Below are 56,284 nucleotides of genomic sequence, written 5' to 3'. Positions count from 1 at the left end.
GCTTCCACGGTAATGATCTTTGGATTGGAGGACAGGCTGTTGAGCATTTTGCTGACACCCGTCCGGTAGTATTCCAGAAAAATGTCCGAATGCAGCGGTTTGCCGCGTGCATCGCGCTCGTTGTATAAATTGGCGAGACTTAGATAGCGAACTCCGGCGGCACGGTTCTGCAGGTGCTGGATGTCTGCGAGCACTGCTTTGGCAACCTGGCCTTCGTCCACGAAGTCGCGGGTCGCCACATTGGCAGGACCGTCGATCCAGAGGGCGATGATGGATTTTTCTTCCGCATTCAGCGCTGGCAGCGGTTTGCTGGGCTTGCTTTTGGGCATGCGCTTTTTGTCACCCTCCGGAAGATTGAGGAGTTTGAGCAACGGCGACGCTGCCGAGTCACCCGCTTTGACGTAATCGTCATTGCGTCTGAGAGCCGACAGGTCCGTTGTTTTCGACAGTTCGGGCTCTTCGTCGCCTTTTTTATGACAGGAGGCGCACTTCTCCTGGAAAATGGCGATGACCTGCTCCTCGATCGTCGCCTTGAGATCAGCGACGGCGGCAAGAGCCATCAGCACCGAGGTGCAAACAGGCTTCAGTCTCATGGTAGTTTGGGGTGGAGTTTAAAAAATAGCGTCCCGCGCCGTAGGAGGGTGAAAACCCTATGCGGTGCGGGACGCGCTGTCAGAGAATGCAGTGTTGTTCTGCGACTAATTCTCGACTTTGATCACCGTGCGCACAGGTTCGACGTCCTCCGGTTTCACATTATCAATGAAACGTCCATTGACATTGCGACCTGACTTGGTCGAGGCCGTGGGGGTTGGTTTTGCAGTAGGGGTCCAAGTTCTTCTGACAGGCGGGCAGTAGGGCGGTGGTGGCGGTGGCGCTACGCAGGAGGACAGAAGAGCAAGGAACAAAATTGGAGCGATTTTCATAGATGATGGGTGGTGGGTTGATGAGACTTGGAAGTTCAGATTCATTGATAGCCCGAAGGCTGAACGCCGATGAGCACTGCAAAATGTCCGACAGGATCAGACGCTGATGGCTTTACGACCACGGTGTAGTCACCGTTGTAAGAGGCGCTAAACTCCACACACGCGCGATTGATGGTGCGCGTGTCTGCGCGGATCATGTTGCCCACGTCATCCTTCACATAGAGGTCAACATCCGGCATGGCGGAGTCAATCCCCACCATGATGACGCAGTCGGTGCCCTTCGTCAGGTTCAAATCGAACTGTGTGAATGGGGTGAGGTTGTCGCCATTCGCGACTGGGGTGATGCGATAGCCGCGATCACGAAATTTCACAGCAATCTTGCGGGCATCCACTCGCGCCGCCATGGGATCGGATTCCAGGCTGATATCAATCGGAGACTGTGAATTTAATCCTGTGCCGTAAAGAGTCAGCATCGTGGTGAGGAGAGGAAGAAATCGGGTGGATGTTTTCATGCGTGTTGGATGGTTGACTGTGACAGGTTAATTCAGCACGGATTGCGTGGCCTGGGTGGCGAGATCGTGAATCAGCTTGAGCTTGTCATGGGGGATTTTTTCGTCACGCTTGATCGACACCAGCGGCTTAAGTTCTTCGAGCACCGCCACGCTGTCCTTGACGGCTTTCAAGGCCTGAATGTCCTTTGGAGCTTTCCTCAGTTCGGCGAGAATGCCCTCAATGACCGCAGGGCCGCGCAAGCTGTTGGACAGATCCTCTGCCGCCATGTTGTCACTGACGATGCTGGTGGCATAGCGGATGCCTTGCAGCCAGGCACCACACGCCACCAAGGCGGTCATGCTCAGATCTTTGTCCTTGTTGTCAATCTGGCTGACAATTTCCTGCTGAATCCACCCCATCTCTTCAAATATCGCACCCCAGTCGTTGTCTTCGATGGCTTTCAAAAGCGACTTGCCAGAAGTGATCTGCTGTTTGGGGATGCCCAGCAAGCCAGCAAACTCCTCCGCATCCCGGGCTGCTGCGGCAATTTTTGATTTTTCTTTTGCGAGCAGGGCGATGGCGCCGTCGGCAAGCCGGACGCCCACCGCAAAACCAAGCCGCCCCTTGTCGCCCTTGAGCGCACTGGCGTCCAGTTTCGTGGCCGCGAGCTTGTCGTAATGAGCGGACCAGTCAATTTTAACCCCTTGCTTCTTCAGCGTGTTTTCGATGCCAATGAGGCGAAAAACAGGATTGGGGAAGGCCAGTTTATGGGCCGTATTTTTTTCCGTGGCTCCAGCCAGAGGGTTGGTTTCCTGTGCCGAAAGCGTTTGAACGGAGGAAAGCAGGAGGGTCAGACCGGCGGCGAAGTGTCTTGAATTCATAAAGTGATTGGGAGAGAGCAACGCATGAAGAGTAGAATGTATTTTCCTTTGAAGGCAATCTTTTTTGTTTCTACTGGAAGATATTTGCCTAATGCTCAAGGCGTGAACTCCAAACACAACCTATGAAACAACGCATTAGCCATCGTTATCTGTTGCTCCTCGGTTTGCTCTTGAGCGGCTGTGAAGAAGGGCCCACCGGTGTCGAGCAGCGTGTGGTGGAGCTTGAGGCAAGGCTGGCAGCCAAGGAGTCGGAGGCGGCCGATCTACGCGGCAAGCTGAGTGAATCGCAAAAGCTCAAACCGGCGGGCGGGCCAGCCCAGGAAGTTCCAGCATCAGATGCTCACGCGGGTGTCTTCGCTGCGGCCAAAGTGCTTGCAGAAACCTTGGAAAATCAAGTCAAGCCCCGACGGCTCATTGTCAGTGGCGAAGTGGCTTATGCCGGCTTCACCGTCAAGGGGGCCGACGACGATTCCGAACGTGGAGTTGCCGTGCCCTTTTTTCGCGAAAGCAGCGATTCTCCCTGGCGCAGCGGCTGGTCACGGGGGCAAATCATGGCCGCGCTCGATGTCGCGGAAGCTGTTCCTGCAATACCGGACAAACCGATGCAGGTCGCGCAGCAGGCAGTTCAAGAGTCCCCGCCTCCAGTTCCCTCGACTCCTCCGATTCCACCGCAAACACTTCCTGGACTCCCTGTTGGTTGGAAATTCGACAACGTCGCCAACCAAGTGATTGCCCCCAATGGGGCGCGCATGCCGCCAGCACCGCCGGGCTGGAGTTATGGCATGGTGGCGGGCTCTGCTGGCGACACGCCAAGAGCCTATGTTCAAGATCCTCAGGGCCAGCGAAAATATTATGTGGAGCAGTAGCCGACTCAGTTCGGTTGTTTCAACCTTAGACCTTGGAGACTGATCAAGTAGCAGAGCATCACCCACCCTAGCAGCACCAACCCCGCGCGGCGCACCGGCGACAAATCGGTGACGGGCATGGCTTGGACATAGGGCGCTATGTCGGCCCGCGTTTCCACGCTTTCCAATTCGTTGCCGTCCGCGTCTTTTTCCTTCTCACGTTTGCCGGACAGGGCGCCCTTGACGATCAAATTTTGCAGCGCCGTGTTCACGGGCGAGACACGTTGGTAATCCTCGGATTTTTCCTGCGGTTGTCCTGCCCATGTCACGGTTTCATAACCCTCCATGAAAATCGGGATGCGGGTGCGGTTGGAAATCAAAGGCACCCGCTGCCCATAAACGGCTGCCGCCTCGGCAATCCTTTGCGCCGCTGAGCTTGGCACAAAATGGCTGACGCGCCGGGTAAGCGTCCCCATTTCAGGCAGCGTTACCATGAATCCGCCAAATAATATCTGCGGGATGAGCAGGAGCGGCACCCACATGACCGCCTGGGTCGGACTGCGCACCAACGCGGAGATCGCCAGCCCCAGCGCCACTCCTACCAATGCAGTTCCTGCCAGCGCCAGCAGATGCAGGGCCAGAGGCAGCAGTACCACAGCGTACAATGGCTTGGCGGCGTGCTTCAGGCGGCGGCCGGTGATCACGTCAACAATATCTTCCCCTTTCTCCTGGGCATAGCGTTCCGCCGAGTCGATGACGTTCTCCTTCAAGCCGAGGCAGCGGATGCAAAGCAGCATGCCCTCGCGATACAACATGCCTGGCACCGCCGGCATCTCACGCGGCGGTACCGGCTTTACGTTGCCCGGCTTCAGGCGCAGCTTCACCTCCTGGCGTGCGGGGTCGGTTTTCAGGGCGGTTCGTGGTGACAGTTCCCACGCCAGACTTTCCGCGTGAAAGGTCACGGTGCGTTCGTCCAGCAGCGGCTGCCCTTCATCATTCAGACGCGGCTCGCCTTTTTCGGAGCGTAGCACAAAGGCGGCGGCAATGGCTTCGGCTTCCGCACGGCTAAACCCAAAAATTTTGCCCAATGTCAGTGCTCCGGCTCCCGGTGTGTCTTCTGCTTCGATCTCGGATGTGTCGCCGACGAGGCGCTTGTCTTCCAGCAAAGCAGCGCGGTCTGACGACCATTGTTTGGCATCGCCATGAACCGCCAGCGCCGTCAGCGTGACCGTGAGGAAGAGCAATGCCGCCTGCAACAACGTGGCGGCGAAGCAAAACAAAATTTTGCTCAGCAAATACACATGCAATCCCAGGCCACAGACACGCTCACGACGAAAAATGGGCAGCTCGGCCACAATCTGCTGGGCGGCGTTCGAGCAGCCAAACCACAACACTGCCACCACGCTTAAAAAACTCCGCAGCCCCTGCCCGGATGCCACCCAGCCAATCAGCAAAGCGATGGCCGCCGCCTGTGCCCCGAGGAAAGCGAGGTTCATCTTGTCGGCCTTCAGGATGGCCCATTGACGACCCATCAGCGTTGCCAGGGTGCGCCACAAACCGGGCCGGGCGGCTGGTGGAGCCGCGCCTTGGTCATGCACCAGCGGGATGTTGGGTTCAGGCTCAGGTTTGGCGGGAGATGCCTGATAGTCTGTCTCCCATTGTTGGGCGTCCTTTTGTCCTTCTTTGCCACTTTTGTCGAGCAGCAGGTACATATCCACCCATTCATTGCGCTCGAAGAACTTCGGCGCGTCATCCGGCCTGCCGTAATAGACCATCCGCCCGGCCTGCACGAAGGCCACGCGGTCAAACAAATGGGCAAATCCCAGCACATGCGTGGTGCAGATCACCGTGCAGTCCGCTCCGGCGAGCAAACGCAGCGTTTCCATGAGATAAAACTCCGTGGCAGGGTCCAGTCCGGAGGATGGCTCATCGAGAAACAGCACAGCGGGCTTCATGAGCATCTCGGTAGCGATGCTCACGCGTTTACGCTGGCCGCCGGAGAGCTGGAACACACGCTTGTGCAAATGTGGTTCCAGCGAGAGGCGTTTCGCCGTCGCCATCACGAGGGCTTCGATCTCCGTGTTGGCCGGATCATCGGGCAACCGCAGGCGGGCGCTGAAGGTGATGGCCTCATGCACCGTCAGTTCGGTGTGAACGATGTCATCCTGCGGCACAAAGCCGATGCGGCCTGCCCCCGCAGCTTCAGCCTTGGCCCCCGGGCCGATTTTGACGCCGTTGAGCAGTACTTCGCCGGAAGTCGGCGGATTCAGACCGCACATAGCCGTCATCAGCGTGCTTTTGCCCTGGCCTGAGCCACCCAGCAGTCCCACGAAGCTGCCCGGCGGCACATCCACGGAGACTTCGTTCAAGATCCGTTTGCCATCACCGACGATGCGGGTCAGGCCTCGCCCGACGATGCGCCCGGCGCTGGAGGTCGGCAGCCGCCGCAGGGACCGCCCGGTGAATTCGAAGACATAATGCCCGATGCGGAAGCGGTCGCCGATCACTAGGCGTTCGCGTTCGAAGGCCTGGCCGTTGAGTTCCGTTCCCGCATGGCTGTGATCACGCAGATACCAGGACTGCTCCGTCGCTTCATACTCCAGCGTGGCATGATGGCGGGAGACATCGCCATCCTCGGTATCCAGCACAATTTTGGCCGGGTCGGCCTCCTCATTGCCGCGGCCGACGCGCATCTGTGCTCCGGTCAGCGGGATGACGCGCAGTTCCTGCCCACCTACCGTCGGAATCTGGGGCAGCAGGTCGAAGCGCAGGGTGAAAGCGGCAGCGCTGACCAACGCTCCGTCCTCCAGCATCACCGCAGACTGCCGCAGCGGCATGCCATTGAGCTTCATCACGCCGCGTGCGGCGGCATCCGTCTCCAGCGCCCAGGATCCGCGTTCATGATCCCAGGTAAAGGAGCCACAGTAGCCAGGCAGGCCGGTCACCGTCACCGCCAGATCCATGCGCTCATCACTGCCAAAGGTGAAGCGCTGCTGGGGCAGTTGCACCAGATGAACGCCGTCCTCGCCTCCGCCGAAAGTAAGATAACCCTGCATAGTGAGCTGTTTTGTTAGCGGTTAAGCCGACATGGCGCGAGAATTTTCTTGTGTCAGCAGTTTAAATCTGGCCCTCTCCCGCCATGACGATCTTGTCGATGATCCAAAAAAACACTCTCACGGCTGCCATCCTCATGCCTGCTCTGTTGGGTTCCTGTGTCAGCCAGAAGACGACCCCGGAGCAAGAGCTGGCGCTCAACAGCATGGCCAAACGTGGCGACACGCCTGAAGCGCAGACCAAATTCATGCGTGATCAGCACACAACGGTCGTTGCGGGCGTTGTCACCGGCCGGGTGCTGGGTGCGGCGGCAGTTTACGCGCTCGGCAACCGTCTGGGTCCGCTGGGGCAGATTGCCGTTTACCTCGGCGGGGCGGCAGTCGGCGGCCTCGTTGGTGATCAGATCATCAGCCAGCCGGTGGCCAGAAAAAAAGCCCTCGCCCAAGCCTCGGAGGCGAATCTGGACGCCGCTATCAAGGAATCGATCACCGAAAACGCCAAAGCCCGGCGTCAGGTGGCCGCGTTGCGCACGGAACTCATCAGCTACAAAAATCGTGTCACAGCCGCGCAGGCGAAAGGCGACGCCAAGGAATTCGCCAAAATCAAAGACGGGCTGCTCACACTCAATAAAAATGTGGCCGCACAGGTCAGGGAATATGACAGCGGCATCGGCATGCAGAAGCAGATCATTGCCAAAGTGTCGCCAGCCAACGCCAAGCAGCCCAAGCTCAGCAGCACGCTCAAAGAGAGCATCGAGAGCCGCAATACACTGGAAACCGAGCGCAAGCTGGTCGTCAGCCTCATGAACTCCCTGCCGGCCCAAAGCAGCTAATCTGGCCGCACATGAAAATTTCCTTGTGTCCAAAGCTCAAATATGGCTTTCTCGTCAACCTTGCAGTCATCATCAGACGATCCTGCCTAGTCAGAACCCGCTCCAACACACTCCTGCTCCCATGACCTCCCTCGCACTATTCAAGAAAGCCGCCCCTGTCGTGACCGCCATCCTCCTACCTTGTCTGTCAAGCTCCTGTGTGGGTCCCGCCCTCATGGCGGCACAACAATTGGCGCAAGGTGCCATCGCTAAGCGTGGCGGCGGGGCCGCCGAGCAGCAAAAATTTGCGAAGGATCAGACTAAAACGCAGCGTCAGGCTGAAGTGGGTGGTTTGGTTCTTGGCGCTGGAATTGGTGCTCTTGCGGGTGGTGGCTGGAAAGGCGCGGCGATTGGTGCTGGGGTTGGCCTTTTAGCTGGCCACTTTTTCGGCCAGCATGTAGCGACGAAGAAAGCCCTAGCGCAGGCCAGCGAGGCCAATCTTGATGCCTGTATCAAAGAATCACTCGCAGACAATGCGGCAGTCAGGAAGCGCGTCAGTTCCTTGAACTCCGAACTGGCGGCTTACAAAAAACGCATCTCAGTGGCCCGCGCCCAAGGCAATGGCAAGGAGCTCGCCAAAATCAAAGTTGAACTCAATAATCTCAACAGCAAGGTCGCGGGCGAGGTCAAAACATACGATGCGGGCATCGGTATGCAGAAGCAGATCGTTGCCAAAGTTCCCTCCAGCAACACCAAGTATGCCAAGCTCAACAGCACGCTCAGAGAGAGCACCGGCAATCGCGACCAGTTGGAATCCTCCCGCCGGCAGATCGCCAGCTTGAGGGACACTCTGTAACAAACCCTGCACTACATATACCCGCATGAAACTCCTGCTAACCAGCGCCATCCTCGTCGCCAGCCTCAGTTCCTGCACCATGACCGGAGACCCGTCTGAAGGCGGCCTCTTCAACTGGAGCCCGAGCATGTCCAATGACCGCATCGAGGCCCGGCGTCAGTACAACGAAGACATCAAGGCCGACACCCGTCAGCAGAGTGCCCGGGCGAACTATTTGAAGAGCCAGATGAAGCAATAACGGCCGTTTTGCGGCTTGCATCGGGCCAGTCCTATCCAACCCGTCTTCCAGCGCTGCGCGTGGGAGACGGGTTTTGCATGTGGAGAAATGATGCTACTCATCAACCCACGAGCTGCGTCCTGCTTTCACCCTTGTTGCCCCATGATCCGACTCTGCCTCCTTCTCAGTCTCATTTGCACCTGCGCTTCGCTGCCAGCACAGGAGCCACGCTCCGCCGCTGCCGATAACAACGAGGGCTCCCGAGCGCTGTGGGCGGAGTTCATGACCTGCCTACAGACAGACTACTTTGAGCCAATTGACGAACTCGATCTGACCCGCAAGGCGGTGGATCTCCTCGCCGCCGAAAGTCCTGTCTTCGCCAGCCTGCCGAAGCCGCAAGACTATGGCAAAGGCAGTGACGACCACCGCCGAGCGTTTCATCAATATGTGCTGGCGGTTGCCGTCAAAGCTGGCCGCAAGATCAATGCCGTCACGGCAGTCGAACTGGCCATCCAGCGTCTGTGTGAACGCCATTTGCGCTTCTCCGACTACACCCCCGCCAGCGTGATGGCCGAACTCGACAGCCTGGCCAAGGCAAAACCGGGCATGAGCGTCAAGGCTGGCAAGAACGGCCGCTTTACCTGCCTGCCTTTTCCTGGAGAGGCCGCTGATCTCGCCAGCATCAGATATGGGGATGAACTCATCGCCGTCGATGGGGTTCTCGTGGAGGGCATGAGCCTCCCCAAGCTGGGCACCAAGATTTACGGTTCGGATGGCTCGAAGGTGGAGGTCCGCGTACGCCAGTCCACCGGACGCATCATCACCGCCCAGCTCACCCGGCGCCTCACCGGCGGGCTGCGCATCACCGTGGTCACTGGCATCAGCGGAACCACCGTCAAAATACCCAACTTTGATAGCAACACCGTGCCGGACCTGCGTGAGATCCTCAAGAAGTTGAAACCCAGTGTTCCTCTCACCGTCGATCTGCGCGGCAACGGCGGCGGCAGCATCCCGGCCGCCGTGGACGCTGCTGCGCTGCTCATCGACGGTCCCAGGCCGCTGATTTTAGGCAAACAACAGCACCGTAGCCGCCCCGCAGTCGATCTGGTCTCCAACGAGCCTATGATCCCCGGCTTCAAGCGCCTGCTCATCCTCATGGATGGTGGCACCGCCAGCAGTTCCGAGCTGTTCATCGCCCTCCTCAAAGAAGCAGGCAATCTGAAAGTGGCCCTCAGCGGGGCATGCACCTATGGCAAGGATTTGTGGCTGGAGGTCTTTCTCCTCAAGAGCGGTGGGGGGGAATTTGCCCTGCCGGTGGGCACCTTGCTCACCCAGGGCGGCAAAGGCTGGCCACAAGGCATCGAACCGACGATGGGTGTCAAAAAATAGCTATTTCGACGGCTGTTCGATGTTGTCCGCCGCCTTCTGGTAGGCACCCGCTCCCGGATCATCCGTTCCGGCGGGTTCGGCCACGAAACCTTCGGCGGAGCGCAGCGTGTTCTTGCTGTAGCTGCCCGCCGCCTTCCCGTGCAGATAAATGTCTGGGAAGGCGTTCGGCCCGAGGTCGTTGCCGCTCACGTCCGGCACCATGCCGGCACCGTGGATGTTCAGGCCAAAGCGGTTGCCCTTGATGGTGTTTTTGTAGATCAATGCGGTGCCGGCCTTCGCCTCCGCGAAGAGCACAATGCCGTCCTCGGAGTTGCCTTCGACAGTGTTTTCACGCAGTTCGATGTTTCCGGCAGAATCGAAAGCCATGCCGGTGAGATTCTCCCGCACGCGGCACTTGAGGGCGGTCAGCGCGGCGCCTTTGGCGGCCTTGATGCCAGTGTCGCTCTTGCTGATCTCACAGTCATCGACCAGGGCGCTGGTACCGCTGTCCTTGGCATAGACGGCATGTTCTTTGTTGTCAGCAAACGTGCCATGATTCACGGTGAGATACGCATGGTCTGCCACCACGATGCCGGATGCGGCATGGCCGGAAAAAGTGCCGCCGGTCACCGTGACCGTGGTGTTGGCAAGTTCGGCGATGATGCCAAAGTTGTTTTTTGCGAAACTGCATTCCAGCGCTGTCACTTTGGCACCCGCCGTGGCTTTTATCCCGGCCTCAGTATTCTCCACGAAAACACAATGGCTCAGAGTCACCGTGGCAGCTTCGGAGGCCGTCAGTCCATCGCGCATGGCACGGTTAAAAGCGCAGTCCTTGAAGGAAACTTCACTGCCAGTGACCCGTGCAGTGGAATTACCTCCGGCCAGCGCCTCATCCCCCAGGTGGCTGAAACCGATGCCTTCAATGGTGACACCCTTCGCCCCGCTCACCTCGATGGCAGAACCGCTGCGGCCATCGACCATGATGATGCTCTTGGTGGCACCAGCACCGATCAGATGTACCGGTGTCTTGATGCTGATTTTTTCGTTCCACTGCTTTTCATCGATGTAAATCTTCTGCCCGGCCTCTTTGGCGGCGTTGATGGCCGCCTGAATCGTGGGGAAGTGTTCTGGTACACGCCAATCTTTCACAACCTCCGGTGGGGGAGGAGGGGGGGGCGGTCCTCCAGATCCACCTCCTCCAGACTTTCGACTCACGGAATAAAATATTATGCCACCGATCGTCATGGCCACGACCGCAGCAATGGTCACAGCCATCACAGGGAAGGGCCGTTTGCCCACCGTCGTTGTTGTAGCAGCAGGCTGAGCCGCACCTTGCTGCTGGCCGTGTGTTGTGCGCGTGCGGGTCAGGTCAATGGTGCGTTGCGTGGCGGAGGGCAGCAGCGTCACCACCGGAGCGGAGGTGGCGATGGCGATCGAACTGGTGTTCCCTACGCTGGTAGTAGGCGGGAGTGTGGCGGGGGACGGTGCCGTGTGGGTGCCAAAGGCTGCTGCCGCCGCAGGATGTGGCACAGCACTCGTCTGCATGACGTAGGGGGCAGGCAGCGGCATGTCGCCAGTGCGCAGGCCTAGCAAATCCAGAATTTCCACGGCGCTTTGCGGGCGCTGGGCACGCTCCTTGGCCAGACAGCGCAAGATGGTTGCCTCCCAGTGCGCCGGCGGTGGCTGGCTGAAACCCTGCTCACGCTGCCGTTCGGCAATGGGTGACGGCGGTATCTTCAGGATCTGATTGAACACATCACCTGAGTAAAACGGCGGCGATCCGGCCAGCAGTTGGTACAACGTGGCACCCACAGCGTAAAGATCGTCCAGCGGATTGGGGCCACGTCCCATCGCCTGTTCCGGGCTCATGTAGCACAGGGTGCCGCGGCTTTGCGCAGAGACGGTGGCTCGTTGCATCGACTCCGCTAGGCAGCGGGCGATGCCGAAATCGGCGATCTTCAAATTGCCGCTGCCCTGGTCGATCATCAGGTTGGCTGGTTTCAGATCGCGATGCACCACGTTCTCCATCCGGTGCGCGTAATCCAGGCCCAGCAGCAGTTGCCGGGTCCATTGCGAGATGCGGTCCACGACGAAAGCACCGTGCGGCTCGCGTGCATGCAGCACGCCGAGGTTTTCACCGTCCACGAACTCCATCGCGATGCCCACATTCTGCGCATCCTGATGGAAGTCGAACACGCGCACCACATTCGGGTGGGAAAGCTGTCTGCCCCGGCGTGTTTCATTCTTGAGGTCCTCCACCGCGCGTTCGTCGAAGTGAATCAGGCGCGGCAGCAGTTTGAGCGCGAGTTTTTCATCCAGCGTCTTGTCGTGTGCGAGCCAGACCTCGCCCATGCCGCCGCGGCCGAGGCAGCGCTCCAGTTTGAAGCGGCTGAGCACCACGTCGCCCTTTTTCAGGCCGGCCAGGGTGTTCAGGTCATCAAGGTCAGAAATCGTCTGTGGCGCAGGAGGGATGGGATCAGACACGGCGTGTAGGGGGCAAAACCGCGCGCATGTTGAATCAAGATGCGTTTGCAGCAAAGCCTTATCTGCGATAAACGAACGCCTTTGGCGGCATGGAATCCCCTTTGTCAACGGCCACCCCCGGCTCCCTAAACGTCCAGCGCTGCATGGAGAATTTCTCCAGCGATCTGGCGGCGCGTTTTGACAACGACCAGGCGGTGCCACCACCAGCGGTCGGTGTGCGTCGGTTCACCGCACGTCAAATCGCCACCGCGCAGCCCTGTTTCATTTCCCTGCGGCAGTACGGGCAGCCGTTGAGCGCCAGCCAGATCGACTTTCAGCGTGCCATCGCCGCACGCATCTCACGCACGGAGTCCGTGCATCTTTGTGGTCTCGTCGAGTCCCGCATCGAGCCGGAGGCGCACTACGTCGTCAGCACGCAAGGCGGGGCCATCTCCCTGCATCAGGTGTTGAAGCAGCAGCGTCGGCTGGAAGTGCGGCCGGTATGCGAATTGCTCACGCAACTGGGCGAAGCGCTCGAAGCGGCCACGCTGTCGCGCTGGCCGCGTGTCATGCTGGACACGCACGCCATTTTTCTCTCGGCCACCTCGGCGGACACGGTGCTGCCGGTCAAACTCATCGTGCCGCCGCTGCCCGGGCCGGAGATCGTCCATGGTGCCGCCTGCTTTCCGGTGAGCAGCAATGAGTACGTGCTCGATCTCGCCCTGCTGAGCTGCGAACTCCTCGGCATGCCCGCACGCAGGCAGCGCTTCCGTCCGTTGCCGCATCTCAGCGCGGATACCAATCATCTGCTGCGCAATGTCATCGAAGGCGGCATCGCGGGTACGTTTGACTCCGCACGGCATTTTGCTGCTGCGTTTATTGCCGCTGGTGCCTCGCCTGTACCTGGCGCCACCGCCATCATCAACATGACGACGCTGTCGGCGGCTCGCACCACCACGCCGGTGGCGACGGCTCCCGTGCCATCCAGCACCACGACATTGCAAGAGGCGCCCACCGCCGCCATCACCACGCCACCGGGCACGACGGCACGCAAACAGGCCGCCCTCATGCATCCAGCAAAACCGGAAATGCCGCTGTGCAGTCATGTGCGTCTGGCTTGCATTACTTCGCCGCAGTTGCCCCAGTTTGGCGTGTGTGTGGGAGATGAAATCCGCATCGGCCGCGGTGCCACGACGCATTTTGTCTCCCAGTTCTACCCGCGCAATCCGCGCAATGATGAGCGCACACGTTTGCTCAGCCGGGAGCACGTCGCCCTTCAGCGCCAGGGCGCAAACATCAGCCTGGGCGATCTGCCCGGAGCAAACCAGTCCTTCATCAATGGCAAGCCGGTGGAACCCAACACCGGCCTGCGTCGTTCCTGCCGTCTCACCATCGCCGGTGAATACGATCTCGACATCCGGCGGCTCGACTCCTGGTGGGCGGAAGGCGAGGTCTGGGAGAATACGGCGGAACAACCGCCGCCAGTGATCGGGGCGATGGCCCTCGCACCCTCGCACGGAGCGCCCGTTCTGGAATACCGACTGCTGTGGCTTTTCACCGACGCCGCCTTTGGCATCAACAGCAGCGGCGGCGCCATCAATCCGCAACCGCTCACCATTCAGGCGACGCTAGGTTGGTTCGTCAGAGCACACAACGGTGTCTGGGTGGTCGCCTCCGAAGACGATGGCAGTCTGACGTTGGACGGCGTGGCGCTGAAGGCGGGCATTCCAGCGCCGTTGCATCACGATGCGCTCCTGCGCATCGGCCCACAGGAATGGCGTGTGCAGTCCCTGGCTCCAGCGTGACTTTCAGACGCAGTTCGCACGGAAGTTGGCCGTTGACATGGCATGGCGCGGAAGCTCCACTGGCACGGTAAAATTTCACTCACGCTGATGGCCCAAGAACACCACACCGGCACCGATGAGAACCGAGTGACTGTTGTCATCAGCCACCCGACACCTCATTCAGCATCAACGTCAGCTGCCGGGACCGGCCCGCCCCTCTCCGGGCTCGATAACTACGAGCTGCTGGAGCCCCTTGGCACCGGCGGCATGGGCACTGTGGTCAAAGCACGGCACAAACTCCTCGGCAGGCTCGTCGCCATCAAGACCTTGCGTGCGGAACTCAGCCATGACCCGCTGTTTGCACGGCGTTTTCAAAAAGAAGCCCAGGCATTGGCCGCCATCCATCATCCCAATGTCGTCGCCATCCATGACTTTGGCGAAGCGGCGGATGGCACGCTGTTCTTGGTCATGGAGCACGTCGAAGGCCCCACGCTGCGCCGCAAACTCAAGCGCGGGCCACTGGCCATGGACGAAGCACTGCCGCTCATCCGGCAGATTTGCAAAGGCCTCGAGCAGGCGCATAAAGCGGGCATCGTGCATCGCGATTTGAAGCCTGAAAACATCCTCATCGGTGCGGATGGGCTGCCGCGCGTAGCAGATTTTGGGTTGGCCGTCACTCATGCGGCACCGAATGCCTTCGCCAGTTTTGCGGGTGGTCCTGCCGGCACACTCACCTACATGGCACCGGAACAGAAAGTCCCCGGTGGTGCCGTCACTCCGGCCACGGACGTCTTTGCCCTCGGACTCATCATCTATGAAATCCTTTCTGGTCATGTGCCAGAGGGCGCGTTTGAGCCGCTGTCATCCCTCGTGGGAGCGCCGCCGGAAATCGATGACATCGTCAGGCGCTGCCTGCAGGCCGATCCGCTCCGGCGTTTCGCCAATGCCAGCCTGCTCTACCAGGCGCTGTCACGGCAGGAACGCTCGCTGCCCGATCTGCTCTCCCGCATCGACCGCCGCACCTTGCTCATCGCCGCCGCTGGCGTGCCGGTGCTCATGTTGGGCGGTTTCGGCCTCGGTTGGATGCTGCTGAGCCGCAAGATCGACCTGCTGGAGGAAAAAATCATCAAGATCGCCAGCGGTGCACGTTACACTGCGCAGGCGGACGGCAGCGCCCGCATTGAAGTCGAAAACAAAGGGGAAATTCGCTTTCAAATCGACATGAGTGGGCCGCCTTCACCCGTCGAAGGTCTGCGCGTTCGTTGTGATTCGTCCGAGCCGATCAAGGGCTTCACCTTCTCCGTCACCGACGGCAAGACCACCTGGAACTACGTCCACCCCAAGCCGGTGCCCAAAGGGGTCTGGAACACCACCATCAAGGCGGAAAAATTCACCCCCGTGCTCGATTTCAAAAACGCCGGTGCCTTGAAGGAGGCGGTGCTCACGTTGGAAACCGCCTCCGGCCCTACAGCGCCCGCCACCATGCTCATGCAAGAACTGGCCTTCGAATAAAGCCATCGGTATTCATCATGCACTCCCCCGCATTTCTCAAATCCACCACTTTCATTGTTCTGCTTGCACTCGCTTCCTGCACCACGGCAAACAAAGGCGCAGCACGCCTGGAGGCCGGTAAAGTGACGCAGATTGTCGTGACCATGAACAACCGCGGCATCAACCACTTCACCCCGCTGTGGTGCGCGGCCTGGCTTGCCGCCATTGGCTTTGGCATCGGCACTGGCAGCACCGCTCATGCCATTGGTGCCGGCAGCGGAGCGCTGCTGGGCGCGGGACTGGGTTATGCCCAGGAAAATCACGAATCCAAGCGTGTCACCCGCACCGTTGAAGTGTTGGCGGACTCAGGTGTGCTGTATCGGCTGCGCTCAACGGACCGCATCTCACCGCGCATCGGCCAGCGCGTCTGGATCGCCTTCGACAAACGCGGCAGGCCGGATCACATCGTCACCGTGCCGTCTGCTTGATAAAAACTCCCGCCCGCTCACTTGGGCGGCGCTCCCGGCATCGCGGGCATCTTCATCTCGCTGTAGCCTTCCGGTGTGGCAAACTCCTTCGCCTCCACCTCCTGCTCCTTCGCAGCGACGAGCAGCGTGGTCATGCTTTTGCCCATCATGGTCATCTCCGATTTCACCACCATGCCGTTGAAATCAGCGGCCTGGGGTGACAGTCCCGCCATCGAGTTTCCCACCGCCTTGCCCAGCTTGTCGCTGACCGCGTTGATCTCCGCGAACTTCGGAAAATCCTTCGCCACCCAGAAGCGCCCTTTGCCCACCGGACCCTCCCAGGTGAAAATCTCGGCCTCCCATTCACCCACTTTTTCCTTCTGACCCGTCGCCACCGGTTTGGCGACCGGCTGCTTGTCGAGCGGCACCGAGGCCTTGGCCGTCATCTCCATGGCCGTCTTCATCGTCGCCAGATCCATCTTCATGAGGACTTTTTGCGCATGCATGAGCATCAGCATGCCCTCCGCTCCCACGATCACGCTCATCTGCTCGCCCATGTCCACCCGCGCCTGTTCGCCTTTGATCTTCGTGAGCATTTCCTTGTCCTGCCCGTCCGCATGGGTCTTCTGCACCAGCACCCAGTCGGCGCTGGCGAGCGTGGCAGTGAACAGGAAGGCGACGAGTGAGCTGGCAAAGGTTTTCATGATGCAGCAGGCTAGCCGAAAACTGTACCGGTGGTCAATCGTGATCATCTCTGGTCTTGAATGACGTTCTTCCACTCCGCATGATCCGTTTCACCGCATGAGCCGCCTCTTTGACTTCATCCGCCATCACCTCGCCGGTTCCGGCATGCTCGTCGCGCTGGTGCTGCTCTGCGCCTTCTTCAGCATCGTCACCTGGACCGAACAGCATCCGCAGGACGCCGCTGCTGCGAAACAACTCGCCGCACAGATCGCTCCCGCTGCCAAAGTGCTCATCGTCGTGCGTCCGCAGGCCGAGGACATCGCCTTTGCCGCAGCTTTGAACGCCGCGCTCGGCTCACGAGGAGAAATCGTGAAGGGCGAGCCCAAAGATGCCCGTGCCGCTTTGCAACGCGCCGCAGCAGCAGGCGGCCTCGATGTCATCGCCTGCAATCAAGCCACCGCGTCCTGGCTCGTTTTCAGCGATCTGGCGACCGACTTCCCCGCGCTCAAAGACACCCGCGTCATCCAGCCACGCAGCTATGCATGGCCAGTTTTCCTGAAGTCAGAGAATCTCCTCAACATCGCCAACCAGATCGCCGTCATCGCCATTCTTGCCATCGGCATGACGCTGGTCATCATCACCGGTGGCATTGATTTGAGCGTCGGCAGCCTGATCGCGCTCTCCGCCGTCGTCACGGCGATGATCGTGCGCGATTGTTTTGATGGCACGACCGCGAGCGTGCTGGGGATGTTCCTGGCAGGCATCGGCGGCATCGCCTTGTGCGGTGTATGTGGTTTGATCTCTGGCGCATTCATCACACGCCTGCGCATGCCGCCATTCATCGTCACACTGGCCATGATGCTCGTGTGCAGTGGCCTCGCGTATCGTTTCGCGGAGAATCAATCCGTCTATCAGGTGCCGGATTCCTTCGTCTGGCTCGGTCGCGGCGCCGATCTCTTCGGTCTGCCGAACGCCGTCGTACTCATGCTGCTGCTTTATGCCGCTGCACACGTCGTGATGACGCAAACCAGCCTCGGCCGCCATCTTTACGCCGTCGGCGGCAACACCGAGGCCGCCTTTCTCTCCGGCGTGCCGGTGAAACGCGTCATTCTCATGGCCTACATCCTGTGCGGCCTGCTGGCCGGTCTTGGCGGCGTGGTCATGGCTTCGCTGCTCAAGAGCGGCTCGCCCACCTACGGCCAGATGTATGAGCTGTATGTCATCGCCGCCGTCGTGGTCGGTGGCACCAGCCTCAGCGGCGGCAAAGGCACCATGCCCGGCACCTTGATCGGCGCCTTCATCATCGCCGTCATCCAAAATGGCATGAACCTCACCAACATCGGCAGCAACGACCAGAAAATCGTCCTCGGCCTCGTCATCCTCGCTGCCGTGCTGGTGGATCGCGTACGGAAGTGAGAAGCCAGAATTTTGAACCACTGATGGTCACTGACTGAACACTGATGCAGAATGTCTGAATCTGATTTTGATTAGTGTCAGTCAGTGCCAGTTAGTGGTTCCTCCATTCTTCCCAACAAATCCATGTCCTGGCTCCCCGAATCGCAAGACCATCTGCCCCTGACCTGGTGGAAGCAGCACCCCGTCTATCTCGCCGCCATCATCGCCCTCGTCGGCGCGGCGAGCATGATTGTCACCGCCGTGCTCGGCTACGGTCTCATGGCGCACTTGGTCTTCACCTTCGACCGCGCCTTCAGCCAGCTTCATCTCTGGACGCCGCTGACTTACATCATCGTCAATCCGCCCAGCTTGTGGACGCTGTTCGGCTGCTATCTGCTCTGGAGTTTCGGTGAAGCCGTCGAGCGCCATCTCGGTCGTCGTGCCTTTGTGCGTTTGCTGCTGCTGTTGCTCGCCTCATCACCGCTCTTCATCACCCTGCTGCATCTGTTGGGTGTCAAAGGCATGGCATGCGCGGGCATGATGCAGCTTGAGTTCGGCGTCTTCATCGCCTTCGCCACGCTTTATCCCCGCGCGAAAATCAGCATCATCATCCTCACGCTCGATGCCTGGGTGATGGCCGCGATCTTCGTCGGCATCAACGCCCTCCAATGCATTGCCGCCCGCGATTGGGTCTCACTTCTCCTCCTCGCCGCCAACGTCGGCACCGCCTACGCCTTCATCCGTTATGAAACAGGCGAGTTGAAGCTGCCCTCCTTCCCGAAACCCACCCCAAAGCCGTCCAAGCCAGCGAAAAGCAAGACGCCCGCCGTCGATGACATCCTCGACAAAATCAGCCACCAGGGCATGCAGAGCCTCACCGCCGAAGAGCGCCGCATCCTCGACCAGGCGAGTGAGGAGATGAAGCGCCGCGCCGGTTAACCCGCATTACTCTCGCCCTCGCGTGGCATGAAGTGCTCAGTGCTCAGTCAAACTCACCGGAAAAAATTCAAACTGAGCACTGAGCACCTTGGCACGCGGGCCACGAACACAGGAAGACCTGCTTCACCCAGCGGTGTGAGAAAGCCACGCTACCGCAGCACCACCCGGCACGGCGCACCATCTGCGCCCTCGAGTTTGATCGGCAGGCAGATCAGCTCGTAGTAGCCGGGGTTGATGTCGGCCAGATTGAGGCCCTCGATCACCCAGATGCCCGCGCCGAGCATGATTTGATGCGTTTCGACCACATCCTTGCCGTAGCCACCGATGCTGAGGTAATCGACACCCACCGTCACCACTTTCTGATCCACGAGATACTGGGCGGCATCTTTGCGGATGGAGATGAAGTCTTGGTCGAATTCCTTCATTTGCCAACTGCGCGTCGAGTTACGCGTCTTGAACAGCACGCGCTGCCCGGAGGCGAACTTGAGCTTCTTCAAATCATCCGCCGTGATTTGATCCTCACAGTCGAGCTCAAACACACGGCAACGGCCAATCACGGCTTCCAGCGGCAGTTGTTCTATCGTCATGCCGTCAGCGATGAAATGCCGCGGCGCATCCATGTGCGTGCCGGTGTGCGCGCTCATGCTGAGGTGCGTCAGGTTGCACACCGCACCGTCTTCCATGCGGTTCACGCGCTTGATCTGGCACTCGGGATCACCGGGCCAGTGAATCATGCCGTCGCGCAGCGGGACGGAGACATCTTTCCAGGGGCGTTTCATATAGTCATGGGTTTGTGTGATACGCGCCTGTGTCCAGCCCGGATTCAATGTAAAACATGAACTAGCCCACCCGTTAGCAGCGCATGTCCCAGCCATCCACCCTCCCGCGTCGTCAGTTCGTCAAAACCGCCGCAGCAACGGTCTTCGGCTTTCAAATCGTCCCACGACACGTTATTGGCGGTCCCGGCTTCATTCCGCCGAGTGAAAAGGTGAATCTCGGCTGCATCGGCATCGGCGGGCAGGGCGGCGGCGACATCCGCGATCTCGATGACTCCGGTCTCGCCAACATCGTCGCGCTTTGCGATGTCGATCTCGATCACGCCGCCGGCACGATCAAGAAATACCCGAACGCGAAGCTCTACCGCGACTACCGCGAACTCCTCGACAAGCAGAAGGACATCGACGCTGTGCTCGTCGCCACGCCAGATCATGTGCATGCGCCCGCGAGCATCATGGCCATGCGTGCCGGACGTCATGTGTATGTCGAGAAGCCGCTGGCCCACACCATCGCCGAGGCGCGTGCGATGCGCGACGTGGCGAAGGAAACCAACCGCGTCACGCAGATGGGCAATCAAGGCCACGCCAGCGAGGGCATCCGCCTCACGCGTGAATGGATTCAGGCCGGTGCCATCGGCCAAGTCGCCGAGGTGCATGTGTGGTCCGACCGCCCCGGCAAGTTCTGGGATTCGCAGGGCAAAGCCTATCCCACCGACACGCCGCCGCTGCCGAAGAACCTCGACTGGAACCTCTGGCTCGGCCCCGCCAAGGAGCGTGCCTATCATCCCGACTTCTGCCCGCGCAAGTGGCGCGGCTGGTGGGACTTCGGCTGCGGTGCGCTCGGCGACATGGCCGTCCACAACGCCGATCCCGCCTTCTACGCGCTCGACCTTGACGCCCCAGACTGGGTCGAGGCCGAAAACGGACCGAACAACAACCAGTCCTTCCCGGTTTGGAGCATCATCACCTACCACTTCCCCGCCAAAGGCGATCGCCCTGCCGTGAAGATGGTCTGGTATGACGGCGGCAAGCTCCCACCGCGCCCCGCAGGCCTCGAAGAAACCCGCAACCTCGGCGACAACGGCATCTACTTCGTTGGTGACCAAGGCTGCATCCTCGCCCCCGGCTGGTCCGGCACCCCGCGCATCGTTCCCGAGACGAAGATGCAGCAGTTCATCCTTCCCGCGAAGACCATCCCACGCTGCATCAGCGGCCACCGCAAAGAATTCCTCGAAGCCTGCAAAACCGGCAAACCCGAAGACGCCAAGTCCGGCTTCTGGTATTCCGCCCCCTTCACCGAATCGCTGCTCGTCGGCCTGCTCGCCGTGCGCTTCGGCAAACGCGTCGAATGGGACAGCGCCGCGCTGAAGTCACCCAACACCCCCGAAGCCGATGCGATCATCCACAAGGCGTATCGAGCTGGGTATGGCATCTGATCGGAGGATAGGCCTCCGGCCTGTCTGCGGATCGAGGCTTCCAGCCTTTTCCATCAAAGGCGAGACGCCTCGATCCACCGACAGCCTGGAAGGCTGTCCTCCTGCGGACGCGTCTCGGCCAACAAACTCCTTGCCTCGACCATCCAGGTCGAAGATTCTACCCCATGCCGAGTTCATCCACAGTCGCCGCCAGTTCCACAGGGCGGCAGCCAGTCTCAAACGCGTCATGTCCCGAGAAACGTCCCTTGCTCAGCTTGGAGCCGCCGCGGAAACCTTCACGCGTCACGCTGGAACAGGCGCAAGCCCAGTTTCAACGGCACAAAGCGCAGGCATCCGGCTCATAGGCGGCATTAAAGAGATTGCCTCACGACCACCGGACACGCACGGCAACGAACACAACTGCTGGCACATGACCGACACAGACAGCGGCGGTGTAGCGCGGAATTCCGATTCCGCGAAGGGACCGACTCGGAATCAGAATTCCGAGCTACAAAACGCCTCCTCTCACTCTGTTGCCGTTGATCGAAGAGAGTGGGGTAATGCGGGTTAATCTCACGCCAGCAGCTTCGTCACCAGCTCGCCCGCGACTCCCGTGAGCCTCATGTCGAGGCCTTGGAAGCGCTGGTTGAGCTTCGTGTGCTCGAAGCCGAGCAGATGCAGCAGTGTGGCATGCAGATCGTGAACATGCACCGGATCTTCGGCGACGTTGAAGCCGAATTCATCGCTCTGGCCGAGCGTGAAGCCCGGTTTCATGCCGCCACCGGCGAACCACATGCTGAAGCAGTTCGGATGATGATCGCGGCCATCGCTGCCGCCCTGCACCATCGGCGTGCGGCCAAATTCGCCGCCCCAGATGACGAGCGTGTCTTCCAAGAGGCCGCGCTGCTTCAAATCGCGAATCAAAGCGGTGCAGGGCTGGTCGGTGAGGCCGCATTGCTGCTTCAAGCCACCGACGAGACCGCCATGGTGATCCCAGGCCTCGTGAAAGAGCTGCACGAAGCGCACACCGCTTTCGATGAGGCGTCGCGCGAGCAGGCAGTTGTTCGCGAACGACGCCTCGCCCGGCTTCGCGCCATACATGTCGAGGATGTGCTGCGGCTCCTTCGAGATGTCCATCAGCTCGGGCGCGGTCTGCTGCATGCGGTAGGCCAACTCGAAGCTGTTGATGCGGCTGGCGATCTCAGGATCGCCGACAACGCCGAGACGTTCCTCGTTGAGCTGCTTCAAAACATCCAGCGTGTCACGCTGCGTCGCGTCATCGACACCCTTCGGATTGTTCAAGAACAGCACTGGCTCGCCGCTGCTGCGGAAGGGCACGCCCTGATACACGGTGGGCAGGAAGCCGCAGCCGAAGTTGCTCATGCCGCCGCTGGGGCCTTTTTGGCCGCTTTGCATCACGACATAGCCCGGAATGTCCTGATTCTCTGTGCCCAGACCGTAAAGCGTCCACGCACCGAAGCTCGGCCGACCGAAGATCTGCGAGCCGGTGCTCATCAAAATCTGCCCCGGCGCGTGATTGAAGGCGTCTGTCTTCATCGAGCGCACAATCGTCAGATCGTCGGCGATCTTCGCCGTGTGCGGCAGCAGCTCGCTCAATTCCGCACCACACTGACCATGCCGTGCGAATTTGAACTTCGGCCCCAGCAGCTTGCTGTTGGGATTGATGAACGCGGCACGATAACCTTTGAGCAAGTCCGGCGGCGGCAGCTTGCCGTCCCACTTCGCGAGTTCGGGTTTGTGGTCGAACAGCTCCAGATGGCTCGGCGCACCGCCCATGAAGAGATAGATCACGCGCTTCGCCTTCGCCGGGTAATGTGGTTTCTTGACCGCCAGCGGACTTACCGGCGCCGCTTTGGCCGCCAGATCCATCGCCGCAATGCTCGCCAGCCCCACGCCGCACTCTTTGAAAAACCAGCGGCGGCTGCGGTAGCGGACGTATTCGGCCTGGAGTTCGTGGCGGAGGTTCATGATCTCAAAGGTGCCGATAAATCGGCTGTTAGCGAGACTCTCTATCGCAGTGGCGGCACACCACAATCCCAGCGGCGGTTTTGTCCATAATGTCATGAAGGATCGCCAGGCCCGCCCTCGTTCACAGCGCCGCCATGAAGCTCCTGAGCCTCCTCCTTTCGTCATTCTGCATTCTGCATTCGTCATTTTCGGCTGATAAGCCGAATATCCTCTGGCTCACCAGCGAAGACCACGGCCCGCACATGGGCTGCTACGGCGACACCTTCGCCACCACGCCGAACATCGACGCCCTCGCGGCGAAGGGCATGCTCTTCAAGCGCGCGTGGTCCTGCGGCCCAGTCTGCGCCGCAGCGCGCACCACCATCATCGCGGGCATGTTTCCGCCCTCCACCGGTGGCGAACACATGCGCAGCATGACGGCGATGCCGAAGGGCACGAAGATGTATCCGCAAATCCTTCGCGAGGCCGGTTACTACTGCACGAACAACAGCAAAGAAGACTACAACCTCACCAAAGCCGAAGGCGTGTGGGACGAATCGTCCGGCAAGGCGCACTGGAGGAGTCGCAAGGACGGCCAGCCCTTCTTCGCCATCTTCAACGAGACCTGCAGCCACGAAAGCCAACTCCGCAAACGCCCGCACGAGGCGATTCATGATCCCGCCAAGGTCCGCGTGCCTGCGTATCATCCCGACACGCCCGAAGTGCGGCAGGATTGGGCGCAGTATTATGATCAGGTCACGCTGGCCGATGCCTCCGCCGGGAAACGTCTCGCTGAACTCGAAGCAGCCGGTCTCGCCGCCGACACGATCATCTTCTATTACGCCGACCACGGCAGCGGCATGCCGCGCAACAAGCGCTGGCCCTGCAACTCCGGTCTGCACGTCCCCATGGTCGTTTATTTCCCGCCAAACTGGAAACACCTCGCGCCAAAGGAATACGCCGCCGGTGTGAAGTCCGACCGCCTCGTCAGCTTCGTCGATCTCGCGCCCACGCTGCTCAGCATCATCGGCGTGCAGCCGCCGGAGTGGATGCAGGGCCACGCCTTCGCCGGACTGAATCAAACCGAGCCTCAACCCTTCATCTATGGCTTCCGTGGTCGCATGGACGAGCGCATCGACACCGTGCGCAGCCTCACAGATGGCCGTTTCGTCTATCTGCGCAACTACATGCCGCATCTCTCGCAGGCGCAGCATGTCAGCTATCAGTTTGAAACGCCCAGCACGCGCGTCTGGCGCAAAGCCTTCGACGACGGCAAGGCCACACCCGAGCAAAGCATCTTCTGGCAAGAGCCCAAAGCCGCCGAAGAACTCTACGACCTGCAAAGCGATCCCGACGAGGTCCACAACCTCGCCGCCAATCCCGAGCACGCCGAAACCCTCGCCAAGTTGCGCACCGCACAGGAAAACCTCGCGCTCAAGATCCGCGATGTCGGCCTGCTGCCCGAAGGCGAGATGCATCAGCGCTCTGAAGGCACCACGCCCTACGACATGGCGCACGATGACGCTTTATATCCGCTCGCCCGCATCCTCAAAGCCGCCGGTTCAGCCTCGTCGATGAAGCCCGATGCCCTCGCCGATCTCAAAGCTGGTTTCGCCGACAGCGACAGCGCCATCCGCTACTGGAGCGCCATGGGCGTCCTCATGCGCGGCAAAGACGGACTGACTGCCGCGCACGGTGAGATGGTCAAAGCCGCCAACGACAGCTCCACCTACGTCGCCGTCGCCGCCAACTGGGCGCTCGCCAAACACGGTAGCGAAGCCGAGCGAGCCATCGCGCTGCCCGAACTCGTCAAACTCGCCAACTGGAGCCAGCACAACGTCTTCACCGCCATGAGCGCCCTCAATGCCATCGGTGATCTCGGCGACAAGGCCAAGCCCATCGCCGAGCAGCTCAAAGCACTTCCCGCCAAAGGCGAATCGCCCGACGCCCGCTTCGCTGGTTATGTCGCTCGTTTGCTTGCCGACCTGAACGGTAGCAAACCTGCCTTTGAAGACGCCGGGGAGCCTCCCGCGAAGAAAAAGAAGAAGGCGAAGAAGTAATCCGCCCGCACACGATTTTTTGCTCCCATGAAACGCCGCACCTTCCTCAAATCCGTTCCCGCCGTTGCCGCTGCCACTCAGCTTTTGCCCGCGCAGGATGCCACGCCGCCGTTTGGCGCCGAGTTTCCGATGTTGGACTCCCAAACGACGGGGCAATGGTGGAATCGTGCAGTCACTGCGGCTCCGGCGACGAATCCGGAGGCCAAGGGAAAAGCGAAAGGCAAAGGCAAGGCCAAGGGCAATGCGGGGCCGATTGTCGATCTGAACGTGCCGCGTGATCAGGTCGTGTGTTTTGCCATCTACACGCATGATCGCGGTGTGTTGAAGGTTTCCGCGCAGTTGTTTCCGCTGAAGCCGGATGAAGCACGCGAAGCTCGCTTGGAATTGAAACGCGATGGCGAGTGGAAGGAAATCACGAAGGCCGAGGTGTTTTATCCGGGCTGGGACGCGCATTTCCGCGTCGAGGGCTGGGACAACACGCAGACCGTGCCCTACCGCGTGCGTCACGGCGAGCAGGCGATGTTTGAAGGCACGATCCGCCGCGATCCCATCGACAAAGATGAGATCGTCATCGCCAACATGTCCTGCAACTCCGCGCGCACGAAGGGCGGCAGGCCGGAGATCGTGCAGCATCTCATCGCGCAGAATCCCGATGTGCTGTTCTTTGCCGGCGACCAGACGTACCACCACACCGAGCACACGGCGGGCTGGATCGAGTTCGGAATGCAGTATCGCGATGTGATGAAGGATCGCCCGACGATCTGCATTCCTGACGACCACGATGTGGGCCACGGCAATCTCTGGGGTGAAAACGGCAAGCGCTCGACGATTCCCGGCGATGCGGACGGCGGTTATCGTTATCCGGTCGAGTACGTAAACCAGGTGCAGCGCGCGCAGTCGTGGCACCTGCCCGATCCGGTCGATCCAGCGCCGGTGGATCGTGGCATCACGGTGTATTTCACGCGCATGCGCGTCGGCGGCGTCGATTTCGCGATCTTGGAAGACCGCAAATTCAAGACCGGCCCCGCAGGCAAGATTCCGCAGATGGGACCACGGCCCGATCACATCAACGACGAGAAGTATGATCCCAAAACCATCGACCTGCCCGGCCTGCAACTGCTCGGCGAGCGCCAGATGAAGTTCCTCGGTCAGTGGACGCAGGACTGGACCGGCGCAGAGATGAAGTGCGTGCTTTCCGCCACCGCCTTCTGCGGCGCGGTGCATCTGCATGGCAGCCCTGACAACCGCCTGCTCGCCGATCTCGACTGCAATGGCTGGCCGCAAACCGGCCGCAACGAAGCCCTGCGCGAAATACGCCGCGCACGAGCCACGCATCTCTGCGGCGACCAGCATCTCGCCGTCTCAATGAAGCATGGCATCGACGCGTTTGGCGACGGTCCCTACGGCTTCACCAGTCCGGCGCTCGTGAACACGATCTACGGCCGCTGGTGGCATCCAAAGGACGAGCAGCCCGGTAAAAATCCCGTCGCAGGCAGTCCGTTGCCTTGGACCGGTGATTTCAAAGACGGCCTCGGCAATCTGATGTCCATCATGGCCTACGCGAATCCCGAGGACGTGCAGGACGAGAAAAAACGCGCCGATGGCTACGGCCTCGTGCGCTTCCACAAGAAGCTCAATCAAGTCACCTTCGAGTGCTGGCCGCGTTTCAACGAGGGCAAACAATTCCCCGGCTGGCCGATCAACGTGAACAGCGATGACAACGATGGTCGTATTCCCGTCGCGTGGCTGCCGGAACTCCTGATCGAAGGTGCGGAGCGTCCCGTGATCCAGGTGATCGCCGAAGCCAATGGCGAAGTCTTGTACACGATTCGCGCCAGAAGCAGCCACTTCCAGCCGCCGGTGTATGCGCAAGGCTCGTTCACTGTGAAGATCGGCAAAGACAAGCCGGATGCGCAGACGCTGACGGGGTTGCAAGCTGCGGACAAAGCCAGGGCAGGATCGAAGACGGTGAAGGTTTGAAGCAGACTCAGCCCTGCTTCAGCAGCGACTCCAGCGCCTGCAAATTCTCCGCTTCATCAAAGATGGCCCGCACTGGCACGGCGAAGCCAGCCACGGCTTCGCTCACCAAGGCGCCGGTCGCCGCTTTGATCTTGAGATGGTAGCCCTCGGGCCGCCGCACATACTGCTCCACGATTTCCGCATCGGCATCGACGATCCAGTATTCGCCCACATGCTGCTCGTAGTCCTCAAACTTCACGCCACGGTCATGTTTCGCCGTGCTGTCTGACAAGACCTCCACCGCAAGGTCTGGCGGCGGGAACAGCATGGTCTTCGGATTGAACGCCGCCGCCTTCTCCCTGCTGAAGAACACCACATCCGGCTCGTAATCATTGCGCGGAAACTTGCACATGCATTTCTCGGTGTGGACCACGCCCAGTCGGCGGATGCTCACAAAGGTGTCCAGCAGCTTGGTCAGATGCTTCACCGCGTAGAGATGACGGTTCATCGCGGGCGAATGCATGATGACCTGGCCGTCGATGAACTCCCATTTGCCATCGTCGGAGACTTCATCGTAGAACTTCTGCCGCCGCTCAGCCTCCGCGCGGAGATGCTGCTCGATCTCCCGGAAATACTCCGGCAGACGCGGTGAATGCAGAATGGGTTCGAGCACGGATTCCATGACAGCAGAGTTTACCGGCCCCTTGCCGGTCTTCAAGCCTGCGTTCCAGGCCAGGTGCATTTCCGATAGCGTCCCGTGCAAAAACGGGCTTCCCGCCGTGCGTTGGTTCCGCTAGCATCTCCAACCACCATGAAGCGCCTCCTCCTCTGCCTCGCCGTCATTTCAGCTTTCAGCTTTCAGCTTTCAGCTTTTTCCGCCTCGCCCCTCCGCGTCTTCATCCGCGCTGGCAAAAAATCCCACGGCCCCGGTGCGCACGACTTCCCGCAGTTTTTGAAGGAATGGGTGCCCATGCTTAATGAGCGCGGTGCCAAGGCCGATGGTGGTATGGAATTCCCGACGAAGGAGCAGCTCGATAAGACCGACGTGCTCATCCTGCACGCGCAGGAAGCGGGGAACATCAACATCGGCCCGGATCGCAAGAACCTCATGGAGTTCATCGCCCGTGGCGGTGGCGTCGTCACCATCCATGCAGGTGCGGTGTCGCGTGATCACGAGTGGTTCAAGTCAATCATCGGCGGTTCATGGAACTTCGAGCACACCAAGTGGCTGGAAGGCCCCATGCACCTCTACTTCACCGACAAGGAGAACCCCATCACCAAGGACATGTCGAACTTCGCCATGGACGACGAGATCTACTACGACATGGACCTGCTGCCCGAGTGCAAGATCCTCGCCGGAGCCTACACGCCGAAGCCCGCTGGCCTGCGCAATGAAAAAGCCGCCAAGAAAGCCGAAGAAAGCACCAAGGGCGGCAAACAGGTCAGCATCTACGACATCCAGCCGCAGATCTGGAGCTACGAAAAGGATGCCTACCGCGCCTTCACCTGCATCCCCGGCCACTATCACAAAAACTTCAGCCATCCCACCATGCGTGCCCTTTTGCTACGCGGCATCGCCTGGGCCGGCAAACGCGAAAACGCGGACGAACTCTGCAGGCCCGACGAACTCGGCGATAGCCTCCGCTACGTCGAAGGTGGCCCGACTCGCCCGGAAAAAGCCGCCGAGAAGCTCGAAGTGCATCCTGAGTTCGACATCTCGCTCGTTGCCGCCGAACCGCTCATCAACAAGGTCATGAATGTCGATTGGGACGAGAAAGGTCGCCTCTGGGTCTGCGAAACGCCGGAGTATCCAAACGGTCGTCGCGAGTTGAACGTGGAGAAGTGGAAGGACTCCGGCTCCTGGACCAAAACATACGACCGCGATCCCACTGACCGCATCTCCATCCTCACCGACACCAATGGTGACGGCATCATGGACAAGAAGCATGTCTTTGCCGACAAGCTCGAACTCGTCACCAGCTTCTGCTTTTACAAAAACGGCGTCATCGCCTGTGCCGCGCCGGACATCTGGTTCCTCGAAGACACGAATGGCGACGAAGTCGCCGACAAACGCACGAAGCTCTACACCGGCCTCGGCACCGGTGATACACACGCTGTCATCAACAACCTCCGCTGGGGCCTGGATGGCTGGGTGTATGCCACGCATGGTTACAGTGCGGGGGATGTTGAATGTCTTGGGAAGAAGCCGGGAAGTGCTCAGTTCTCAGTGCTCAGTGCTCAGTCGAAGGACTCCAAGCCCGCAGCCAATACTGAGCACTTGGCACTGAGCACTGAGCACTCCGCCCCCGTCCGCATCGGCAGCGGCGTCATCCGCTTCAAACCCGACGGCACCGAGATCGAGCAATACGCCTCCAAAGGCGGCAACACCTGGGGCCTCGACATCACCTCCGACGGCCAGGTCTTCTTCACGCAACCCACCAGCGGCACCGTGCTCTATCATGCCGTGCTACCCGAGTATGTGCTGGCCAAAGGCAAGATCCCCGGCACCAACAGCTACAAAGGCATGATCACCGGCCAAAAGACCTTCCCGCTCATGTCCTGGCCCGAGCAAGCCTACGTGCAGATCGACTTCGTCGGCAGCTTCACCGCCGCCGCTGGCTGCGCCATCTATGAAGGCGGCGCCTGGCCCGAGAAGTGGAACTACAGCTACTTCACCACCGAACCGACGCTCAACATCGTCCATCACCAGTTCGTCGAGAAAGACGGCGTCAGCTACAAGACGCACAAAGAAGCCGGTCGCGAAGAAACCGAGTTCATCCGCAGCAAAGACCTCTGGTTCCGCCCCATCGAAAACCGCGTTGGTCCCGATGGCGCACTCTATGTCGTCGATTTCTACAACCAAGCCGTCATCCACAATGACACGCGTGGTCCGATTCATGGTCCCGCGAATGCCGCCGTGCGTCCCGACCGCGACCACTACTTCGGCCGCATCTGGAAGGTGCAGCACAAGCAGGCGAAACCGGTTGCCGGAAGCTTTTATCATCATGGTTCGGATTCCAAGGGCACGATGGGCAGTGCTGCGCTGAAAATTTATGAATCAAAGGGTGATTCGCTTTCAACCTTCAAGTCGGCACAGGATGACTGGACGCGCTCGGCTGTGATCGCGGCTGCGGCCGATCATGCGGAAGAAACCATCGCTCAGGCACTCGCATCGCCAGAGGGTGTCGAGACACTTGTAAGGTCCCTGCTGCCGTCGATGAAATCGGCGGAAAATCTGATCAAAACCGCCGCCAACGCGGACGCGAAAGCCTCCGCTCTTAAGGTCATCCTTCTTCAAGGCATCGCTCAGCAGGTGAATGAAGCCCCCGCACTCACTCCGGCACTCACCGAGGCATTTAAAAAACTCCTCGCAGATCCGAGCACCGCAGGTGCCGCATTGCCGCTCGTCACGAAGTGGGACAAGGCCGGCGCACTCGCTGGCGAAGTGAAAGCGCAGCTCGCCAGCCTCGGCGCGAAGCTTTCCGACGACAAAGCACCCATCGAAGCTCGCATCAGTGCTGCTCAGGCGCTGATCGGTGTCGGTGGTGAGTTCGGAGTCCCGGCTTTAGCCGGAACAGACGCTCCCAAGGCCTTGCAGTCAGCGATCATCACAGCGCTGGATGAAAAAGGGGCGGCTCGAGATCTTGTCGGTATTTTTATCCGCCTAAAGGCGGGACTCCAAGCGGAACTACGAACGCAAGCCTTCGACGCCATCCTCAAGCGGCCCGAGTCCTCGCTCGCCATGCTCACGGCGATTGCGGATGGCAAGATTGATCCGAAGGACATCGGCCCTGGCAACATCGCGCGGTTGCGCACGCATCCGAACAAGCAGGTGGCGAAGCAGGCGAACGCGATGATGGACAAACTCAATCCCGGCGCGAAGGCGAAGAACGAAATCATCGCCAAACTCACGCCCGAGGTCGAAAAGCCCGGCAATTTGGCCAATGGCAAGGCCATGTTCACCGCCACCTGCGCCGTGTGCCACAAGCTCGGCGACATCGGCAAGGACGTGGCCCCGCCGCTGGTCGGCATGGGCGCGCATGGGCCGGCGGAGCTGCTCGTGCACATCGTGGACCCGAACCGCGAGGTCGATCCGAGCTTCTGGGCCTGGAACGTCACCAAAAAGAACGGCGACGTGCATGTCGGCGTCATCACCAGCGAAAACCAGGCCAGCGTGAACCTCCGCAACCAGGGCGGCGACGTGGAAATCAAGAAGAGCGACATCGCCACGCGCGAGAACACGCGCCGCAGCCTCATGCCGGAAGGACTCGACGCTCTCGGCCCCGAAGTGCTGCGCGACATCCTCTCCTTCATCTGCGGCAGTGGTGATCAGAAATTCCGCGTCATCGACCTGCGCACCGCCTATAACGCCGACAGCCGCGTCGGCATCTTCCGCGGCGAGGAGTTCAAGGATGAAACCGTCACGCTGCACAAGTTCGGCAACGTCACCGTGCATGGCGTGCCATTCTTCATCATGGACCCCGAAAAATCGCAAACGGGTGCCAGCTTCATCGCGCTCAAAGGCGGCGGCAAAGGCACCGTGGCGAATAATTTCCCCGCCAAGGTCGAAATCACCACCAATGCCACTGCCGCGAGCCTGCATCTGCTCGGCGGTGTCGGCGGTTGGGCCTGGCCCTTCGGCGGTGATGGTAAGATCGGTGAACCGGCGATGACCGTGCATGTCGATTACGCCGACGGCGACCAAGAAGCCATCGTCCTCAAAAACGGCGAGCACTTTGCCGACTACATTGGCCGCGCCGAAGTGCCATTGAGCGAAGACACCGGCGACTTCACCCGCCGCGGCCAGCTCCGCTATCTCGCCATCAATTTGAAGAAGAAGGCGCAGCTCAAAAAGCTGACACTCGAAACCAGCGGCGGCATGCTGACCCCCTGCACCGTGGCGATCACCGCGAGTAGTGTAGGCGTCTCGCCTGCAACCAGTGCCCCGGGCATTTTGCCCGGCTCTGGGAAAGCGGGCAGAATGCCCGCAGCACCCGCGTCAGGCGGGACGCCCGACCTACAGCCCAAATCCGGCGGCCCTGGCGATGGCCCACTCGTTCCTGCCACGCCGGTGAACTGGGAGGCGGGCAAGACGAAGGTGCTCGTCATCGGCGGCGGCAGTTCACATAACTTCGCCGAGTTCTTCGGCAAAACGGATGTCACCACGCTCAAGGCCGCCGGTTTCACGGTGCATTACACCGAAGACCGTGATCAAGCCGCCACCGAACTCGCCAATGCCGACGTGGCCATCATCAGCGTGAACCGCAAATTCTTCGACACCGCCGTGTACCGCAAAGCGCTCTTCGATTTCGCCGCCGCAGGCAAAGGCATCGTCATGCTGCATCCTGGAACTTGGTATGGCTTCGGCCAGTGGCCGGAACTGAACGCGCAAATCGTCGGCGGCGGTGCGCGTGGGCATGACAAGATCCATCCGTTTGAGGTGAAAGCCGTGAAGGCCGATCATCCGATCATGCAGGGAGTCCCGCCGAGCTTCACCGTCGAAGACGAACTCTATTACGTGAACGCCGAGCCCGACAAAACCCCACCCGGCACCGCCAAGATCACCGTCCTCGCCGAAACCAGCCCCAGCGACAAATTCAAGGCCTCACACCCCAGCGTCTGGATCACCGAGCACCCGAAAGCCAAGATCGTCGGCATTGCGCTCGGCCATGATGCGCGGGTGCATGACTTGAAGCCCTACCAACAGCTTCTCATCAATGCCTCGAAGTGGAGCAGCGGGAAGTGAGCCGGAGCGCGAGTATGGCGTAGCCTACTCGCCTCTTTTTCCCAGCGCGCCGCAGTCCACGAAGCCAGCCTTCAAATCATCCGCCCACGCCAAACCAAACAGGCGAGTGGTCTTCGACACACTCGCGCTCCGTTCGCTCGTTGCCGACTTCTTGCTTGACCATCTTGTGTCCGAGCGAGTATTTCGTTTCGTATGGCGCTTCTTACAGACCATTCAGGTTGGACAGATCGCGGTTATCTTCCTCACTACGACAAGCCGGGCCTAGTGCAGGCGGTGACTTTTCGATTGGCGGATTCGCTGCCAAAATCTAAGCGCAGCGAGTGGGAGCATCTCCTCCAGATCACCGACGACGCGGAGGAGCGCAATCGCCAGATCGAGTGCTACCTAGATCAAGGGGCCGGTTCCTGCGTGCTGCGACAAGCCGAGTGCGCAGAGATCGTCCAAAACGCGCTGCTGCATTTTCACTCCCAGCGCTATCGGCTCATCGCATGGTGCGTGATGCCGAATCACGTTCATGTGCTGTTTAAAACCTTCGCAGGACATCCGTTGGGCAAAATCATCCACTCGTGGAAGACGTTCACGGCTCGTGAAATCAACAAATTTCTCCGGCGAGTCGGCCCACTCTGGCAGGAAGACTACTTCGACACCTTCATGCGGGATGACGATCACCAGTGGGCCGAGAAGGAATACATCGAAGGCAATCCCGTGAAGGCCAAGCTTGTCACCCGAGCCAGCGACTGGCCCTGGAGCAGCGCAGCCCGGAGCGCGAGTATGGCGTAGCCTACTCGCCTCTTGGACGAACAGGCGAGTGGTCTTCGACACACTCGCGCTCCGGCCGACGTATGCCTCGCATGACTCGTGCGCTCATCTTGCTGTTCCTCAGTTCATCGCTTCAAGCGGAATCCATCACGCTGGCCAAAGAAGGCCGCGCACTCGTTCCCATCGTGGTTTCAGAGCCAACGAAGCCCATGGGTGCTGAACTGGCGGCGATGCTGAAACGCATCACAGGGGCCGAATTCGCCATCGAGACCTCGACGGAGCCGCGCGGCATCTTCCTTGGCCTCAACACGACCCAGCACACGATCACGGAGCGTGAGGACTACACGATGCGGAGCGAGAAAGATCGCCTTCTCATCCTTGGCAACACACCGCAGGCGGTGGAGCATGCGGTGTGGGATTTGCTGCACCGGATGGGCTTTCGGCAGTTCTTTCCGGGCAAGACGTGGGAGATCGTGCCGGAGAAGCCGACGCTGAGCATCGACGTGAATGTCAGCGAATCGCCCGACTACCATGCGCGGAAGATTTGGGCTGGTTTTGCTTATCTGAAGGAGCGTGACGAGGTCTATGACGAGTGGTGCAGGCGAAATCGTGCGACATCGGGCATCACGCTGAGTTCGGGGCATTCCTATGATGGCATCATGAATCGTCAGCAGGATGAATTTGCGAAACACCCGGAGTTTTTGGCCTTGGTGGACGGGAAACGGCAAAAGCCGAAGTTTTGCATCGCGAATGAGGGATTGAGGAAACTCGTGGTGAAGGATGCACTGGAGCATTTTGCCAAAGAACCCGAGCTGGACTCGATTTCATGTGATCCGAGCGACGGCGGCGGCTGGTGCGAGTGTGCAGAGTGCGCGAAGATCGGCAGCGTGACGGACCGTGCGCTGCTGCTGGCCAATGACGTGGCGGAAGCGGTGAATGAGGTGAAACCAGGCCGCCTGATCGGCATGTATGCCTACAGCGAGCATTCGCCGCCACCATCCATTCAGGCGCATCCGCAGGTGGTCATCAGTGTGGCTACGGGGTTCATCCGTGGGGGTTACACCATGGATCAACTCATCTCCGGCTGGCAGGCGAAAGCGAAGACACTGGGCATCCGCGAATACTACAGCGTGAACACCTGGGACCGAGATCTGCCGGGTGCGGCACGCGGTGGCAACATCGAGTATCTGCGCACGACGATCCCGCATTTTCATCAAAGCGGAGCGCGCTTCATGTCGGCAGAGTCGAGTGACAACTTCGGGCCCAACGGCCTCGGTTACTATCTCGCGACGCGCATGATGTGGGATGTGAAGGAGGCGAAACATGTCGAAGCGCTCGTCGCCGACTTCCTCGACACGTCCTTTGGTCCCGCTCGTGCGCCGATGGCGAAGTTTTATGCGCTGCTGGATGGCACGAAGCGTCAGGCACTGAGCGATGACTTGCTCGGCAGAATGTTTCGCCTGCTGGATGAAGCGCGCGCTTTGACCAACGATGCGGCGATTCGCCCACGGTTGGATGATCTCACGCTGTACACGCATTACGTGGAGCTGTATCACGATTACGCCTCGGCACAGGGCAAGGAGCGCCAGACGGCCTTCGAGCAACTGTTCCGCTTCATCTGGCGCATCCGCCACACCGGCATGGTGCATGTGAAGGCGCTGTGGCGTGATCTGCCGAACCGCGACAAGTCCGTCGCGCTACCTGCGCTGGCGAAATACAGCGATCCTGAGGCCACGAACCCGTGGAAGTCGGATGAGGGCTTCACGGCCGATCAAATCGCCGGTTTCATTCGTGAAGGCATTGCGAATCGCAAGCTGCTCGACTTTGCGCCGGTCGCTTTCAGCAACAAGCTCGTGCCCGCGACTGCCTTGGCGCTGCCTCAAGTGCCGCAGGGCAATGCGGGCATGTATTTGAGAGGCGTGCGCGATTTCTGGACGTGGATCGACAAAGAACCGGCCAACATCAAGCTCACGGGCAAGGCTGGCATCATCTACCCGAGCCGTGGCACCGCGAAGGTTGATCTCTACCCGCTGGCGGAGGTCGAAAGCAAAGCGGTGGCGCATTTCGAGATCCCGCCGGACAAGGCGGAGCATGCGATCGAGTTCAACACGAGGTTCCCAGGCCTGCACCGCATCGAAGTGAGTGATGCCACGCAAGGAACGCTCATCTCGTGGCCTGACGGCATGCCGATGACCATCGTCAGCAGTCAGGAGCAGCCGGCGAAGCTCTTTGGTCGCTGGCACATGTATTTTTATGTGCCGAAGGGCACGAAGGTCATCGGCGGCTTCAGTGAGGGCGAAGGCTTCGTGCTGAATCCTGCGCACAAGACGGCGCACACCTTTGCCGACAAGCCAGGCTACTTCAGCATCCCCGTGCCAGTGGGTGAGGATGGTAAGTTGTGGAGCTTCAAGCACAGCGCTGGGAACCGCTTCCTCATGACCGTGCCGCCATGTCTGGCGCGTGATGCGAGTGAGCTGCTGCTGCCGGAGGAAGTGGTGATGAGGGACTCGAAATGACGTAGTCCGCGCCAAGACAAACAGGCGAGTAGTCTGCGACACACTCGCGCTCCGACTGCTGTGCGAGATTAGGCGAATGGTGGCGTTTTGAGCTGCATGAAAATATTTTTCACCGCGCTCGTACTTTTGTCGTCGTTGCATGCTCAAGAGGTCGCGCCGTTTCCGAAAGCGCATGTGCAGAGTGTGTGGGTGCAGTCGATCTGGGCGGATGGGAAGCACAATGGGTTCCCTGGAATCGCACGCGTAGGTGACTTTTATTATGTCACGTTTCGCAGCGGCGAGGGGCACGGCTCGGAGAAGTCGGACATCGTGGTGATTCGTGCGGCGGCGAAGGATTTGAAGACGTGGGAGAAGGTGGCGTCGTTCACGCGGGAGCATGACTGCCGTGATCCGCTGGTGTTTGATAACAAGGGCAAGGTGCAGCTCGTGTTTCACTCGAAGGAGGATTTTTACTCGCAGTCGGCGGACGGCGTGACGTGGAGTGAGCCGGTGATGCTCAATGCGGAATTCATGAAGCCGACGGCGGAGAGCAAGCTGACCTTCAAATCAGAGCGGCGCTGGCTGTTCCGCATCCGCCAGGGGCCGGACGGGGCATTTTATAGCTTGGCACGTTGTGGGATCAAAGAGGAGGGCGGTGCGTTTGGGTTGATCACTTACCGCTCTGAAGATGGCGTGAACTTCAAGGCGCTACACACGTATGCGGAGGGGCCAACGAGTGCGCTGGCGGCTGCTGGCGGCACCGGCTGGGGCCATGAGGCGGATGTGGCGTGGACTCCAGATGGCACGTTGGTGAGTGCGATCCGCAATGGCAATCCGGGCATCGTGGTGCTGGGCAAAGGGCCACTGGGGCCGTGGAAGGCCTTTCAAACGGATGCGTGGAACTTCGGCGGCCCGGCACTGCATCGCACCAAAGGCGGCGGCATCCTGCTGGCGGCGCGTGCGTTGCCTGAGAAGAGCACGACGGGCTTCCCATCGGTCTGCAAGGTGTGGACGGTGACAGCTGATGGAGTCGAGAAGCCGTGGATCATGCCGAGTGGAGGTGATGGCGCGTATCAGAGCTTTGCGGACGGCGTGGCGGGTGATGAGGTGCTGCTGGCGTATTATTCGTCTCACGAATACCCGCAGCCGAAAGGCGTGGGGAACAATCCGGCGAACATTTACCTCGCGCATCTGCGCGTGCGTCATGTACAACCGTGAGTATGCCGAACTACTCGCAACTCAATCCCGAGCTGCTGGTCGCCACGGTGGAGCAGCTTTCCAAACGTGTTGGCGAGCGCTTTCCACAGGCGGGGCTCTTCAAGGTTTCGCGACATCTGTGTGACATCGCCACCGAATCCCGCAAGCGGGTGAGCAAATCAGCGCGGCGTTCGATCTGGATTCGCTGCTTGATCGGGCTGCTGCTGGTGCTGCTCATGGCGGGAATCGCGATGAGCGTTGCCGCGTTCAAGATTCAGCCGAAGCCGGGATCGGTCACCTGGCTGGAGTTTGTTCAGGTGCTGGAATCCGGGATCAACGACATCATCCTCGTGGGCGCGGGCATTTTTTTCCTGGCCAGCCTGGAGAACCGCATGCGGCGGCGGCGCATTTTGAAGGCGCTGCATGAACTGCGCTCGCTGGCGCATGTGATCGACATGCATCAGCTCACCAAGGACCCGCAGCGTGCGGCAGGCGTTCTGATTGCCACGCCGTCCTCGCCTCGCAGCGAACTCTCGCCGGACCAGCTCATTCGTTATCTCGACTATTGCAGCGAGATGCTGTCGCTGGTGGGGAAACTGGCGGCGCTGTATTTGCAACGCTCGGATGATGCGGTGGTGCTGAGCACGGTGGATGAGATCGAGGGGCTGACCACGGGCCTGTCACGCAAGATCTGGCAGAAGCTCATGATCATCCATGCCGGGCCGAAATAGGGCGGATTTTTCACGCTCATGGGTAGCAGTACGTCGAGCTGTTTCCGTGCTGCTGCTCCCAAAGTGCTCAGTGCTCAGTGCTCAGTGCTCAGTGCTCAGTGCTCAGTGCTCAGTGCTCAGTGCTCAGTGCTCAGTGCTCAGTGCTCAGTCAGCATGACAACACCCGAGGCTTCACTGAGCGCTGCGCCCGGCGGGGGGAAGGAATATCGAACAAGGAATCTCGAACTTTGAAGGTCTGAGTTCTGACTTCGGAGTTCCTTGTTCGAGATTCGATATTTGGCTCTCCGCACTGAGCACTGAGCACTTTGATCGAATGCGGGAAACACAAAAAAGGGCGACCCGGTTTGGATCGCCCTTCTGTTTGAGTGAGGATGACGTGAATTACTTCACGATGCCGAGCAGCTCGACTTCGAAGACGAGAGCTTCGTTCGGGCCGATGTCGCCGCCTGCGCCGTTTTCACCGTAAGCGAGCTGGGAAGGGATGAAGACTTTCCATTTGGAGCCGACGGGCATGAGTTGAAGGGCTTCGGTCCAGCCTTTGATGACTTCCTGCACGCCGAAGGTGATGGGCATGCCGCGCTCGACGGAGCTGTCGAAGACCTTGCCGTCGATGAGGGTGCCGTGGTAATGGACGTTCACCTTGTCGGTGGCGGCGGGCTTGGGTCCGTCGCCAGCTTTGACGATTTCATATTGCAGGCCGCTGGCGGTGGTGGTCACGCCTTTGCGCTTGCCGTTGTCCGCGAGGAATTTGTCGCCGATGGCTTTGGACTCCTGCCCGCGTGCGGCGGCCTTGGCCTGCATGCTGGCTTCAAAGGCCTGCATGGCGGCCATGAGTTCTTCCTGGGTGAACTTGGGCTTGTCACCGGAAAGACCGGACTTGATGCCCTCGATCAGGGCGGTGATGTCGATGGCGATGCCTTGACCTTTGAATTGTTCGCCGAAATTACGGCCGATGAAGTAGCTGACTTTGTCCATGGGAACGGCGGTGGTGGCAGGGGCTGCGGCCGGCTGCGCTGGCTTGACCTCCTGGGCTTGGGTGGCGGTGACAGCCGCGAGCGCGGCGCAGAGCAGGGCGATGGTGGGTTTCATATGGGAGGCGCGGAGACTACCCACGGCCCCGGTGCGGTCAATCAAAGCATGCGCCGGGCGGGAAAAAGCCGTTTGACCCCGTCCCCCCCTTGAAGCACTATCGCCGCCCTTCAAACCAGAACCTATATGCCCGCGAAAATCTATACTGAAAAAGACGCCAGCCTTGCACCGCTCAAAGGCAAGACCTGTGCTGTGATCGGCTTCGGCTCCCAAGGCCACGCCCACGCCCTGAACCTCAAAGAGAGCGGCGTCAAAGTCATCATCGGGCTGTACGCAGGCTCCAAAAGCCGCAAAGTCGCCGAAGAAAAGGGCCTCAAAGTCTATGACACTGCTGAAGCCGTGAAACTGGCCGATGTGATCTTCATCGCCGTTCCAGACACGAAAATCGGTGGCGTTTACAAAAAGGACATCGCCCCCCACCTCACCAAGGGCAAGACCCTGCTCTTCTCCCACGGCTTCGCCATCCTCTACAAGACCGTCGTCCCGCCGAAGGACGTGAACGTGATCATGGTGGCCCCGAAAGGCCCGGGCCACATCGTCCGCCGTCAGTACACCGAAGGCAAAGGCGTCCCCGCCCTCATCGCCATCTATCAGAACGCTGACAAACAGGCCAAGAAGATAGCGCTCGCCTGGGCTCATGGTATCGGCGGCACCCGTGGCGGTGTGCTCGAAACCACCTTCAAGGAAGAAACCGAAACCGACCTCTTCGGCGAGCAGACCGTGCTTTGCGGTGGTGCCAGCGCCCTTGTCCAGGCCGGCTTTGAAGTGCTCACCGAGGCTGGTTACAGCCCTGAGATGGCTTACTTCGAGTGTTTGCACGAATTGAAGCTCATCGTCGATCTCATGAACGAGTCTGGCATCGCCGGCATGCGTTTCTCTATCTCCGAGACCGCCAAGTGGGGCGACGTCAAAGTTGGACCGCAGATCATCGACAAATCGGTGAAGGTTCGCATGAAGAAAGCCCTCAAAGACATCCAGACCGGCAAGTTCGCCAAGGAATGGATCAAGGAGACCGAAACCGGCTACAAGAAGTTCAACAAGCTGCTCAAGGACGGCGAGAAGCACCCGATCGAGAAGACCGGCGCACGCCTCCGCAGCCTGATGCCGTGGATCAAGAAGCGCGACATCAAAGGCCAGCAGGCCAGCTACTCGTAAGAGCGCCAAGGCGGTCAAGCATCGTCAATTAAGTCAAACAGAGCGCGGATCGGTGACGATCCGCGCTTTTTTGTGTCCTCATGGGCAGAATGAAAATGCGTGTTGAAAAATGCCGTGGCGATCCTGTAGTGTTACACCATGAAAACGATGTCCATCGGCGAACTCGTGCGTCGGCCAGGTACCGCGCAAAAACTGACCGACAAAGGCAGGAGCGTGAGAGTGACACACCGTGGCAAGCCACTCTGGGTGGTGACTCCCGATGTGTCCCAACCACCCTCGCAGAAGGATGAAAAGCGCGAAGCATGGCTGGACCGCAGCCTAGACGAGCTTCTGGCGGAAACGCCTCGCCCTGGAAAATCTGCGGCACGGATGGTGATCGAGGATCGCCGCTAACGCCCAAGCCCCATGCACTACACGGACAGCAGCTTTATGGTGAGCTTGGTCATGCGAGACGCGGCGACGGAAGCTGCCACGGCGGCTTTTCGATCCATGTGACGCAGGCAGTTGATCTTCACGGATCTGCATCAAATGGAAGTGCGCAACACGATCCGCCGTGTCGAATACCAGCAGACGCTTGAACTGCCGACCAAACAACGCGGGCAGGCGTCTGAAAACCGCAAACGCGCAGAAGCGCGCCTCGACTCTTATGTCCAGCGCGGCAATTTCCTCCAGACGCCAACGGACTGGAGTGGAATCATGGAACGTTTTGCCAGACTCAGCGAGGCACACACCGCGCGTCTCGGCTGCCGCACCTTCGACACGCTGCATGTGGCTTTCGCCCTGGATGCCCGCTGCGAGACATTTGTCACCGGCGATACCAAACAGGCAGCACTGGCCACCGCGTCAGGCTTGAAGGTGCGTTTGGTGGAGATAGATGACTGATCGGACTTGGATCAAACGACTGCATGCCCGTCACGCCTTGGCGTGAATCTCGTCGATGGCTCGGGCTGATGCCTGGCGTGAGTCGGGTGTTTTGAACAAGATCGCGACGCCGATGGTGACGAAGGTGCCCAGGGTGATGCGCCAGGGGAAGGACAGCACGAAGGGCTGATCGATGCCGAGCTTGGTCTGAATGCCGAGGACGTTGCTGAGGAGCAGCACGGCCACGATACCAGAGACCATGGCGATGATGTTGCCCGTGTCGCAACCACGGGTCTTCGTGAGCACCGCGAGCAGGAACACACCGAGCAGCGATCCGAAGGTGAAGCCGAGAATGCCGAGAACGAGCGGCAGAATTTCAACCTTCGGATTGTGCGCCATGAACCAGGCCGTCCAGATGCCGACCACGATGATCAGGAAGGCGAAAAATACGGTGCTCCAGCGCAAAACGGCGATGCGCTTCGAGTCTGGCGCGTCGGCAGGAAGACGTGGCAGGATGAAATCGCGCGACAGGCTGGTGGCGAGCGCGTTGAGCGCCGTGCTGAGCGATCCCATCGCCGTGGCGAGGATGCCCGCCGTCACGAGGCCGCGCATGCCAGCGGGCATCTCGTTCATGATGAAGAAGGGGAAGACCTCGCGGCTTTCCACCGGCAGCGCCGCGTTCGGATGCGCCAGATAGTAAGCCTTGAGCAGCACGCCGATGAGGATGAAGGCCGAGACAATCGGCAGATCGACGATGCCGGAGAGAATCGTCGCGAAGGCGCTCTGGCGGCGGTTTTTGGCCGTGAGCATGCGCTGCACTGTGTCCTGGTCGATGCCGTGCGTGCTCATCGTCACGAAGGTGCTGCCGATGATCGCGGCCCAGATGGTGTACTCACTGGTGAAGACATTTTTGATCCATGCCCAGGCGCCTGTTTCGGCAGGCTTGGCGAAATCGAAGAACACCGGGTTCTTGATCACATCCGCCACCGCCCCCCAGCCACCGGGGATTTTCATCAGCAGGTAGGGAATTGTGAAGCCGAGTGAGGCCACCAGCACGCCCACCTGGATGAAATCCGTCCAGATCACCGCCCGAATGCCGCCCACCGAGGTGTAGAGCGCCGTCAGCAACGTGACGACCACCACCGCACCCGCGTACAGCCAGAATTTCGTGTTCGCATCCACCGCACCGCCCTGCCACATCGCCACCGCCAGCACGAGGATGATCGCAGAGACATAGAGCCGCGTGCCCATCGCCAGCACACGGGTGAACATGAAGGTGATCGAGGCAAACTTCCGCGTCACCGGCCCGAACCGTGTCTCCAGGAACTCATAGAGCGAGATGACGCCGTGCCGGTAAAAGACCGGGATGAACAGGAAGCTCACGATGATACGTGCCATCACCGTGCCGATGGCAAACTGCGCGTAGCTCCAGTTCTGCCGACTGTAGCCGGACTCCGGTGCGCCGAGAAACGTCGCCGCACTGATCTCCGCCGCCAAGATCGATGCCAGCACCGCCCACCAGGCAATTTGACGGTCTCCGAGTGTGAAACCCTCCACACTGTCGCTTTTGCTTCGTTGCGAGAGGCCGATGCCAATGATGATGGCGAAGTAACCGAGAATGACGAGTGCGTCGAGGAGGTAGGGCATGGCGTGAGTGATGCGAAGTCTCGCTGCAAAGCACCATGCACGTCAAGCGCCCAGCCTCCCGCCGCCGCAGTCTTTCTACCTTGGCAAAGGGTCAACGGCGGCCTTCCCGCCGTTTACCGTGTCACAACTTTGGTTTCCAACCTCGGCGCAGCACGAACAATCACGCGTTCCTCCACCTTGGTGCCGTATGGAGACACCAGGGTTACTTCTTCATAAACTTTGCCAATGTCCTTGTTGGTCAGCGGGTGCTGGATCAGACGACGGGTGGCGATGGTCGTGTCGCCAAGTTTTTGAACCGAGACAGTTCCACCCTTCGTTGGCACAGGTGTGCGCACTGTTTCTGCTGGAGCAGATGAGGCATGCTCGCTGGGCGAACTGCACTGGGTAAGCAGCATGGCGGAGCAGAAAACGCAGGTGAGGATTGGGAGGATTCTTTTCATCATTGTGGGGTTGTTGGTGCGCGCTTAGTCTATCAAACGCGTGCATTGAGATGTCGGCGCGGCGCAACGGTTCAATTTTTTTCCATCTGCATAAGTGCCCCAAAGCAAGGAGTGGCATTTTAGCCTTGCATCACTTGGATAAGCCCACATCATCCACTAGCCCATGCAAAGAATGCGCCTATGCACGTTAGTCATGTTCGCCATCTTGGCTCCATCCCTTGGCCTGAAAGCCCAGCAGGAGCAACAGTTGGTGGCACTGCATCAGCGTTATCACAGTGCCGCCGCCATGTCTGCCCAAGGTCGCTTGGCTGAGGCGGAACGCGAGTTTCGTGAGGTTGTGATTCTCAGCAGCCGGATATTTGGCAAGGAGCATCCCGACACGCTCGTCAGCCGCAGTGATCTGGCCGCCACTCTGGCTGGCGAGGGTAAATACGCCGAGGCCGAAAAAGAAAACCGCGCTGTGCTAACCATCCGCATGGGCGTTCTCGGTCCCGAGCATCCTGACACGCTGCTCAGTCGCAACAACCTGGCCGCCGCACTTCAAGAGCTGGGGAAAAAAGCCGAAGCCGTGCGCGAATACCGCACTGTGATGGCGGTTCGCCAGCGCGTATTGGGGGCGGAGCATTTGGAGACACTCGAAAGCCGCAACAATCTCGCCACCGCGCTGCATGACCAGGGCAAATACGCTGAAGCCGAAAAAGGGCACCGCTCCGTTCTCGAGGTGCGTGAGCGCCTGCTCGGCGCAGAGCATCCCAAGACGCTGGCCAGCCGTAACAACCTCGCCGCCGTTCTCCAGGAACAAAACCGGCCAGCCGAGGCCGAGCAGGAGCATCGCGCGATCCTTACCCTTCGCGAACAAGTGCTGGGGCCGCGTCATACCGATGTTTTCCTGACCTGCTTCAATCTGGCGCTGTGCTTGGAGGCGCAGTCAAAATTCAGCGAGGCACTGGCCTTCATGCAGCGAGCGCAGACTGGCTTCAAACAGCAGCTCGGTGCGATCCATCCGCACACCCAGTTTGCCGCAGAGTCCATGCAGCGTATCGCAGCGGAGTTGAAAAAATAGCCGCTTCGCCCTGCCGGCCATCCCGCCCCCGCAAAAGCACTCGCACCTTCGCTCGGACTTGCTAGCATCCGCCCCGCATGTCCGCCGTCACCTTCCTCAAAGAATTCTGCCGTAACTGGCAGACCGTCGGTGCTGTGGCTCCCTCCAGCCCGGCGCTGGCGGAGCGTATGATGGAGGCCACCGGTGTCTGCCAGGCACGACGCATACTGGAGCTCGGCCCCGGTACCGGAGCCTTCACCCGCGCCATCGCCGACACGATGTCACGTGAAGCCAGCTACCTCGGCATCGAACTCAACGACACCTTCGTCCAGCAGCTTCGCCCGCGTTTCCCGCGGATGTGCTTTGAATGTGCAGGTGCGCAGGAATTTGATTTCACTCAGGTGCTCGCGCCCGGCGAAACCTTCGACACCATCATCAGCGGCCTGCCGTGGACGGCCTTCCCGCGTGGCTTGCAGGAGGCGATTCTAAACAACGTGCTCCCGCATCTCGCCCCTGGCGGCTGTTTTGCCACCTTTGCCTACTGGGGCTTCCACAAACTGCCCAGCGGTCGGCGTTTCCGCTCCCTGCTGCACGAACTGACCCACGGCGTCGAAACCACCCGCGTCGTCTGGCCCAATCTGCCGCCCGCGTTTGTTTACGTCGCCCGCAAGAGCTGAACCGGCTCACTCGGCCTGCTTCTTCTTGCCTTTGCCTTTCTTTTTGGGTTCGGAACTGGTCTGCGGCGTGTTCTTCGTCGGCATCGGCGCTTTGATGGATTCACGCCACGCCAGCATCTTCGCGTGCAATTCCTTCGCCTTCTCCGGCATCTCTGCGGCGAGGTTTTTCTGCTCACCGATGTCGTCCTTGAGGTTGTACAGCTCCAGCCGGCCATCCTCGAAGTATTCCATCAGCTTCCAGTCGCCGACTTCGATCAAACCGACCGGCGTTGTGCGCCACGTTCCGCCACCCGCGCCGAGATAGCCGGGAAAGTGCTGATAAATCGCCTCACGCTTCAAACTGGCCGCTGCATCGCGAAACACCGGCACCAGGCTCTCGCCGTCGAGCGGTTGGCCTTCAGGGGCCGTCGCTTTGCCGATTTCGGCGAAGGTCGGAAACATATCCACATGGATCGTTGGCACATCGCTGCTCGATCCGGGCTTCGTCACGCCCGGCCAGCGCACGATCAGCGGCACCCGCGTCCCGCCTTCATACAAACTGCCCTTCCCGCTGCGCAGCGGCGCATTGTCCGTGATGTCGCCGCCCTGCACTCCCTCTCGCGCATAACCGCCCACGCCGCCGTTATCAGTGGAGAACACGAGCACCGTGTCGTCGGCCAGCTTTAATTCATCCAGCGTCGCCATCACGCGGCCCACGCTTTCATCCACGCTCGCGATCATCGCCGCATACGTCGGGTTGTTGTGGCCGCCGACGCCCGCCTTGTCCTTGAACTTCGCGATCAACTCCGGCTTCGCCTGATGCGGCGAATGCACGCCGAAATGCGGCAGGTAGAGGAAGAACGGCGCGTCCTTGTGCCGCTGGATAAAGTCCACCGCTTTGTTCGTGAGGAAGTCGGCCAGATACTCGCCCTTCGGATACTCCACCTTCGGCTGCGTCGCGAAATCGAAGTGCTTGCCCATCGTGACGATGGCCTCGTCAAAACCACGCTGTCCCGGATGATACTCGCCCTTCTCGCCGAGATGCCATTTGCCGAACATTGCCGTCGCGTAGCCTGCCTTCTTCATCCTCTGCGCGATCGTGACCTTCTCCAGCGGCAGATTCTCCGCGTTGTCCACCGGCCGCAGCGGCCGCGACTCCCATTCAAAGCGCCCGATGCCACCCACCGTATAAATACCCGTGCGCGCCGCATACTGGCCCGTCATCAGCGCCGCACGCGTCGGTTGGCAGTTCTGGCAATGGTGATGCCGCGTCAGCTTCATACCTTGCGATGCCAGCTTGTCGATGTTCGGCGTTTCGTAATACTTCGAGCCAAAGCAGGCTACGTCCGTATAACCGAGGTCGTCCGCGAGGATGAAAATGACATTCGGCGCACGATCAGCGGCCTGAATGAACGAAGTGAGGAGGAATAAGCAGAGCAGGAGCTTCATGCGCCCCTGAACGCAGCCCGAAGCGGCTGGATTACACATTTCCGTATCGACAGCGGCCAAACCACTCGCTTTGATCCGCCCATGCTTCGATTCATCCTGCTCTTCCCCCTCCTCGCCTCCTTCAGCTTTGCCGCCGACGCGAAAAAGAAGGACGACGACACCATCAAGCCCGGCGTCCGCTCTCCCATCACCTTCAAAACCTCGCCACCGGTGTCAGATAATGAGCAGCTCAAGATGCGCATGCATGCCGCTGAAACACCACCGCCCTACAACGTCAGCATGGAGAAATTCGACATCATCGTGCCGAAGAAATACAAGAAGGGCGATCCCCACGGCCTCTTCATCTGGGTCAGTCCCAGCAACGCCCCGTCCATCTCGCCCGAATGGGAGGCCGTGCTGGCCGACAAGAAGCTCATCTTCGTCGGCGCCCACAATTCCGGCAACAACCGCGAGGTCTTCGCCCGCATGCGCATGGCCGTCGATGCCAACGACAACCTGCGCGAGCTTTACGACATCGATCCCGCCCGCGTCTATGTCTCCGGCTTCTCCGGCGGCGGTCGTGTCGCCAGCATGCTCGGCGTCACCTATGCCGACATGTTCCCCGGCACCATCGCCTTCATGGGCGTGAACTTCTATACCGACATCGTCAGCCTCGACAAAACCGAGGTCTTTCAGATGCGCTACATTCCGCACGACGAAGTCGCCGCACTCGCGAAGACCGACTGCCGCTACGTCCTCGTCACCGGCGAAAAGGATTTCAACCTCAAAAATACCAGCGCCGTCTTCGAGAACGGCTTCAAAAAAGAAGGCTTCAAGTCCGTCGAACTGATGAACATCCCCGCCCAAGGCCACCAGCCGCCGAAAGGCGAATGGCTCAAGAAGGCGATCGAGTTCCTGGATGCGGGAGCGGGGAAGAAGAAGCCCTGATCACGCTTCCGCTTCAACTGCGGGAAAAACACGATTTCCTCCGCCCCATTTCCAGCTTGCCCAGCACTTCCCGTTTCGGCATCCATGTTCCCTCAACTGCGCCTTGTGCTCGGAACAATCCTCGGTGTGGCGGCAGCGCTGGTGGTTGCCGTCTTCCTCCTGTCCGGCCGCCAGACCGCCGGTGGCGCGGAGCCCTTGCCACCCGATCTCGCCATTCTCGATGCGCAGTTTCTCAAGCTGCAAGCCGAGCGCGTCACCGCTCCGTTTGCGAACGATCTCGCCAAGCTCCACAGCGGCCATTTCAACAGTCTTGCCAAACAAATCGCCGATGAAAAAGTTGCCGGCCTTCTCCTGTCGTCGGATCGTCATCTCAACGTCCCCGGTAATCGCAGCAGCAAATACGGTTACCCTTGTATGCTGGCGGTGGCTGGCGGCTAGCACAGGAACAGGCCACCAAGGCTGCTGACCATCGCAGAACCGCCGCATGACAAAAGTACGCCGCATGGTAGCATTCGCATGGCATGAATCCGCGCCTTCCAGCCCCCTACCGCCCCGCGACCTTCGAGGAGGAGTGGGACAATCCTGCCATGGCCCAATTCAAACGCGAGGAAGCCGAGGATCGTGAAGCGTTTGGCCACTCCGAGGAGGCGCGGGCGTGGCTGGAGCACTTGCGCTCTGGAGCCATGAAATGGTCGGGCACGGTCAAGCCCGCACCGCGTCTGCCAGTGTATGACAAGGCTCCGGTGCAGCTCTATTCCCATGCAGCCCACACCTGAGCAGCCGGTCTCGTTTGCGGACTTCAAGGCCCACCTCGTGAGATTGAGCGAGACGGAAGTCGGCTATGTGCTCATCGGTGGGCTGGCGGTTTCTGCCTGGGCGGAGGCACATCTGACGCTGGCCGAGAGTGTTGAGTTTGATCTGCCGATTTACAGCAAGGACATCGATCTGCGGGGCGGCAAGGCCGCCGCGATGATCCTGGCGGAGTCGCTGCAAGCAGCAGGTGCCGAGATGAAGGGCATCGTGGCCGCCACCCGCAAAGCCGCGCCGCACATGGGGCGTATTTTTGCCGTCGGCCTGCTCTGGCGCGGTCAGCGGACGAGCGTCGAAGTGCTGGAGCGGCTGCCCGGCCTCGATAGCAGCCTCGACGAGCCGCCATGCGGCACGCCAGTCGCCACCGCAGAAGGCATCGCCCTCCTCGACCCCTGCTCCATCTGCATCTGCAAGCTACATGCCGCCAATACACGGCCCGGTGAGGGCGCTAACAATGATGTGAAGCATCTGCTGATCCTGGCACGGGTGATTCCGCGTTTTCTGGAGAAGGTCCGCGTGACGGCGCTGCCAGAGTACGATGCGCGTGAGGACGCCCAACGGCTGCTCGCGCTGCTGGAGCGCTGCATCGCCGGACACGAGCCGCTGCGCATTCCGCTGCCAGAGGCGGACCTAGCAGGCCTGCTCGCTGCGCTGCGGCTGCACCTCAATTAGCCATGACGCCCTGATCTCACCTTCCGCTTCAACTGCGGGAACAGCACCACATCGCGGATGCCTCCCGCGCCCGTGAGCATCATGATCAGCCGATCCACACCGATGCCGCCGGCGGGCGGCATGCCAAACTCGGGGATGAGCTTTTGTTGAAATCTGCCGCTATTTACTCGGGCAACTATTCAGCACCTGATGCGAGGCACTGAGGGTTTCCGAGTACTGCGTGGCGGATGGGGTCGATGATGTTGCGGCTTTGTTTGCGCACCGTGATCGAGAAGCACAATGTCACGCGCGATCAGTTGCTGCGCGCCGTGATGGAGTTCCGCGCCACGTCCGCGACCGACACCGAAGCGTGTGGGCATCATGGTGTGGAAACGTTCAAGCACGGGCTCGATCTGGCTGCCGATCACGCTGTCCATCGGGCCGCACATGCTGGCGTCGCTTTGGAAGGCGGTGCCTTTCGGCAGCACACGTTCATCGGCGGTGGGCACATGCGTGTGCGTGCCGATCACGGCGGAGACTTTGCCGTCGAGATGCCAGCCCATGGCGACTTTTTCACTCGTGGCCTCGGTAACGAGCAGACGCCCGAAGACCTCGTCCGCATCCCCTTCATGCTCAAAAATCGCATCTACAAAGACGAGGACATCGCCAACATCATGCACGGCAACTACTTGCGCTTCGTTCGTGAAGCCTGGGCCGAATAACGGAGTGTGGATGTCCTCAGCCGCACCCAATCCTCTTCACGCCGCCTGCCAGTTCCTCCACGCTGAACTTCACAGGCAGAAACTGCTCGATGAGCGCCATGTTGGTGCGCGTGTGGTCAGTGATCGACAGCGTGTGAAACACGCCGCCGCCCGCGAGGGCCATGGGCAGCAGCAACTGATCCGCCAGATGCACGCCGACGGGAGCCGTCGAGGCCAGATAACCACGCAGCCCCTTCGCCGCGCCGGTGGCGACGGCTTCCGCTGACTTTCCGAGTTGGGCGATGCCGGTGCTGATCTCGCAGACCTTCGCAAAACGTGCTCCAAGCAAGATGGCATTGCCGGGACCGGTGCTGTCGTTTGCGTAGCGGAGGTCGATGTGGTTTTCAGGCCATTCGAGGATCTTGGAGGCGGTTATGATTTCGCGTTGGGCGATCTCGCCAGGCAGATGCGCATGCAACACGCGGCCAAAAGTCTCCACCGGCTCGCCGCGTTCGGTGAGCTTGAGCTTCTTCCACTTTTTGATCGGCCAGATTTCCGCCGTGAGCACGCCACCACCTGCTTGCATAAAGCCGGGGCGCTCCAGCGTCACGGTGGCATCGACGCCCATGCTCTGAATCACTGGCAGGAAGCATTGCCCGATGAACTCGAACGGCGGAGCCATCGGGTTGTGCGTGCCGCCTTCGATGCGCAGCGTGCTGGAGGCCTCCGCATGCAGCAGCGCGGGCAAAAGCGTCTGCAACACGAGCGTCGTGCTGCCGCCGGAGCCGATGGCAAAGCAGTAGTCGCCTGCTGTGATCTTCCCTGGCTGGAAAACGAGTTCCGTGGAGCCAAGATCAGCCCCTTCGACGTCCGCGCCGCAGACTTCTGCCGCCGCTTTCACGCAGGTGAGGTGCTGTCGCATCAGCCCCGGCTTGGGCCGCTTCCCACGAATGTTCGTCATCCGAAACGCCCGCCCCGTGACCAGCGCCAGCGACAACGACGACCGCAGCAACTGCCCGCCGCCGGAGTCGCCGGAGATGGAGAGGATGGAGGTGTTGGTTTTGCTCATTGCGAAAGAATAGGGGTTCAGATAGTCTCAGAACATGTCAGCCGGACTTAACAGCATTGAGAAGAAGCGTGCCGCAGATCGCCAGCGCGTCGCCGAATACCTCGAAAGCCAGCGCCCCTTCACCGATAAGGAGTGGGCGGCCCAATTGCGGCTGTTTGAGGCTGTGGGACGCGATACGGCCTCTGCACTGCCTTTTTGGAAACGCTGGCTTTCGCGATGGAACTGAAGCCTGCCGCTCTTCCCAACGGTTTCGGCCAATCGCGAGGCTCTGAGCACGAAGTCTGGCTTTCCGCCGACAAATTGCGTGTGATCAAAGCAACGCACGCGGGCGAGTTTGGTCGGAAATTCGGCCCGGACCGCTTTGCGACACTGGATGAGTATCTGGAACGCATCCGGCTGCTGAACGACGAATTTGCCGTTGGATGGCAAATCGAAGGCGTGTGCGGAGAAGGCCGCTCGCGACGCATCATCACCTCCCAGCCTGCCTTTCACGGTAAGCCGCCAACGCTGGCGGAAATCCGCCAGTTCATGCTGGAGCGTGGTTTTGTGTTTCATCGCACTCGCTTTGGTGATGCTTGGTTTCGTGTGGAGGATGGTCTGCTGGTTTCCGATGCGGAGCCGAAGAACGCGGTGGTGACGGCCAAGGGGCTCATGCCTTTTGATTTCCTCATCGCGCGACCAAAACAGGAGTTGTTAAAGGCTGCTCAGATCGGATAAAAGCAAAGGCGATACTTATCTAGGTCATGCCAGACGCGAATCCATATACTCCACCGCAATCATCCCTTGAGGGCGCTGCAACAGATCGACCGAGAGCAACCAAACTCGCCAAAGCGGGTGCTTGGTTGCAACTCCTGCCCGTCGTGGGCACCATCGGAACGGTGCTCGGCATGCTAAATGCCTTTTCTGCACTCACAGCGAAGGCGATGACAGAGGGCGCAGGCGATCCGGCAGAGCTCAGCGCGGCCATTGGCGAGGTCTTGATCTCGACGGCTCTGGGATTTTTTGGTGGTATGATCGGTTGTGTCATTCTTGGCGTTGCCGTGTTTGTTCAGCGGAACCAGCCTCGCTGGGTGAGGGTGATCTTCTGGCTTTCCATTCTTCCCGCGCTGAACGGAGTCTTCATGTTTGTGATGATGATTCTCAGTGCGCTTCGCGGCGCATCGTAGCTTCGATTGGCAATCGAAGCCGAGTCTCAAACCGATTCGACTGCCAGTCGAATCTACGGAAGCTCAATCATCCGCCTCCGCCGCGTCTTTGATGACGAATCGGGCTTTGAGTTTGCAGACCTGCTGGGCGAGGCCGGCGGACTCGACGCTGTGGAGGACTTCTTTGAAGTCTTTGTAGGCGTTGGGGGCTTCGTCGATGGGGTATTGGCGGGCGTTGTAGAGGATGTCGTGGGTTTCGAAGTCGGCGTTGACTTCGTTTTGATTGAGCGTGCGGGCGGCGGCTTTGCGGCCCATGCAGCGGCCGGCTCCGTGATTGACGCTGTAGCAGCTTTTCACGGCATCGGGCTTGGCGACCATGATGACGGAGCCGTCGCGCGGATTTCCAGGCAGCAGGATCGGGTGGCCGGTGGCGGCGAAGGGCGTGTCTTTCAGCGCGTGGTGGCCGCCGGGGAAGGCACGCGTGGCGCCTTTGCGGTGGACCCACGCGAGCTGGTTATCGACGACTTCCTGACGCGCGATGTTGTGGCTGATGAAGTACACGAGCTGGCCTTTCGTGCCGGGAAGCACTTCCTGGAAGGCTTCCAGCACGAGCGCATTGATGAGCATGTGGTTCACGGTGGCGAAGTTCGCGCCGAGCGCCATGTCGTCGAGATAGGCGTCGGCCTCGGGTGTGCCGAGCGGGGCATAGACGAGCTGTTTGTCATCGGCGGGAAACGGCAGGCCCCAGGTGCGGAAGAAGCCTTCCAGCGACTTGAACTGACGCTGCGCGAGGATGTTCCCGAACCCGCGTGATCCGCAGTGGCTCAGGAAGGCAACGTGATTGTCCCGCAGGCCGAAAACCTCGGCCGTGGAGCGCATCGCGGCGTCATCGGCGAGCTGCACGACCTCGCACTCGCCGAAGTGGTTTCCGCCACCGTAGGAGCCGAGCTGCATCATCTTGTTTTCAAAGGCAGCGAAGCCATTGAAGGCACGCATTTTGTCCAGGCGCTCGTTCAGCGTCGAAACATTGCCGTCATGGCCGAGATGAGCGCTATCCTCGCAACGCAGCGCCCACTCCGGCGGGATGCCGAGTGCTTCACACACACCGCGGCTCGCGCCATCGGTGCAAACCTGCACGCCGAGCTCGGCAGACACGCGGCGGGACTTTTTCGCCTCGCGCTGACCACGGCCCGCGCCGGTTGGTGTGCGCAGCAAAATGGCCTCGATGAGACGACGACGGATTCCTTTGTCGATGATCGCATCGGCAGGAATGTCCATCTGAAGCAGCGACATGGAGCACTTGATGTCCACGCCGACCGGCCCCGGATAAATGTGCGTCGGCGAAACCATCACGCAGCCCACCGGCGCTCCGTAACCGCTGTGCGCGTCGGGATTGAGCACAAGATCGGTCACGCCCGGCGCGGAACGCGAGTTGAGCGCCTGCTCGATGCAGGATGGGTCAAAGCCGGCACGGATCGCCTCCGTCCCGATGACGGTGATGGGTTTTCCCGCGTTGTTGCGTGCTGGGAGGATGGCTTCGGCTTCGCCAGTGATGTGGAAGGAGGAGGTGGACATGGATGGTTGGAGAAAGGGAGTGTTGGATTGGTGATTGCGAAGGCTATGCCGAGTCGTTAGGATGAGGCATGACGATCACGGTGAATGAGTTTCAAAGTCTGAGCGCTTCATTGCTGGAGCGAGTGCGGAGCTTGCGTGAGGAAGTTTCGATCATGGATTCAGGCAAGGTGGTGGCGCGGCTGGTGCCGGAGATCGCTCCATCGAAAACGAAGCCCTGGCATGCCTTGCGTGGCAGTGTGGTCGTTCATGGTGATCTTACGGAGCCATTGATGACGGCCCTGCAAGTGGACTCCGGGCTGGAGTGCGAAGCCGCCAATTTGAAGCCCGTCCATGCTGATTGACACGCACATTTGGATTTGGTGGATGAATGATTCGGCAGACCTGCCGAGGGAGGCTCGCGAGTTTCTCGACCAACTGGATGCCAAGCCTTTCGTGGCCGACATCAGCCTTTGGGAAGTAGGGATGCTGGTGAGCAAACACCGCATCACGCTGAAAGTGCCTTTGCTCGAATGGCTGAGCGCCGCCATCCAAGCCGTCACAGCCATTCCCATTTCGCCAAGCATCGCGGCCAAGGTGGCGCTCTTGCCTGAGAGTTTCCACGGCGATCCTGCTGACAGGCTCATCGTGGCAACCGCTCTGGAAATGGGCGTGCCGCTGGTGACACGGGACAAAAAGATTCGGGATTCAGGTTTGGTGCAGATCATGGATTTGGCGGGTTGAGGTTACTTCACACCTTCATCACGGCTTTGAGCCTTTCGGAGTCCGTCAGCCCCAGCACCAGCGTGTTTCCCATGCTGGTTCCGACTTCCTGGAGGGTTTGCAGGTAGCGGAGTTGGAGGAGTTCGGGGGTGTCGCGCATGAGCTTGGCGGCGTTGGCGAGGGTGCGGAGGGCGGCGGTTTCAGCGCGGGCTTTTTCGAGTCCGGCCTGGGCTTCCTGGCGCTGCTGGAGGGCGGACATGAAGCTGCGCTTCAGGTCGGCAGGCAGCATGACATCGCGGATGTCGATGCGGTCCACTTTGAGGCCGAGGGACTGGGCGCGGTCGGCGATGAGGTCGAGCAGCTTGGCTCCGTGTCCGGCTTTCTGTTGCAGGAAGGTTTCCGCAATATCAGCAGCCACGATCTGGCGCAGGGCGAGCTGGACTTCGCTATAAAGCACGGCGGCGGCGGCCTGAGTGGCGCGGTGCATCTTCAGGGCATCAGCGACGCGGAAAGTCGCCACAGCAGAGACCTTCAGCACGACCTGATCGGCGGTGAGGAGTTCCTGGCCTTGCACGAGGAGCATCTGCTCGCGGTTGTCGATGCGCTTCACCTCATGGCCGGAAGCCCACAGGCGAGGCTTTCCCGCCTCAAGGGCGCGGAGGTAGCGGCCATGCTGGAAGAGCAGAGCGGTTTCGTGGTCCTGGATCACAAAGCTGAATCCGGTGGCAGGACGAAAGGTGGAGATGAAGGTGTTCATGGTGATTGGATGGTTGAAAATGTCCTTCCCGGATGGCTGGCGGCCCGCTGACGGGAGCTGGATGGCCCGCACGCGGCGGACATCGCCACGCTGCCAGACAGCTCGCAGAGTCATCAGGCCGTTGTGTCCATCTGCCGGAGCAGACTTTCACCCCGGCCATCCGGGAAGGTTTATGTCGATGGAGGTAAGTCCAGTTGCCCGAAGGCGACGTCCTCCTCACCGATGGGCAGCTTCCTTGGGCTTATCGCTTCAGTCGCTGCATGGAGTCGGAGGACGTAAGCTAGTATTGCTAGTCGCGTGCCAAAACTTGGCACGGAGGGGTCGGATGACGCTGGAAGCCTTGTAAATACAGGGAAAGAAAATTTTGCGGGTGGTTTTGGGTATGTGATGGATTGGGCCTGAGGCAGTAAAAAGCTAGCCTATTGGCTATTGATTTATCTCATTGGAGGTCTATGAGGCAGGGGGTCCACGACTTGAAAGCGTTCTTGCTACTTTCTGTGCCAAGAGGCACAATCCAACCATCATGCCTGCCATCTCCATTCCATGTCCGCCAAGCCTGATTCCCGCACCGATCTCGAAGGTGAAAGTGCAGCGTCCTGCGAAGGAGCAGACGGAAGACTCGTCGCCGCAAAGTCCGTCCTCGAAAGAGTTCTTGGCCGCCGTGGAGAAGAGCATTGGAGCGCCTCTGACTACAGTGAGGCTCAAAGTCGGGAGATAGTCCTCCTCGAAGACTGGGCAAAGAAGGATGGCTGCTGGCTTGAATCGCCCGAGTGGGGAGTGTGGGATATCAGCCTCGGAATGGGTGAGCACCATGTGCGTCAGGAACGAGGCCGTGTGTTCAAAGCGACGAAGAAGATGAGGTTTGGAGTCTATCCCGCGTGCTCGGGTAGGGCGACAGGTGATCCTGTTGATCAACTCAAACTCGGCAAAAGCACCCCGCACCAATACCTCATGCGGCTGGAACTGCTGAACCTGTGGTCGGCCTCGCTCGATGGCATGAAGGGCATCGAAATGAACCGCCTGGAAGGCTGCATGATTCTTGACGATCAATTCTGCATCATCACCTCCCAGCCGTGGTTTCCGCATGATGAGGTGCAGACGACGGTGGAGGACATCGCGGCCTGGATGGCGCGGAATGGCTTCCAAATGATCACCGCAGGTATTTGGTATCATCGCGGGCGTAATTTGGCTCTGTTCGATGTGAAGCCGTCAAACATGATCCGCTCGGGCGGGCACATCATTCCGATTGATGTGATTCCGATTGAGCCGTTTGAACGGATGAAAACCATCCTGGAGGCCGTGTTGTCATGAAACCCATCATCACTTTCGGCTTCCTTGGCTCCACGTTGGACCGCGCTCAGGGCGCGGAAAGGTGGTCGAAGTGGCGGCCGACGGTCGCGATGTGTCAGCAGGAGGATTTGCTCGTTTCGCGGCTGGAACTGCTCGTGGAGCCGAAATTTGCCGATCTGGCGAAAAGCGTGGTCGCGGACATCGCGAAGGTTTCGCCGGAGACGGAGGTGGTGGTGCATGAATTCGCGCTGAAGGACCCGTGGGACTTTCAGGAGGTGTATGAGCGGCTTTACGACTTCGTGCGCGGCTACGACTTCCAGCCGGAGAAAGAGGACTACCTCATCCACCTGACCACGGGCACGCATGTGGCGCAGATTTGCTGGTTCTTGCTCAACGAGGCGAACTTTATCCCGGCGCGGCTGCTGCAAACCTCGCCGTCACGCGAGGGCGGACGTGATGCGAATGCCTCCGGGCGCTATGAGATCATCGACATCGACCTCTCGAAGTATGACCGGCTCTCAACGCGCTTCGCGCAGGAGCAGGAG

The 56,284-nt window shown here is 60.1% G+C and carries 52 protein-coding genes and 1 pseudogene (1 of these 53 cut by a window edge); 35 read left to right on the top strand and 18 right to left on the bottom strand.

The window, feature by feature from the left end; all coding sequences use genetic code 11:
* From ACKVY0_RS23070 to ACKVY0_RS23060, 3 genes are all read right to left on the bottom strand, one after another.
* Positions 1-593, bottom strand: the 5' portion of a protein-coding gene (locus ACKVY0_RS23070; protein ID WP_409217212.1) for a hypothetical protein. Its footprint begins 1,582 nt before the window's first position; 593 of the gene's 2,175 nt are visible here — the first part of the coding sequence; it begins with the start codon at positions 591-593; its stop codon lies off the left edge, out of view.
* Between the two features lie 371 nt (positions 594-964).
* Positions 965-1,435, bottom strand: coding sequence for a hypothetical protein (locus tag ACKVY0_RS23065; protein WP_409217211.1), 471 nt, complete (start codon positions 1,433-1,435; stop codon positions 965-967).
* 27 nt (positions 1,436-1,462) lie between these two features.
* Complete coding sequence (locus tag ACKVY0_RS23060; RefSeq protein WP_409217210.1) at positions 1,463-2,317, bottom strand: hypothetical protein; 855 nt, start codon at positions 2,315-2,317, stop codon at positions 1,463-1,465.
* Between the two features lie 101 nt (positions 2,318-2,418).
* Between ACKVY0_RS23060 and ACKVY0_RS23055 the strand changes: the two genes are divergently transcribed.
* On the top strand, positions 2,419-3,162 hold the full coding sequence (locus ACKVY0_RS23055; protein WP_409217209.1) for a hypothetical protein: 744 nt from the start codon (positions 2,419-2,421) through the stop codon (positions 3,160-3,162).
* Between the two features lie 5 nt (positions 3,163-3,167).
* Here ACKVY0_RS23055 and ACKVY0_RS23050 read toward each other — a convergent pair whose 3' ends face one another.
* Entirely contained in the window at positions 3,168-6,197 is a 3,030-nt protein-coding gene (locus ACKVY0_RS23050; RefSeq protein ID WP_409217208.1) for an ATP-binding cassette domain-containing protein, read from the bottom strand.
* 134 nt (positions 6,198-6,331) lie between these two features.
* Here ACKVY0_RS23050 and ACKVY0_RS23045 point away from each other — a divergent pair, with 134 nt between their 5' ends.
* The 4 genes from ACKVY0_RS23045 (at position 6,332) to ACKVY0_RS23030 (ending at position 9,468) form a co-directional block, all read left to right on the top strand.
* Positions 6,332-7,027 (top strand): hypothetical protein, encoded by a 696-nt coding sequence (locus tag ACKVY0_RS23045; protein ID WP_409217207.1) that lies wholly within the window; start codon positions 6,332-6,334, stop codon positions 7,025-7,027.
* Positions 7,028-7,052: 25 nt separating this feature from the next.
* The gene (locus ACKVY0_RS23040; protein ID WP_409217206.1) at positions 7,053-7,862 is read left to right on the top strand and encodes a YMGG-like glycine zipper-containing protein; all 810 of its coding nucleotides are present in this window, start codon (positions 7,053-7,055) and stop codon (positions 7,860-7,862) included.
* Between the two features lie 25 nt (positions 7,863-7,887).
* Positions 7,888-8,100 (top strand): hypothetical protein, encoded by a 213-nt coding sequence (locus tag ACKVY0_RS23035; RefSeq protein ID WP_409217205.1) that lies wholly within the window; start codon positions 7,888-7,890, stop codon positions 8,098-8,100.
* Between the two features lie 141 nt (positions 8,101-8,241).
* A complete protein-coding gene (locus ACKVY0_RS23030; RefSeq protein ID WP_409217204.1) occupies positions 8,242-9,468 on the top strand; it encodes a S41 family peptidase in 1,227 nt (408 codons plus the stop codon).
* Here the strand turns inward: ACKVY0_RS23030 and ACKVY0_RS23025 are convergent, their stop codons facing one another.
* The gene (locus ACKVY0_RS23025) at positions 9,469-11,931 is read right to left on the bottom strand and encodes a protein kinase domain-containing protein (RefSeq protein ID WP_409217203.1); all 2,463 of its coding nucleotides are present in this window, start codon (positions 11,929-11,931) and stop codon (positions 9,469-9,471) included.
* Positions 11,932-12,020: 89 nt separating this feature from the next.
* Between ACKVY0_RS23025 and ACKVY0_RS23020 the strand changes: the two genes are divergently transcribed.
* The 3 genes from ACKVY0_RS23020 (at position 12,021) to ACKVY0_RS23010 (ending at position 15,673) form a co-directional block, all read left to right on the top strand.
* The gene (locus ACKVY0_RS23020) at positions 12,021-13,715 is read left to right on the top strand and encodes an FHA domain-containing protein (RefSeq protein ID WP_409217202.1); all 1,695 of its coding nucleotides are present in this window, start codon (positions 12,021-12,023) and stop codon (positions 13,713-13,715) included.
* An 87-nt stretch (positions 13,716-13,802) separates the two neighbouring features.
* Positions 13,803-15,206, top strand: a complete 1,404-nt coding sequence (locus tag ACKVY0_RS23015) for a serine/threonine-protein kinase (protein ID WP_409217201.1) — start codon at positions 13,803-13,805, stop codon at positions 15,204-15,206.
* Positions 15,207-15,223: 17 nt separating this feature from the next.
* Positions 15,224-15,673 carry a hypothetical protein gene (locus ACKVY0_RS23010; RefSeq protein WP_409217200.1) on the top strand — a complete coding sequence of 150 codons (450 nt, stop codon included), beginning with the start codon at positions 15,224-15,226 and terminating at the stop codon, positions 15,671-15,673.
* A 17-nt stretch (positions 15,674-15,690) separates the two neighbouring features.
* Here ACKVY0_RS23010 and ACKVY0_RS23005 read toward each other — a convergent pair whose 3' ends face one another.
* Positions 15,691-16,356: a DUF4412 domain-containing protein gene (locus ACKVY0_RS23005; RefSeq protein WP_409217199.1), complete on the bottom strand. Its 666-nt coding sequence runs from the start codon at positions 16,354-16,356 to the stop codon at positions 15,691-15,693.
* 97 nt (positions 16,357-16,453) lie between these two features.
* On the opposite strand from ACKVY0_RS23005, the gene ACKVY0_RS23000 reads away from it, so the two are divergent.
* The gene (locus ACKVY0_RS23000) at positions 16,454-17,752 is read left to right on the top strand and encodes an ABC transporter permease (RefSeq protein ID WP_409217198.1); all 1,299 of its coding nucleotides are present in this window, start codon (positions 16,454-16,456) and stop codon (positions 17,750-17,752) included.
* Between the two features lie 123 nt (positions 17,753-17,875).
* Positions 17,876-18,670 (top strand): rhomboid family intramembrane serine protease, encoded by a 795-nt coding sequence (locus ACKVY0_RS22995; protein ID WP_409217197.1) that lies wholly within the window; start codon positions 17,876-17,878, stop codon positions 18,668-18,670.
* Positions 18,671-18,819: 149 nt separating this feature from the next.
* Here ACKVY0_RS22995 and ACKVY0_RS22990 read toward each other — a convergent pair whose 3' ends face one another.
* Positions 18,820-19,449, bottom strand: coding sequence for a cyclase family protein (locus ACKVY0_RS22990; protein ID WP_409217196.1), 630 nt, complete (start codon positions 19,447-19,449; stop codon positions 18,820-18,822).
* Positions 19,450-19,532: 83 nt separating this feature from the next.
* Here ACKVY0_RS22990 and ACKVY0_RS22985 point away from each other — a divergent pair, with 83 nt between their 5' ends.
* Entirely contained in the window at positions 19,533-20,882 is a 1,350-nt protein-coding gene (locus tag ACKVY0_RS22985) for a Gfo/Idh/MocA family protein (protein WP_409217195.1), read from the top strand.
* Between the two features lie 552 nt (positions 20,883-21,434).
* Here ACKVY0_RS22985 and ACKVY0_RS22980 read toward each other — a convergent pair.
* Positions 21,435-22,850, bottom strand: coding sequence for a DUF1501 domain-containing protein (locus ACKVY0_RS22980; RefSeq protein ID WP_409217194.1), 1,416 nt, complete (start codon positions 22,848-22,850; stop codon positions 21,435-21,437).
* Between the two features lie 134 nt (positions 22,851-22,984).
* On the opposite strand from ACKVY0_RS22980, the gene ACKVY0_RS22975 reads away from it, so the two are divergent.
* Together ACKVY0_RS22975 and ACKVY0_RS22970 are read left to right on the top strand one after the other, a co-directional pair.
* A complete protein-coding gene (locus ACKVY0_RS22975) occupies positions 22,985-24,889 on the top strand; it encodes a sulfatase-like hydrolase/transferase (RefSeq protein ID WP_409217193.1) in 1,905 nt (634 codons plus the stop codon).
* Positions 24,890-24,916: 27 nt separating this feature from the next.
* Entirely contained in the window at positions 24,917-26,869 is a 1,953-nt protein-coding gene (locus ACKVY0_RS22970) for a hypothetical protein (protein WP_409217192.1), read from the top strand.
* 7 nt (positions 26,870-26,876) lie between these two features.
* On the opposite strand, the gene ACKVY0_RS22965 is transcribed toward ACKVY0_RS22970, so the two are convergent.
* On the bottom strand, positions 26,877-27,530 hold the full coding sequence (locus ACKVY0_RS22965) for a Uma2 family endonuclease (protein WP_409217191.1): 654 nt from the start codon (positions 27,528-27,530) through the stop codon (positions 26,877-26,879).
* A 129-nt stretch (positions 27,531-27,659) separates the two neighbouring features.
* On the opposite strand from ACKVY0_RS22965, the gene ACKVY0_RS22960 reads away from it, so the two are divergent.
* The 5 genes from ACKVY0_RS22960 (at position 27,660) to ACKVY0_RS22940 (ending at position 37,776) form a co-directional block, all read left to right on the top strand.
* Complete coding sequence (locus tag ACKVY0_RS22960; RefSeq protein ID WP_409217190.1) at positions 27,660-32,594, top strand: PVC-type heme-binding CxxCH protein; 4,935 nt, start codon at positions 27,660-27,662, stop codon at positions 32,592-32,594.
* Positions 32,595-32,786: 192 nt separating this feature from the next.
* A complete protein-coding gene (locus tag ACKVY0_RS22955) occupies positions 32,787-33,374 on the top strand; it encodes an REP-associated tyrosine transposase (RefSeq protein ID WP_409217189.1) in 588 nt (195 codons plus the stop codon).
* Positions 33,375-33,445: 71 nt separating this feature from the next.
* Entirely contained in the window at positions 33,446-35,869 is a 2,424-nt protein-coding gene (locus ACKVY0_RS22950; protein WP_409217188.1) for a DUF4838 domain-containing protein, read from the top strand.
* Positions 35,870-35,965: 96 nt separating this feature from the next.
* Positions 35,966-37,066, top strand: a complete 1,101-nt coding sequence (locus ACKVY0_RS22945) for a sialidase family protein (RefSeq protein WP_409217187.1) — start codon at positions 35,966-35,968, stop codon at positions 37,064-37,066.
* 2 nt (positions 37,067-37,068) lie between these two features.
* Positions 37,069-37,776 carry a hypothetical protein gene (locus ACKVY0_RS22940; protein WP_409217186.1) on the top strand — a complete coding sequence of 236 codons (708 nt, stop codon included), beginning with the start codon at positions 37,069-37,071 and terminating at the stop codon, positions 37,774-37,776.
* 381 nt (positions 37,777-38,157) lie between these two features.
* Here ACKVY0_RS22940 and ACKVY0_RS22935 read toward each other — a convergent pair whose 3' ends face one another.
* Positions 38,158-38,865, bottom strand: a complete 708-nt coding sequence (locus tag ACKVY0_RS22935) for an FKBP-type peptidyl-prolyl cis-trans isomerase (protein WP_409217185.1) — start codon at positions 38,863-38,865, stop codon at positions 38,158-38,160.
* A gap of 126 nt (positions 38,866-38,991) precedes the next feature.
* Between ACKVY0_RS22935 and ilvC the strand changes: the two genes are divergently transcribed.
* The 3 genes from ilvC to ACKVY0_RS22920 all read left to right on the top strand — a co-directional run bounded on the left by ilvC (position 38,992) and on the right by ACKVY0_RS22920 (position 40,902).
* Complete coding sequence (gene ilvC, locus ACKVY0_RS22930) at positions 38,992-40,020, top strand: ketol-acid reductoisomerase (RefSeq protein ID WP_409217184.1); 1,029 nt, start codon at positions 38,992-38,994, stop codon at positions 40,018-40,020.
* A 138-nt stretch (positions 40,021-40,158) separates the two neighbouring features.
* On the top strand, positions 40,159-40,413 hold the full coding sequence (locus ACKVY0_RS22925; RefSeq protein ID WP_409217183.1) for a hypothetical protein: 255 nt from the start codon (positions 40,159-40,161) through the stop codon (positions 40,411-40,413).
* Positions 40,414-40,524: 111 nt separating this feature from the next.
* Positions 40,525-40,902, top strand: coding sequence for a hypothetical protein (locus tag ACKVY0_RS22920; RefSeq protein WP_409217182.1), 378 nt, complete (start codon positions 40,525-40,527; stop codon positions 40,900-40,902).
* A gap of 30 nt (positions 40,903-40,932) precedes the next feature.
* Here the strand turns inward: ACKVY0_RS22920 and ACKVY0_RS22915 are convergent, their stop codons facing one another.
* Both ACKVY0_RS22915 and ACKVY0_RS22910 read right to left on the bottom strand, forming a co-directional pair.
* Positions 40,933-42,528, bottom strand: coding sequence for a sodium:solute symporter (locus ACKVY0_RS22915; RefSeq protein ID WP_409217181.1), 1,596 nt, complete (start codon positions 42,526-42,528; stop codon positions 40,933-40,935).
* Positions 42,529-42,641: 113 nt separating this feature from the next.
* Complete coding sequence (locus tag ACKVY0_RS22910; protein WP_409217180.1) at positions 42,642-42,923, bottom strand: hypothetical protein; 282 nt, start codon at positions 42,921-42,923, stop codon at positions 42,642-42,644.
* 238 nt (positions 42,924-43,161) lie between these two features.
* Between ACKVY0_RS22910 and ACKVY0_RS22905 the strand changes: the two genes are divergently transcribed.
* Together ACKVY0_RS22905 and ACKVY0_RS22900 are read left to right on the top strand one after the other, a co-directional pair.
* Entirely contained in the window at positions 43,162-44,031 is an 870-nt protein-coding gene (locus ACKVY0_RS22905) for a tetratricopeptide repeat protein (RefSeq protein WP_409217179.1), read from the top strand.
* Positions 44,032-44,108: 77 nt separating this feature from the next.
* Positions 44,109-44,687 (top strand): class I SAM-dependent methyltransferase, encoded by a 579-nt coding sequence (locus tag ACKVY0_RS22900; protein ID WP_409217178.1) that lies wholly within the window; start codon positions 44,109-44,111, stop codon positions 44,685-44,687.
* Positions 44,688-44,693: 6 nt separating this feature from the next.
* On the opposite strand, the gene ACKVY0_RS22895 is transcribed toward ACKVY0_RS22900, so the two are convergent.
* On the bottom strand, positions 44,694-46,115 hold the full coding sequence (locus ACKVY0_RS22895) for a sulfatase (RefSeq protein WP_409217177.1): 1,422 nt from the start codon (positions 46,113-46,115) through the stop codon (positions 44,694-44,696).
* A gap of 81 nt (positions 46,116-46,196) precedes the next feature.
* On the opposite strand from ACKVY0_RS22895, the gene ACKVY0_RS22890 reads away from it, so the two are divergent.
* From ACKVY0_RS22890 to ACKVY0_RS22875, 4 genes are all read left to right on the top strand, one after another.
* The gene (locus tag ACKVY0_RS22890) at positions 46,197-47,042 is read left to right on the top strand and encodes a hypothetical protein (protein ID WP_409217176.1); all 846 of its coding nucleotides are present in this window, start codon (positions 46,197-46,199) and stop codon (positions 47,040-47,042) included.
* A gap of 84 nt (positions 47,043-47,126) precedes the next feature.
* Positions 47,127-47,480: a hypothetical protein gene (locus tag ACKVY0_RS22885; RefSeq protein WP_409217175.1), complete on the top strand. Its 354-nt coding sequence runs from the start codon at positions 47,127-47,129 to the stop codon at positions 47,478-47,480.
* Positions 47,481-47,563: 83 nt separating this feature from the next.
* On the top strand, positions 47,564-47,818 hold the full coding sequence (locus ACKVY0_RS22880; protein WP_409217174.1) for a hypothetical protein: 255 nt from the start codon (positions 47,564-47,566) through the stop codon (positions 47,816-47,818).
* A complete protein-coding gene (locus ACKVY0_RS22875) occupies positions 47,802-48,524 on the top strand; it encodes a hypothetical protein (protein WP_409217173.1) in 723 nt (240 codons plus the stop codon). Before ACKVY0_RS22880 ends, ACKVY0_RS22875 begins: the two co-directional genes overlap by 17 nt.
* Here ACKVY0_RS22875 and ACKVY0_RS22870 read toward each other — a convergent pair.
* Positions 48,521-48,655, bottom strand: a pseudogene (locus ACKVY0_RS22870) (amino acid--tRNA ligase-related protein); the annotation flags it as partial. The gene ACKVY0_RS22875 and the pseudogene ACKVY0_RS22870 sit on opposite strands and share 4 nt — an antisense overlap.
* 48 nt (positions 48,656-48,703) lie before the next feature.
* Complete coding sequence (locus ACKVY0_RS22865; RefSeq protein ID WP_409217172.1) at positions 48,704-49,066, bottom strand: YmdB family metallophosphoesterase; 363 nt, start codon at positions 49,064-49,066, stop codon at positions 48,704-48,706.
* On the opposite strand from ACKVY0_RS22865, the gene ACKVY0_RS22860 reads away from it, so the two are divergent.
* Positions 49,055-49,225 (top strand): hypothetical protein, encoded by a 171-nt coding sequence (locus ACKVY0_RS22860; protein WP_409217171.1) that lies wholly within the window; start codon positions 49,055-49,057, stop codon positions 49,223-49,225. The genes ACKVY0_RS22865 and ACKVY0_RS22860 overlap by 12 nt on opposite strands.
* 16 nt (positions 49,226-49,241) lie before the next feature.
* Here the strand turns inward: ACKVY0_RS22860 and rtcA are convergent, their stop codons facing one another.
* The gene (gene rtcA / locus ACKVY0_RS22855; RefSeq protein ID WP_409217170.1) at positions 49,242-50,273 is read right to left on the bottom strand and encodes an RNA 3'-terminal phosphate cyclase; all 1,032 of its coding nucleotides are present in this window, start codon (positions 50,271-50,273) and stop codon (positions 49,242-49,244) included.
* A gap of 34 nt (positions 50,274-50,307) precedes the next feature.
* Between rtcA and ACKVY0_RS22850 the strand changes: the two genes are divergently transcribed.
* From ACKVY0_RS22850 to ACKVY0_RS22840, 3 genes are read left to right on the top strand one after another with little or no spacing between them, the layout of a single operon-like run.
* Positions 50,308-50,499: a hypothetical protein gene (locus tag ACKVY0_RS22850; protein ID WP_409217169.1), complete on the top strand. Its 192-nt coding sequence runs from the start codon at positions 50,308-50,310 to the stop codon at positions 50,497-50,499.
* Complete coding sequence (locus tag ACKVY0_RS22845; RefSeq protein ID WP_409217168.1) at positions 50,490-50,990, top strand: hypothetical protein; 501 nt, start codon at positions 50,490-50,492, stop codon at positions 50,988-50,990. The genes ACKVY0_RS22850 and ACKVY0_RS22845 overlap by 10 nt, the downstream gene beginning before the upstream one ends.
* 26 nt (positions 50,991-51,016) lie before the next feature.
* The gene (locus tag ACKVY0_RS22840) at positions 51,017-51,439 is read left to right on the top strand and encodes a MotA/TolQ/ExbB proton channel family protein (RefSeq protein WP_409217167.1); all 423 of its coding nucleotides are present in this window, start codon (positions 51,017-51,019) and stop codon (positions 51,437-51,439) included.
* A gap of 63 nt (positions 51,440-51,502) precedes the next feature.
* Here the strand turns inward: ACKVY0_RS22840 and ACKVY0_RS22835 are convergent, their stop codons facing one another.
* The gene (locus ACKVY0_RS22835) at positions 51,503-52,993 is read right to left on the bottom strand and encodes an RtcB family protein (protein ID WP_409217166.1); all 1,491 of its coding nucleotides are present in this window, start codon (positions 52,991-52,993) and stop codon (positions 51,503-51,505) included.
* A 68-nt stretch (positions 52,994-53,061) separates the two neighbouring features.
* Here ACKVY0_RS22835 and ACKVY0_RS22830 point away from each other — a divergent pair, with 68 nt between their 5' ends.
* Together ACKVY0_RS22830 and ACKVY0_RS22825 are read left to right on the top strand one after the other, a co-directional pair.
* Positions 53,062-53,334 (top strand): type II toxin-antitoxin system Phd/YefM family antitoxin, encoded by a 273-nt coding sequence (locus ACKVY0_RS22830; protein ID WP_409217165.1) that lies wholly within the window; start codon positions 53,062-53,064, stop codon positions 53,332-53,334.
* The gene (locus ACKVY0_RS22825) at positions 53,324-53,713 is read left to right on the top strand and encodes a type II toxin-antitoxin system VapC family toxin (protein ID WP_409217164.1); all 390 of its coding nucleotides are present in this window, start codon (positions 53,324-53,326) and stop codon (positions 53,711-53,713) included. The genes ACKVY0_RS22830 and ACKVY0_RS22825 overlap by 11 nt, the downstream gene beginning before the upstream one ends.
* Before the next feature lie 7 nt (positions 53,714-53,720).
* On the opposite strand, the gene ACKVY0_RS22820 is transcribed toward ACKVY0_RS22825, so the two are convergent.
* The gene (locus ACKVY0_RS22820; RefSeq protein ID WP_409217163.1) at positions 53,721-54,449 is read right to left on the bottom strand and encodes a slipin family protein; all 729 of its coding nucleotides are present in this window, start codon (positions 54,447-54,449) and stop codon (positions 53,721-53,723) included.
* A 543-nt stretch (positions 54,450-54,992) separates the two neighbouring features.
* On the opposite strand from ACKVY0_RS22820, the gene ACKVY0_RS22815 reads away from it, so the two are divergent.
* Together ACKVY0_RS22815 and ACKVY0_RS22810 are read left to right on the top strand one after the other, a co-directional pair.
* Positions 54,993-55,760 (top strand): hypothetical protein, encoded by a 768-nt coding sequence (locus ACKVY0_RS22815; protein ID WP_409217162.1) that lies wholly within the window; start codon positions 54,993-54,995, stop codon positions 55,758-55,760.
* The coding region (locus ACKVY0_RS22810) for an RNA repair transcriptional activator RtcR family protein (protein WP_409217161.1) at positions 55,757-56,284 on the top strand (528 nt) is incomplete at its 3' end. The genes ACKVY0_RS22815 and ACKVY0_RS22810, both read left to right, overlap by 4 nt.

Source organism: Prosthecobacter sp., assembly GCF_046154365.1.
Taxonomy (GTDB): domain Bacteria; phylum Verrucomicrobiota; class Verrucomicrobiia; order Verrucomicrobiales; family Verrucomicrobiaceae; genus Prosthecobacter.
The sequence above is the reverse complement of the archived record's forward strand: the minus strand, read 5'-3'. Positions and strand labels throughout refer to the sequence as shown.

Excerpts from the sequence above, each read along its gene's own strand:
- ilvC (WP_409217184.1), top strand. The coding sequence starts at position 38,992 with ATGCCCGCGAAAATCTATACTGAAAAAGACGCCAGCCTTGCACCGCTC.
- ACKVY0_RS22835 (WP_409217166.1), bottom strand. The coding sequence starts at position 52,993 with ATGTCCACCTCCTCCTTCCACATCACTGGCGAAGCCGAAGCCATCCTC.
- ACKVY0_RS23005 (WP_409217199.1), bottom strand. The coding sequence starts at position 16,356 with ATGAAAACCTTTGCCAGCTCACTCGTCGCCTTCCTGTTCACTGCCACG.
- ACKVY0_RS22860 (WP_409217171.1), top strand. The coding sequence starts at position 49,055 with ATGCCAGCCCATGGCGACTTTTTCACTCGTGGCCTCGGTAACGAGCAG.
- ACKVY0_RS23010 (WP_409217200.1), top strand. The coding sequence starts at position 15,224 with ATGCACTCCCCCGCATTTCTCAAATCCACCACTTTCATTGTTCTGCTT.
- ACKVY0_RS23030 (WP_409217204.1), top strand. The coding sequence starts at position 8,242 with ATGATCCGACTCTGCCTCCTTCTCAGTCTCATTTGCACCTGCGCTTCG.
- ACKVY0_RS23055 (WP_409217209.1), top strand. The coding sequence starts at position 2,419 with ATGAAACAACGCATTAGCCATCGTTATCTGTTGCTCCTCGGTTTGCTC.
- ACKVY0_RS22890 (WP_409217176.1), top strand. The coding sequence starts at position 46,197 with ATGCTTCGATTCATCCTGCTCTTCCCCCTCCTCGCCTCCTTCAGCTTT.
- ACKVY0_RS22875 (WP_409217173.1), top strand. The coding sequence starts at position 47,802 with ATGCAGCCCACACCTGAGCAGCCGGTCTCGTTTGCGGACTTCAAGGCC.
- ACKVY0_RS23045 (WP_409217207.1), top strand. The coding sequence starts at position 6,332 with ATGCCTGCTCTGTTGGGTTCCTGTGTCAGCCAGAAGACGACCCCGGAG.
- ACKVY0_RS22995 (WP_409217197.1), top strand. The coding sequence starts at position 17,876 with ATGTCCTGGCTCCCCGAATCGCAAGACCATCTGCCCCTGACCTGGTGG.
- rtcA (WP_409217170.1), bottom strand. The coding sequence starts at position 50,273 with ATGAGCAAAACCAACACCTCCATCCTCTCCATCTCCGGCGACTCCGGC.
- ACKVY0_RS23020 (WP_409217202.1), top strand. The coding sequence starts at position 12,021 with ATGGAATCCCCTTTGTCAACGGCCACCCCCGGCTCCCTAAACGTCCAG.
- ACKVY0_RS22985 (WP_409217195.1), top strand. The coding sequence starts at position 19,533 with ATGTCCCAGCCATCCACCCTCCCGCGTCGTCAGTTCGTCAAAACCGCC.
- ACKVY0_RS22845 (WP_409217168.1), top strand. The coding sequence starts at position 50,490 with ATGGAACTGAAGCCTGCCGCTCTTCCCAACGGTTTCGGCCAATCGCGA.
- ACKVY0_RS22925 (WP_409217183.1), top strand. The coding sequence starts at position 40,159 with ATGAAAACGATGTCCATCGGCGAACTCGTGCGTCGGCCAGGTACCGCG.
- ACKVY0_RS23000 (WP_409217198.1), top strand. The coding sequence starts at position 16,454 with ATGAGCCGCCTCTTTGACTTCATCCGCCATCACCTCGCCGGTTCCGGC.
- ACKVY0_RS22970 (WP_409217192.1), top strand. The coding sequence starts at position 24,917 with ATGAAACGCCGCACCTTCCTCAAATCCGTTCCCGCCGTTGCCGCTGCC.
- ACKVY0_RS22815 (WP_409217162.1), top strand. The coding sequence starts at position 54,993 with ATGTCCGCCAAGCCTGATTCCCGCACCGATCTCGAAGGTGAAAGTGCA.
- ACKVY0_RS23035 (WP_409217205.1), top strand. The coding sequence starts at position 7,888 with ATGAAACTCCTGCTAACCAGCGCCATCCTCGTCGCCAGCCTCAGTTCC.
- ACKVY0_RS23050 (WP_409217208.1), bottom strand. The coding sequence starts at position 6,197 with ATGCAGGGTTATCTTACTTTCGGCGGAGGCGAGGACGGCGTTCATCTG.
- ACKVY0_RS22990 (WP_409217196.1), bottom strand. The coding sequence starts at position 19,449 with ATGAAACGCCCCTGGAAAGATGTCTCCGTCCCGCTGCGCGACGGCATG.
- ACKVY0_RS22965 (WP_409217191.1), bottom strand. The coding sequence starts at position 27,530 with ATGGAATCCGTGCTCGAACCCATTCTGCATTCACCGCGTCTGCCGGAG.
- ACKVY0_RS22865 (WP_409217172.1), bottom strand. The coding sequence starts at position 49,066 with ATGGGCTGGCATCTCGACGGCAAAGTCTCCGCCGTGATCGGCACGCAC.
- ACKVY0_RS22915 (WP_409217181.1), bottom strand. The coding sequence starts at position 42,528 with ATGCCCTACCTCCTCGACGCACTCGTCATTCTCGGTTACTTCGCCATC.
- ACKVY0_RS22830 (WP_409217165.1), top strand. The coding sequence starts at position 53,062 with ATGACGATCACGGTGAATGAGTTTCAAAGTCTGAGCGCTTCATTGCTG.
- ACKVY0_RS22885 (WP_409217175.1), top strand. The coding sequence starts at position 47,127 with ATGTTCCCTCAACTGCGCCTTGTGCTCGGAACAATCCTCGGTGTGGCG.
- ACKVY0_RS22825 (WP_409217164.1), top strand. The coding sequence starts at position 53,324 with ATGCTGATTGACACGCACATTTGGATTTGGTGGATGAATGATTCGGCA.
- ACKVY0_RS22980 (WP_409217194.1), bottom strand. The coding sequence starts at position 22,850 with ATGAACCTCCGCCACGAACTCCAGGCCGAATACGTCCGCTACCGCAGC.
- ACKVY0_RS22850 (WP_409217169.1), top strand. The coding sequence starts at position 50,308 with ATGTCAGCCGGACTTAACAGCATTGAGAAGAAGCGTGCCGCAGATCGC.
- ACKVY0_RS22900 (WP_409217178.1), top strand. The coding sequence starts at position 44,109 with ATGTCCGCCGTCACCTTCCTCAAAGAATTCTGCCGTAACTGGCAGACC.
- ACKVY0_RS22935 (WP_409217185.1), bottom strand. The coding sequence starts at position 38,865 with ATGAAACCCACCATCGCCCTGCTCTGCGCCGCGCTCGCGGCTGTCACC.
- ACKVY0_RS22960 (WP_409217190.1), top strand. The coding sequence starts at position 27,660 with ATGAAGCGCCTCCTCCTCTGCCTCGCCGTCATTTCAGCTTTCAGCTTT.
- ACKVY0_RS22880 (WP_409217174.1), top strand. The coding sequence starts at position 47,564 with ATGAATCCGCGCCTTCCAGCCCCCTACCGCCCCGCGACCTTCGAGGAG.
- ACKVY0_RS22940 (WP_409217186.1), top strand. The coding sequence starts at position 37,069 with ATGCCGAACTACTCGCAACTCAATCCCGAGCTGCTGGTCGCCACGGTG.
- ACKVY0_RS22950 (WP_409217188.1), top strand. The coding sequence starts at position 33,446 with ATGACTCGTGCGCTCATCTTGCTGTTCCTCAGTTCATCGCTTCAAGCG.
- ACKVY0_RS22895 (WP_409217177.1), bottom strand. The coding sequence starts at position 46,115 with ATGAAGCTCCTGCTCTGCTTATTCCTCCTCACTTCGTTCATTCAGGCC.
- ACKVY0_RS22840 (WP_409217167.1), top strand. The coding sequence starts at position 51,017 with ATGCCAGACGCGAATCCATATACTCCACCGCAATCATCCCTTGAGGGC.
- ACKVY0_RS22820 (WP_409217163.1), bottom strand. The coding sequence starts at position 54,449 with ATGAACACCTTCATCTCCACCTTTCGTCCTGCCACCGGATTCAGCTTT.
- ACKVY0_RS22955 (WP_409217189.1), top strand. The coding sequence starts at position 32,787 with ATGGCGCTTCTTACAGACCATTCAGGTTGGACAGATCGCGGTTATCTT.
- ACKVY0_RS22905 (WP_409217179.1), top strand. The coding sequence starts at position 43,162 with ATGTTCGCCATCTTGGCTCCATCCCTTGGCCTGAAAGCCCAGCAGGAG.
- ACKVY0_RS23015 (WP_409217201.1), top strand. The coding sequence starts at position 13,803 with ATGGCCCAAGAACACCACACCGGCACCGATGAGAACCGAGTGACTGTT.
- ACKVY0_RS23065 (WP_409217211.1), bottom strand. The coding sequence starts at position 1,435 with ATGAAAACATCCACCCGATTTCTTCCTCTCCTCACCACGATGCTGACT.
- ACKVY0_RS22910 (WP_409217180.1), bottom strand. The coding sequence starts at position 42,923 with ATGCTGCTTACCCAGTGCAGTTCGCCCAGCGAGCATGCCTCATCTGCT.
- ACKVY0_RS22945 (WP_409217187.1), top strand. The coding sequence starts at position 35,966 with ATGAAAATATTTTTCACCGCGCTCGTACTTTTGTCGTCGTTGCATGCT.
- ACKVY0_RS22975 (WP_409217193.1), top strand. The coding sequence starts at position 22,985 with ATGAAGCTCCTGAGCCTCCTCCTTTCGTCATTCTGCATTCTGCATTCG.